The sequence below is a fragment of the Marinobacter iranensis genome, from assembly GCF_029207565.1.
Lineage (GTDB): Bacteria > Pseudomonadota > Gammaproteobacteria > Pseudomonadales > Oleiphilaceae > Marinobacter > Marinobacter iranensis.
The window spans coordinates 1-56,893 of sequence record NZ_JANCMW010000017.1; the positions used below are offsets into that span (position 1 = coordinate 1).

At 58.2% G+C, this 56,893-nt stretch carries 51 protein-coding genes and 3 tRNA genes; 23 read left to right on the plus strand and 31 right to left on the minus strand.

Annotated elements, in window-relative coordinates:
- Positions 1 to 147: 147 nt before the first annotated feature.
- On the minus strand, positions 148 to 567 hold the full coding sequence (locus NLU14_RS23140) for a GFA family protein (RefSeq protein ID WP_420845082.1): 420 nt from the start codon (positions 565 to 567) through the stop codon (positions 148 to 150).
- Between the two features lie 367 nt (positions 568 to 934).
- Here NLU14_RS23140 and NLU14_RS19855 point away from each other — a divergent pair, with 367 nt between their 5' ends.
- Both NLU14_RS19855 and NLU14_RS23145 read left to right on the plus strand, forming a co-directional pair.
- The gene (locus NLU14_RS19855) at positions 935 to 1,573 is read left to right on the plus strand and encodes a phage integrase N-terminal SAM-like domain-containing protein (protein WP_420845083.1); all 639 of its coding nucleotides are present in this window, start codon (positions 935 to 937) and stop codon (positions 1,571 to 1,573) included.
- Complete coding sequence (locus NLU14_RS23145) at positions 1,567 to 1,809, plus strand: tyrosine-type recombinase/integrase (protein WP_420845084.1); 243 nt, start codon at positions 1,567 to 1,569, stop codon at positions 1,807 to 1,809. The genes NLU14_RS19855 and NLU14_RS23145 overlap by 7 nt, the downstream gene beginning before the upstream one ends.
- Here the strand turns inward: NLU14_RS23145 and NLU14_RS19860 are convergent.
- Together NLU14_RS19860 and NLU14_RS19865 are read right to left on the minus strand one after the other, a co-directional pair.
- Positions 1,806 to 2,081: a YrhK family protein gene (locus NLU14_RS19860; protein WP_275709853.1), complete on the minus strand. Its 276-nt coding sequence runs from the start codon at positions 2,079 to 2,081 to the stop codon at positions 1,806 to 1,808. The two genes, NLU14_RS23145 and NLU14_RS19860, sit on opposite strands and share 4 nt — an antisense overlap.
- A 32-nt stretch (positions 2,082 to 2,113) precedes the next feature.
- A complete protein-coding gene (locus NLU14_RS19865; protein ID WP_275709855.1) occupies positions 2,114 to 2,461 on the minus strand; it encodes a 4a-hydroxytetrahydrobiopterin dehydratase in 348 nt (115 codons plus the stop codon).
- Between the two features lie 125 nt (positions 2,462 to 2,586).
- Between NLU14_RS19865 and imuA the strand changes: the two genes are divergently transcribed.
- The 3 genes from imuA to NLU14_RS19880 are packed head-to-tail and all read left to right on the plus strand — an operon-like array spanning position 2,587 to position 7,825.
- Positions 2,587 to 3,276 carry a translesion DNA synthesis-associated protein ImuA gene (gene imuA / locus NLU14_RS19870; protein ID WP_275709857.1) on the plus strand — a complete coding sequence of 230 codons (690 nt, stop codon included), beginning with the start codon at positions 2,587 to 2,589 and terminating at the stop codon, positions 3,274 to 3,276.
- A gap of 8 nt (positions 3,277 to 3,284) precedes the next feature.
- On the plus strand, positions 3,285 to 4,703 hold the full coding sequence (locus NLU14_RS19875) for a Y-family DNA polymerase (RefSeq protein WP_275709859.1): 1,419 nt from the start codon (positions 3,285 to 3,287) through the stop codon (positions 4,701 to 4,703).
- Positions 4,703 to 7,825 (plus strand): error-prone DNA polymerase, encoded by a 3,123-nt coding sequence (locus NLU14_RS19880; RefSeq protein ID WP_275709861.1) that lies wholly within the window; start codon positions 4,703 to 4,705, stop codon positions 7,823 to 7,825. Before NLU14_RS19875 ends, NLU14_RS19880 begins: the two co-directional genes overlap by 1 nt.
- 264 nt (positions 7,826 to 8,089) lie before the next feature.
- On the opposite strand, the gene NLU14_RS19885 is transcribed toward NLU14_RS19880, so the two are convergent.
- From NLU14_RS19885 to dbpA, 4 genes are all read right to left on the minus strand, one after another.
- Positions 8,090 to 9,424 (minus strand): sodium ion-translocating decarboxylase subunit beta, encoded by a 1,335-nt coding sequence (locus NLU14_RS19885; protein ID WP_275709863.1) that lies wholly within the window; start codon positions 9,422 to 9,424, stop codon positions 8,090 to 8,092.
- A gap of 13 nt (positions 9,425 to 9,437) precedes the next feature.
- Positions 9,438 to 11,222 carry a sodium-extruding oxaloacetate decarboxylase subunit alpha gene (gene oadA, locus NLU14_RS19890; RefSeq protein WP_275709865.1) on the minus strand — a complete coding sequence of 595 codons (1,785 nt, stop codon included), beginning with the start codon at positions 11,220 to 11,222 and terminating at the stop codon, positions 9,438 to 9,440.
- Positions 11,223 to 11,264: 42 nt separating this feature from the next.
- A complete protein-coding gene (locus NLU14_RS19895; protein WP_275709867.1) occupies positions 11,265 to 11,516 on the minus strand; it encodes an OadG family protein in 252 nt (83 codons plus the stop codon).
- Positions 11,517 to 11,739: 223 nt separating this feature from the next.
- Positions 11,740 to 13,113 (minus strand): ATP-dependent RNA helicase DbpA, encoded by a 1,374-nt coding sequence (gene dbpA, locus NLU14_RS19900; protein WP_275709869.1) that lies wholly within the window; start codon positions 13,111 to 13,113, stop codon positions 11,740 to 11,742.
- 111 nt (positions 13,114 to 13,224) lie between these two features.
- Between dbpA and NLU14_RS19905 the strand changes: the two genes are divergently transcribed.
- A complete protein-coding gene (locus NLU14_RS19905) occupies positions 13,225 to 13,761 on the plus strand; it encodes a DUF2058 domain-containing protein (RefSeq protein ID WP_275709871.1) in 537 nt (178 codons plus the stop codon).
- Between the two features lie 44 nt (positions 13,762 to 13,805).
- Here the strand turns inward: NLU14_RS19905 and NLU14_RS19910 are convergent.
- The 6 genes from NLU14_RS19910 to alaS form a co-directional block, all read right to left on the minus strand.
- Positions 13,806 to 13,882 (minus strand) — tRNA-Arg (locus NLU14_RS19910).
- Positions 13,883 to 13,925: 43 nt separating this feature from the next.
- A tRNA-Arg gene (locus tag NLU14_RS19915) sits at positions 13,926 to 14,002 on the minus strand.
- A 50-nt stretch (positions 14,003 to 14,052) separates the two neighbouring features.
- Positions 14,053 to 14,143 (minus strand) — tRNA-Ser (locus NLU14_RS19920).
- Between the two features lie 149 nt (positions 14,144 to 14,292).
- Positions 14,293 to 14,490 (minus strand): carbon storage regulator CsrA, encoded by a 198-nt coding sequence (gene csrA, locus NLU14_RS19925; RefSeq protein WP_007155535.1) that lies wholly within the window; start codon positions 14,488 to 14,490, stop codon positions 14,293 to 14,295.
- 186 nt (positions 14,491 to 14,676) lie between these two features.
- Positions 14,677 to 15,912: an aspartate kinase gene (locus NLU14_RS19930; protein WP_275709873.1), complete on the minus strand. Its 1,236-nt coding sequence runs from the start codon at positions 15,910 to 15,912 to the stop codon at positions 14,677 to 14,679.
- Between the two features lie 103 nt (positions 15,913 to 16,015).
- Positions 16,016 to 18,646: an alanine--tRNA ligase gene (alaS, locus tag NLU14_RS19935; RefSeq protein WP_275709875.1), complete on the minus strand. Its 2,631-nt coding sequence runs from the start codon at positions 18,644 to 18,646 to the stop codon at positions 16,016 to 16,018.
- A gap of 130 nt (positions 18,647 to 18,776) precedes the next feature.
- Between alaS and NLU14_RS19940 the strand changes: the two genes are divergently transcribed.
- Entirely contained in the window at positions 18,777 to 19,313 is a 537-nt protein-coding gene (locus tag NLU14_RS19940; RefSeq protein WP_275709877.1) for an RDD family protein, read from the plus strand.
- On the opposite strand, the gene lptG is transcribed toward NLU14_RS19940, so the two are convergent.
- Together lptG and lptF are read right to left on the minus strand one after the other, a co-directional pair.
- Positions 19,314 to 20,375 carry an LPS export ABC transporter permease LptG gene (lptG, locus tag NLU14_RS19945; RefSeq protein WP_275709879.1) on the minus strand — a complete coding sequence of 354 codons (1,062 nt, stop codon included), beginning with the start codon at positions 20,373 to 20,375 and terminating at the stop codon, positions 19,314 to 19,316. It abuts the gene before it with no gap.
- 1 nt (position 20,376) lies between these two features.
- The gene (lptF, locus tag NLU14_RS19950) at positions 20,377 to 21,465 is read right to left on the minus strand and encodes an LPS export ABC transporter permease LptF (protein ID WP_275709881.1); all 1,089 of its coding nucleotides are present in this window, start codon (positions 21,463 to 21,465) and stop codon (positions 20,377 to 20,379) included.
- Between the two features lie 220 nt (positions 21,466 to 21,685).
- On the opposite strand from lptF, the gene NLU14_RS19955 reads away from it, so the two are divergent.
- The 4 genes from NLU14_RS19955 (at position 21,686) to NLU14_RS19970 (ending at position 27,685) form a co-directional block, all read left to right on the plus strand.
- The gene (locus NLU14_RS19955) at positions 21,686 to 23,179 is read left to right on the plus strand and encodes a leucyl aminopeptidase (RefSeq protein ID WP_275709883.1); all 1,494 of its coding nucleotides are present in this window, start codon (positions 21,686 to 21,688) and stop codon (positions 23,177 to 23,179) included.
- Positions 23,166 to 23,654 carry a DNA polymerase III subunit chi gene (locus NLU14_RS19960; RefSeq protein ID WP_275709886.1) on the plus strand — a complete coding sequence of 163 codons (489 nt, stop codon included), beginning with the start codon at positions 23,166 to 23,168 and terminating at the stop codon, positions 23,652 to 23,654. Before NLU14_RS19955 ends, NLU14_RS19960 begins: the two co-directional genes overlap by 14 nt.
- Positions 23,655 to 23,890: 236 nt before the next feature.
- Positions 23,891 to 26,743, plus strand: coding sequence for a valine--tRNA ligase (locus NLU14_RS19965; RefSeq protein WP_275709888.1), 2,853 nt, complete (start codon positions 23,891 to 23,893; stop codon positions 26,741 to 26,743).
- 3 nt (positions 26,744 to 26,746) lie between these two features.
- Positions 26,747 to 27,685, plus strand: coding sequence for a ketopantoate reductase family protein (locus NLU14_RS19970; RefSeq protein WP_275709890.1), 939 nt, complete (start codon positions 26,747 to 26,749; stop codon positions 27,683 to 27,685).
- A gap of 3 nt (positions 27,686 to 27,688) precedes the next feature.
- On the opposite strand, the gene NLU14_RS19975 is transcribed toward NLU14_RS19970, so the two are convergent.
- The 4 genes from NLU14_RS19975 to NLU14_RS19990 form a co-directional block, all read right to left on the minus strand.
- Entirely contained in the window at positions 27,689 to 29,740 is a 2,052-nt protein-coding gene (locus NLU14_RS19975; RefSeq protein WP_420845085.1) for a methyl-accepting chemotaxis protein, read from the minus strand.
- 104 nt (positions 29,741 to 29,844) lie between these two features.
- Positions 29,845 to 30,732 (minus strand): regulatory signaling modulator protein AmpE, encoded by an 888-nt coding sequence (gene ampE, locus NLU14_RS19980; protein ID WP_275709894.1) that lies wholly within the window; start codon positions 30,730 to 30,732, stop codon positions 29,845 to 29,847.
- Complete coding sequence (gene ampD / locus NLU14_RS19985; protein ID WP_275710015.1) at positions 30,732 to 31,298, minus strand: 1,6-anhydro-N-acetylmuramyl-L-alanine amidase AmpD; 567 nt, start codon at positions 31,296 to 31,298, stop codon at positions 30,732 to 30,734. The genes ampE and ampD overlap by 1 nt, the downstream gene beginning before the upstream one ends.
- 160 nt (positions 31,299 to 31,458) lie before the next feature.
- Positions 31,459 to 33,816 (minus strand): DUF1631 domain-containing protein, encoded by a 2,358-nt coding sequence (locus NLU14_RS19990; protein WP_275709896.1) that lies wholly within the window; start codon positions 33,814 to 33,816, stop codon positions 31,459 to 31,461.
- 246 nt (positions 33,817 to 34,062) lie between these two features.
- On the opposite strand from NLU14_RS19990, the gene nadC reads away from it, so the two are divergent.
- Positions 34,063 to 34,911, plus strand: a complete 849-nt coding sequence (gene nadC, locus NLU14_RS19995; RefSeq protein ID WP_275709899.1) for a carboxylating nicotinate-nucleotide diphosphorylase — start codon at positions 34,063 to 34,065, stop codon at positions 34,909 to 34,911.
- 25 nt (positions 34,912 to 34,936) lie between these two features.
- On the opposite strand, the gene NLU14_RS20000 is transcribed toward nadC, so the two are convergent.
- From NLU14_RS20000 to NLU14_RS20020, 5 genes are read right to left on the minus strand one after another with little or no spacing between them, the layout of a single operon-like run.
- A complete protein-coding gene (locus NLU14_RS20000) occupies positions 34,937 to 35,275 on the minus strand; it encodes a YqcC family protein (RefSeq protein WP_275709902.1) in 339 nt (112 codons plus the stop codon).
- 15 nt (positions 35,276 to 35,290) lie between these two features.
- Positions 35,291 to 36,088: a ParA family protein gene (locus tag NLU14_RS20005; protein WP_275709904.1), complete on the minus strand. Its 798-nt coding sequence runs from the start codon at positions 36,086 to 36,088 to the stop codon at positions 35,291 to 35,293.
- A 38-nt stretch (positions 36,089 to 36,126) separates the two neighbouring features.
- On the minus strand, positions 36,127 to 36,825 hold the full coding sequence (hda, locus tag NLU14_RS20010) for a DnaA regulatory inactivator Hda (protein WP_275709907.1): 699 nt from the start codon (positions 36,823 to 36,825) through the stop codon (positions 36,127 to 36,129).
- Positions 36,822 to 37,379: a CDP-alcohol phosphatidyltransferase family protein gene (locus NLU14_RS20015; RefSeq protein WP_275709910.1), complete on the minus strand. Its 558-nt coding sequence runs from the start codon at positions 37,377 to 37,379 to the stop codon at positions 36,822 to 36,824. The genes hda and NLU14_RS20015 overlap by 4 nt, the downstream gene beginning before the upstream one ends.
- Positions 37,380 to 37,412: 33 nt before the next feature.
- On the minus strand, positions 37,413 to 38,732 hold the full coding sequence (locus tag NLU14_RS20020; protein ID WP_275709912.1) for a DUF2066 domain-containing protein: 1,320 nt from the start codon (positions 38,730 to 38,732) through the stop codon (positions 37,413 to 37,415).
- A 198-nt stretch (positions 38,733 to 38,930) separates the two neighbouring features.
- Here NLU14_RS20020 and purM point away from each other — a divergent pair, with 198 nt between their 5' ends.
- The 3 genes from purM to NLU14_RS20035 all read left to right on the plus strand — a co-directional run bounded on the left by purM (position 38,931) and on the right by NLU14_RS20035 (position 41,510).
- Complete coding sequence (gene purM, locus NLU14_RS20025) at positions 38,931 to 39,995, plus strand: phosphoribosylformylglycinamidine cyclo-ligase (RefSeq protein WP_275709915.1); 1,065 nt, start codon at positions 38,931 to 38,933, stop codon at positions 39,993 to 39,995.
- A complete protein-coding gene (gene purN / locus NLU14_RS20030) occupies positions 39,992 to 40,672 on the plus strand; it encodes a phosphoribosylglycinamide formyltransferase (protein ID WP_275709918.1) in 681 nt (226 codons plus the stop codon). The genes purM and purN overlap by 4 nt, the downstream gene beginning before the upstream one ends.
- A 97-nt stretch (positions 40,673 to 40,769) precedes the next feature.
- A complete protein-coding gene (locus NLU14_RS20035; protein ID WP_275709920.1) occupies positions 40,770 to 41,510 on the plus strand; it encodes a DUF3108 domain-containing protein in 741 nt (246 codons plus the stop codon).
- Between the two features lie 12 nt (positions 41,511 to 41,522).
- Here the strand turns inward: NLU14_RS20035 and NLU14_RS20040 are convergent, their stop codons facing one another.
- The 4 genes from NLU14_RS20040 to apbC all read right to left on the minus strand — a co-directional run bounded on the left by NLU14_RS20040 (position 41,523) and on the right by apbC (position 45,417).
- Positions 41,523 to 42,794, minus strand: a complete 1,272-nt coding sequence (locus NLU14_RS20040; RefSeq protein ID WP_275709922.1) for a valine--pyruvate transaminase — start codon at positions 42,792 to 42,794, stop codon at positions 41,523 to 41,525.
- Between the two features lie 70 nt (positions 42,795 to 42,864).
- Positions 42,865 to 43,464, minus strand: coding sequence for a YjaG family protein (locus tag NLU14_RS20045; protein WP_275709924.1), 600 nt, complete (start codon positions 43,462 to 43,464; stop codon positions 42,865 to 42,867).
- Positions 43,465 to 43,519: 55 nt separating this feature from the next.
- Positions 43,520 to 44,086: a dCTP deaminase gene (gene dcd, locus NLU14_RS20050; protein WP_085681099.1), complete on the minus strand. Its 567-nt coding sequence runs from the start codon at positions 44,084 to 44,086 to the stop codon at positions 43,520 to 43,522.
- Positions 44,087 to 44,316: 230 nt separating this feature from the next.
- Entirely contained in the window at positions 44,317 to 45,417 is a 1,101-nt protein-coding gene (gene apbC / locus NLU14_RS20055) for an iron-sulfur cluster carrier protein ApbC (RefSeq protein WP_275709926.1), read from the minus strand.
- 192 nt (positions 45,418 to 45,609) lie between these two features.
- Here apbC and metG point away from each other — a divergent pair, with 192 nt between their 5' ends.
- Genes metG through nth form a run of 8 tightly spaced genes read left to right on the plus strand, consistent with a single transcriptional unit; the run spans position 45,610 to position 53,831 of the window.
- Positions 45,610 to 47,643: a methionine--tRNA ligase gene (gene metG, locus NLU14_RS20060; protein WP_275709927.1), complete on the plus strand. Its 2,034-nt coding sequence runs from the start codon at positions 45,610 to 45,612 to the stop codon at positions 47,641 to 47,643.
- Positions 47,644 to 47,655: 12 nt separating this feature from the next.
- The gene (rsxA, locus tag NLU14_RS20065) at positions 47,656 to 48,237 is read left to right on the plus strand and encodes an electron transport complex subunit RsxA (protein ID WP_275709929.1); all 582 of its coding nucleotides are present in this window, start codon (positions 47,656 to 47,658) and stop codon (positions 48,235 to 48,237) included.
- A 13-nt stretch (positions 48,238 to 48,250) separates the two neighbouring features.
- Positions 48,251 to 48,829, plus strand: a complete 579-nt coding sequence (gene rsxB / locus NLU14_RS20070; protein WP_275709931.1) for an electron transport complex subunit RsxB — start codon at positions 48,251 to 48,253, stop codon at positions 48,827 to 48,829.
- On the plus strand, positions 48,829 to 50,664 hold the full coding sequence (gene rsxC / locus NLU14_RS20075) for an electron transport complex subunit RsxC (RefSeq protein WP_275709933.1): 1,836 nt from the start codon (positions 48,829 to 48,831) through the stop codon (positions 50,662 to 50,664). Before rsxB ends, rsxC begins: the two co-directional genes overlap by 1 nt.
- A 19-nt stretch (positions 50,665 to 50,683) precedes the next feature.
- Positions 50,684 to 51,736, plus strand: coding sequence for an electron transport complex subunit RsxD (gene rsxD / locus NLU14_RS20080; protein ID WP_275709934.1), 1,053 nt, complete (start codon positions 50,684 to 50,686; stop codon positions 51,734 to 51,736).
- Between the two features lie 3 nt (positions 51,737 to 51,739).
- A complete protein-coding gene (gene rsxG, locus NLU14_RS20085) occupies positions 51,740 to 52,441 on the plus strand; it encodes an electron transport complex subunit RsxG (RefSeq protein ID WP_275709936.1) in 702 nt (233 codons plus the stop codon).
- A gap of 1 nt (position 52,442) precedes the next feature.
- The gene (locus tag NLU14_RS20090) at positions 52,443 to 53,153 is read left to right on the plus strand and encodes an electron transport complex subunit E (RefSeq protein WP_275709938.1); all 711 of its coding nucleotides are present in this window, start codon (positions 52,443 to 52,445) and stop codon (positions 53,151 to 53,153) included.
- Positions 53,154 to 53,189: 36 nt separating this feature from the next.
- Positions 53,190 to 53,831, plus strand: coding sequence for an endonuclease III (gene nth / locus NLU14_RS20095; protein WP_275709940.1), 642 nt, complete (start codon positions 53,190 to 53,192; stop codon positions 53,829 to 53,831).
- A 41-nt stretch (positions 53,832 to 53,872) separates the two neighbouring features.
- Here the strand turns inward: nth and NLU14_RS20100 are convergent, their stop codons facing one another.
- From NLU14_RS20100 to NLU14_RS20110, 3 genes are all read right to left on the minus strand, one after another.
- Positions 53,873 to 54,448: a chalcone isomerase family protein gene (locus NLU14_RS20100; protein WP_275709942.1), complete on the minus strand. Its 576-nt coding sequence runs from the start codon at positions 54,446 to 54,448 to the stop codon at positions 53,873 to 53,875.
- 194 nt (positions 54,449 to 54,642) lie between these two features.
- A complete protein-coding gene (gene rpoS, locus NLU14_RS20105) occupies positions 54,643 to 55,644 on the minus strand; it encodes an RNA polymerase sigma factor RpoS (protein ID WP_275709944.1) in 1,002 nt (333 codons plus the stop codon).
- Positions 55,645 to 55,857: 213 nt separating this feature from the next.
- Positions 55,858 to 56,613 carry a peptidoglycan DD-metalloendopeptidase family protein gene (locus NLU14_RS20110; protein WP_338040811.1) on the minus strand — a complete coding sequence of 252 codons (756 nt, stop codon included), beginning with the start codon at positions 56,611 to 56,613 and terminating at the stop codon, positions 55,858 to 55,860.
- Positions 56,614 to 56,893: the final 280 nt, after the last annotated feature.

Genomic DNA, 56,893 nt, shown 5'->3' on the forward strand with positions numbered 1-56,893 from the left:
CCTAGCCTTCGGCTCTGCGAACACCTGGCAGGAGGACTTTCACCTCCCTAGTTCTGTGCCATGCCCGGCACACACGCTTTGGTTTAGCGGCGCACATGTAGCGCAGCGAAATGGGCGTCCGGTGTAGGGCCGGAGGCCCGGAACGTACTACAACAATTTGTTAAGTGATTCCAGGCTCTCAGGGCCGCCCTCCAATCGAACGCACTCAGCGGATTCTTGCTCCCATGGCGCGGCGGATGCTGTGTGGAGGTGAACAGAAACCCTTGATACGGCGAGTTCATCGAGCAAACCGGCTGGAACCCAAACCATCTCGGTGCCCCGCAGGCTATTTGGAACCGGACTCCCACAACTCGAACAGAAATCGCTCCGGAAACCACTTGGCTTTTGGTACGACCGGATCTCGCTTTGACCTGAGACCCAACGAAAATTAGAACTCTGCACAAACGTGGCAGCGTTAGCGGCAGCCCCTGTGGCTTTGCGGCATAGCGAGCAGTGACACTGATAGAGATTGCGTATCTCCCCATCAATTTCGAATTTCACGCTTCCGCAGAGACATTCACCTTGCATCGATCAATCCTTTGACACTTAACAGCGTATTATACGAACACGTTCGGATATCACCCGTTCGTATAACTCCAATTTTCAGCCGCCCTTCTGGTTCAAAAAACTGCTTAAGAACCAATAACTAACCAGAATCCACCACGGCTACCGCCGGAGTTATACGCCCTCCTTGGCCTGCAACATCCCCTTGAACAAGGGCGTATAACTCCACAATGCTCTAATGCAGCTTCAACAGTATCAAATACTTATAAGGGTTTCCCGCCCTTTCCCTGGAATTTTGCGAACCGGTTCGTATAACTCCGGCCTGCAGCGTCCGTTGACCTGGTAGCGCCTCCCCTTACACTGTATATAAAAACAGTGTAGAGGCAATAAAATGGATATGGACATCCCTCCGCCTATTCCAGCGCAACCAACTCGGTTCCTGGACAGACTTCGTAGCTTCATTCGCATGCGCGGCCTTGCCTATGCAACGGAAAAAACCTATGTGTTCTGGATAAAGCGCTTTATCCGTTTCCATGGCCGGAAGCACCCTGAAACAATGGGGTCAGCAGAAGTTGAAGCATTTCTTTCACACTTGGTGTTACAAGCCAATGCCAGTGTGGCAACCCAGAGAGGGGCTCTGAATGCACTGGTTTTTCTCTACCGGGAGTTCTTGGGTATTCCTCTGGACAATCTGAACTACGAAGCCGCTCGAAAACCCGCCAAACTGCCCACGGTGTTCAGCCCCGAGGAAGCAAAAGCGGCCATCAATAACCTGGAAGGGGAGTATCGGCTGATTGCCATGCTGATTTATGGTTCAGGCCTTCGTATTAACGAGGTCCTGCGACTGCGCGTGAAAGATGTTGATTTTGGCATGCAGCAGTTGGTGGTTCGCAGCGGCAAGGGCAATAAGGATCGAATTACCCTATTGCCTGATTCCCTGGTACAGCCCCTGACCAAGCAGATTGAAGCGGCCCTCCATCAGCATTCAAGTGACTTGGCCAAAGGATATGGCTCGGTATATACATGCTAGCCAGAACGGTTCAGAAAAACTTCCGCCTGGCGATTCGCTCTGCGGGGATTCGCAAACCCGCAAACAGCCATACCTTCAGGCACAGTTTCGCCACTCGCTTGCTGGAGGCTGGATATGACATTCGCACGATTCAGAAATTACTGGGCCATGCAGATATCCGCACCACCGAAATCTATACACACGTAGTCCGTAAAGGAGGCTTCGGCGTGCGTAGCCCGGTAGACGAAACCTTCTAACTTTCCCACCGACTTTCCGGAATGCGCTGCATGTGGATATGGCCTACAAGGCGGATGGTGGGGCGAACCAGAAACTGGAAGCTGCCTATGATGAACAGCCAGATGGCTGCTTTCTCGTATTCGGGAAACAGGAACAGGATGCTGCCCACCAGAAACCAGATGGCGATCAGAAAGTCATTGATAATGCTGAGCACCTCGTAGCGGCGCCGGATAATCAATTCTTCATGCCCCAACCGAAGGGTCAGTGGGCTGTCTGTGCGGTTTTCTGCCATTACGCATCCTGCTTCTGGTGGGTTTTGTTAAATTACTGCATATCTCCGTAGGCTGCATCGGTTCGTGCCGCCATGATGTAATCGTTTTTGTGCAGGCCACCGATCTTGTGGGTCCACCAGCGCACCGTCACTTTGCCGTATTCCAACAGGATGGCGGGATGGTGGTTCTCGGCTTCGGCCAGGTCGCCCACCTTGTTGGTGAATGCCTGGGCCTGGGCGAAGTTCTTGAGTTTGAACACTCGTTGTAGCTGTTCTTCTCCATCCAGTTCAACAACCTGCCATTCCGGCACGTCTTTACCCAAGGCCTGTTTCTCGTCTGCAGTAACCTGGGGTGCATCCGCGCTGCAGGCTTCGCAGCTTTGTTGCGTCAACTCACTCATTTCAACCTCCATGGTTGATGACTGTACTACAAGCGTGGGTTCATTCAGCCTCATTATCAACCCGGCGCTTGAAATCACCTGCCTTTCAGAATACTGTATATTTAAACAGTATATGAGAGTTTTCCATGAGCGAGATTCTGAACACGCTGATGCAGGATGCCCGTGTCTGGCAGGGCCACCAACATACCTGGACGACCCAGTCGGCGGAGCCTACAGGCTATCAGGTTCTGGACAACCAGCTCGGCGGTATTGGCTGGCCCAGGGGTGCGTTAAGTGAGTGTTTGCTGGACGAACCCGGCATTGGTGAATTACACCTGTTACTGCCCTTGATGCAACGGCTGTCTCACAGCGGCAAAACCGTATTCTGGCTGAATCCGCCTCACACGCCTTACGCCCCCGCCCTCGCACGGGAGGGTGTCAATCTGGACCAGGTGGTACTGATCAACACCGAAGACGAGGGTGATTTCCTGTGGACACTGGAAAACTGTCTGCGTTCGCCGGTAACCGGTTTGGTGATGGCCTGGCCCGGAAAACTGGCCGCGCGGAAAATCCGACGTTTGCAACTGGCAGCGGAGGCCGGCAGTAATGTATGCGTATTGTTCCGTGAACGCCGCTATGCCGAACAGAATTCCCCGGCAGCACTGCGGCTGGAACTCGCTCCCGGGGGCCAGCAGGATCTCAGGATCAATGTGCTCAAACGCCGCGGCAGTTGGCCGGGGCAACGCTGTTCACTCGCCATGGATCACCGGGCGGACCTGGCCTTCCAGGAGGCACCCCGTGTGGTTCAGGGCCCCTGGTCCGGCCGGGCCGGGTAAGGCCCGCCATGCTCTGGTTGTACCTGCACTTCCCTCACCTGTTGCTGGACCATATTCGCCGTTCCCGTGAAAGCCAGGGGGCACTGGCCGTTGTGGAAGGTTCCGGGCAGAAGGTCATCCAGGCCTGTCCGGAAGCACGGGCTCAGGGCGTGCGGGCCGGTATGCGCCTGAGAACCGCCATCAGCCTGGTGCCGGAGCTGGGCATGGTCAGGGCAGATCAGCAACAGGAAGCCCGGATATTGGAGGATCAGGCCCGCTGGCTGTATCGCTATGCGGCCCATATCGTACTGGTGCCCCCTGATGGCGTACTGGCGGAAGTCGGCAGCCTGCAACGGCTTTATGGCGGGCTGGCAGCCGTCTGGCAAACCGTGGAGCAGGGACTGAACGAACGCCAGCTTAATGCCTGGATTGCCATTGGCCATACGCCACTGGCGGCCCGGCTGATTGCCCGCACAGGCAAAGGCGAATGCACCGCAGACAAAGGCCATATCCTGCGCACGCTGGGGCAGATGTCACTGCTGGCTGCGGAGTTTGATGACAAGACCCGTGCCCGGCTGCAACGGATTGGGCTGAACACCCTCAGTGAAGTCCTTGCATTACCACCCAACGAACTGGCCCGCCGTTTATCACCGGAAACCCTGGCCCATGTGCAGAAAATCCAGGGGAACCGGGCGGATCCCCAAACACCCTGGCAACCACCCCACTACTTTCGTCAACAGGCGGACTTCGTACAGGAAATTGAGCAATCCCAGGGCCTGTTGTTTCCCCTGCAGCGCATCCTCTCTGAACTGGAGGAAGACCTGTGCTGGCGACAGCAGGATACCGACAGCCTGTTCCTCATCCTTCGGCACCGGCACGAAGAGCCCACCCGCTTGCGGATTCGCACTTCAGGCCCCGAACACCGGGCCGAGGCATTCCTGAATCTGATCCGCTTGCGGTTGGAGCAACATCCATTGAGAGCACCGGTGACATCGCTGGTGCTCTCGGTCAAGCGATTCCTGGGGCGGGAAGCTACCACTGGCCAGGATCTACTGGGTGAAACCCAGGACCTGAACGAAGCCTGGCACACCCTGATCAGCCGCCTGCAGGCACGGCTCGGTGACAGCGCCCTGCGGCAGTTATCACCGCAGGCGGATCATCGGCCCGAGCGTGCCTGGTCAGCCTCTGAGGTATTGCGCAGGCATAACATCCGGTTGCCGGATTACACCCAACTGCCCCGCCGCCCGTTATGGCTGCTTAAAGGCCCCCAGCCGCTGACGGAAACACCACCCGAATGGTTTTCAGGGCCAGAGCGTATCAGCGGGGGCTGGTGGGATGGCCAGCGGGTACACAGGGATTATTACATCGCACAACTTTCCACCGGCCAGCTTGCCTGGGTATTCAGGGATGTGCGGGATGACTGGTTTGTGCACGGGTGGTTTGGCTGATGAGCGGGTTTACCTACGCAGAACTGTTCTGCTTCAGCAACTTTACCTTTCTGACCGGGGCATCACATCCCCATGAGCTGGCAGAGCGGGCATTGGAGCTGGGTTATTCCGCACTGGCAATCACCGATGCCTGCTCTGTAGCCGGCATTCCCCGTGCCTGGGCCGCGCTTAAAGATAGCTCCGTAAAGTTGATCACCGGTAGTTGGTTTGAGCTTGAAGATGTTCCACCCGGAGCTGCTGTTCCACGCTTTATTCTTCTGGCGCGCACCCGCAAGGGGTATGGTCAGCTCTGCCAGTTGATCACCACCGGCCGCCGACGAGCTGAGAAAGGCCAGTACCAACTGTTCTTCCGGGATATTGAAACCCACGCCCTGGATGACTGCCTGTGCCTGTGGCTGCCGCCCCCACCCACCGAGGCGGATGCGGATCAGGCCCTGGCCTGCGGTGAATGGCTTCAACGCCTGTTTGACCCCAACCTCTGGATAGCCACTGCCCGCACTCTTGAGGCCGGAGAGGAACTGCAACTGGCACGTGTACGCTGGCTGGCTGAGCACTTGCGCTGCCCGGTCACCGCCACCGGCGAAGTACACATGCACAGCCGGGAACGCCAGCCACTGCAGGACGTGCTCACCGCCCTGCGCAACCACACCACCGTGGAAAATGCCGGCCACTGCCTGTTCCAGAACGGGGAACGCTACCTGCGACCCTTGCCGGTTCTGCAGCGCCTGTTTCCCGACACCTGGCTCAGGGAAACCCTGGTGATTGCCGGGCAATGCACTTTCAAACCCGGCAGCCTGCGGTACGAATACCCGCCGGACCTGGTACCGGACAATGAATCACCGGCAGCTTACCTGAAGCGGCTGACCCGCGAGGGCGAGCGCCGGCGCTATCCCGAAGGCACGCCCCTGAGTGTTCAGGGATTGATCCGCAAGGAGTTGGCGCTGATATCAGAGAGAAAGTACGAACACTACTTCCTCACCATCCAGGACATCGTCGCCTTTGCCCGCAGCAAGGGCATCCTGTGCCAGGGGCGGGGATCTGCGGCCAACTCCGCCGTGTGTTATTGCCTGGGAATCACCGAGGTCAATCCGGCACGGGTGGAACTGCTGTTCGAACGCTTCATCTCCAAAGACCGTGACGAACCACCCGATATCGATGTGGATTTCGAGCATGAACGGCGGGAGGAAGTCATTCAGTACATCTACCGGCGCTACAGCCGTGAACGAGCCGCCCTGGCCGCCACGGTGATCCGCTATCGGCCACGCAGTGCCATTCGTGATGTGGGGAAGGCTCTGGGTTTTGATCCGGCTATGGTGGAGCAGCTACTGGAAGGCATAGACTGGCGTGACAAGGCCAGCAATTGGCGCCAGCAGATTCTCGACAAGCGCCTGACCCGCAACCCGAAAGTCGCCGACCAGTTTTTTACCCTGGTCAACACCCTGCTCGGCTTTCCGCGCCATCTGTCCCAGCACGTGGGCGGCTTCGTGATCAGTGCCGGCCCGCTGGCCGAACTGGTCCCGGTGGAGAACGCCGCCATGGCAGATCGTACGGTCATCCAGTGGGATAAAGATGATCTGGAAAGCCTGGGCCTGATGAAAGTGGATGTGCTTGCCCTGGGCATGCTCACTGCCATCCGCAAGGCACTGGACCTGATCAGCAAGGAAAAGGGTACCCCCTTTACCATGCAGGCCATCCCCCAGGAAGACCCGGCCACCTATGCCATGCTCCAGAGGGGCGACAGCATTGGTGTCTTCCAGGTGGAATCCCGCGCCCAGATCAACATGCTGCCGCGCCTGAAGCCGGAAACCTGGTACGACCTGGTCATCGAGGTGGCCATTGTTCGCCCTGGCCCCATCCAGGGCGACATGGTTCACCCCTATTTGCGCCGCAAACATGGCCTTGAACCGGTCGACTACCCCAACGACGCGGTACGGAAGGTTCTTGAGCGGACTCTGGGTGTGCCCATCTTCCAGGAACAGGTGATCAAACTGGCCATGGTGGCCGCCGGTTTCTCTGCCGGTGAAGCCGATCAACTCCGCCGCGCCATGGCCGCCTGGAAGTCCCACGGTGACCTGACCCCCTTCCGGGACAAGCTCATTAACGGCATGCTGGAAAGGGGCCATGATGCCGATTTCGCCGAACGACTGTACCTGCAGATCTGCGGCTTCGGCGGCTATGGCTTCCCGGAATCCCACGCCGCCAGCTTTGCATTGCTGGTGTATGTGTCCTCTTGGATCAAGTGCCACTACCCGGCCGCCTTCTACTGTGCCCTGCTCAACAGCCAGCCCATGGGGTTCTACTCCCCGTCCCAACTGGTTCAGGATGCCCGCCGCCATGATGTTACCGTGCTACCGCCGGATGTGAATCACAGCCAGTGGGACCACACCCTCGAAGGCCCCGGTCGCCACCTGCGCCTGGGCCTGAGGCTGGTACAGGGCTTTTCCGCCAATGGTGCTGAGCGACTCTGCCAGCGGCGCCCGCCACAAGGTTACCAAACCACCGGCGAGCTCCGCCGCCTGGCGGGGCTGGACCAGCGGGCCATGGAACTCCTGGCCGGCGCCAACGCCATGCCCGACTTCACCGCCAATCGCCACCAGGCCTACTGGCAACTCCTTGGCCACGAGCAACCGGCGGAACTCTTTGCCGCCGAAAGCAGCGCGGAATACATACCGGACACAACCTGCGTACACCTGCCGGAACCCACGGAAGGCCAGAACGTCCTCGCCGACTACGCCAGCCAGGGCCTTACCCTGCAACGCCATCCACTGGCCCTGCTCCGTGAACAGGGCCACCTGAAGTTCTGCCTCAACGCCGAACAGCTCAGAACCACCAAAGCCGGAATTCCTGTCCAGGTCGCCGGCCTCGTCACCGGCCGTCAACGCCCCGGCTCCGCCTCCGGCGTCACTTTTGTCACCCTGGAAGACGAAACCGGCAACGTGAATGTGGTGGTGTGGCTGGAAACTGCGCGGCGGCAACGGAAGCCGTTGATAACCGCACGGTTGTTACATGTGAAGGGTGTGTTGGAGAGAGAGGGGGAGATTGTTCATGTGATGGCGGGGAGGTTGTCGGATTTGAGCCATTTGATTGAGGCGTTGCCGGTTAGTTCGCGGGATTTTCATTAGTTTGTCGGATTACGGCTTCGCCTAATCCGACCTACGGTAAAGGGATGGGGTATTAAGCGGTAACTGTGGAGTTCGAAGCGCCATTGCGGAGGCCCTTTCCAGGAATGTCTCCGGCCACGGATGGCCGGAGTCAAGCGCACATGGATGTGCTCGTAGCGTTTCCTGGAAAGGGCCTCCGCAATGGCGCCACCACCAAAATTCACAGGCTACAAAACAAGAAAACCCCGCAAAAGCGGGGTCTCCTTATTCACTAGAGTGAAACGATCAGCTAAGCAGCTTGATCATCACACCCGCAGCCACCGCAGAGCCGATAACGCCGGCCACGTTCGGGCCCATGGCGTGCATCAACAGGAAGTTATGCGGATTGGCTTCCAGGCCCACCTTGTTGGATACCCGCGCTGCCATCGGCACTGCGGATACGCCGGCAGAACCAATCAGCGGGTTGATAGGCTCCTTGGTGAAGCGGTTCATCAGCTTCGCCATCAGAACACCACAGGCTGTACCTACACCGAACGCTACAATACCCAGGCCCAGGATACCCAGCGTCTGGGCGTCCAGGAACTTATCGGCCATCAGCTTCGAGCCCACGGACAGGCCCAGGAAAATGGTCGTGATATTGATCAGTGCATTCTGCGCTGTGTCGCTCAGGCGCTCGACCACGCCACATTCGCGCATCAGGTTACCGAAGCAGAACATACCCAGAAGCGGCGCGGCATCCGGCAGGAACAGAACCACGGCAATCAACACGACCAACGGGAACACGATTTTTTCTTTCTTGCTCACCGGGCGGAGCTGGGACATTTTGATAGCCCGCTCTTTCTGGCTGGTCAGCGCCTTCATGATCGGCGGCTGGATCATCGGAACCATCGCCATGTAGGCGTAGGCCGAAACGGCGATCGCTCCAAGAAGGTGCGGCGCCAGAACACTGGACACGTAGATGGACGTAGGACCATCCGCACCACCGATAATACCGACCGCGGCGGCTTCGAGGATGGTGAAATCCAGGACACCCAGCCAATCGAGCAGTGCGGCACCCAGAACGGTTCCGAAGATACCGAACTGAGCCGCGGCGCCGAGCAGCATCGTCTTGGGATTGGCCAACAGCGGGCCAAAGTCCGTCATCGCGCCGACACCCATGAAAATCACCAGTGGGCCAATGGTGCTGCCGATAACCACCGAGTAGAAGTTATACAACATGCCATGACCATAACCGAAGTCCTGGGCAATGGAGTTTGCCATCGCCATTTCAGAGTAGCTGGCTTCTTTGACAGCAACCTTGAAGGCTTCTTTCAGCTCAGGCGTTACAGCCTGGCCGGCCTGGTAGACAACATCCAGCGGCGCAGCCAGCGCGGCCAGCACCTGCGTAGCGTCACTCCTCAGGGCGAAATGGATCGCATTTTCCGCCGCAGTCAGGGCCAGCCCTGCCTCCGGAATATTCGCCAGGATGCCGCCGAACCCGATGGGCACCAGCAGCAGCGGCTCAAAACCCTTGCGAATCGCAAGGAACAGAAGAAGAAGGCCAATGGCGATCATGATCACCTGGCCGATCTCTATATTGAACAGGCCACTACCTGTCCAGAGCGTCAGTAATTTATCCATGGAATGCTGGCCCTTATGCGATTGTCAGCATTTCATCATCAGGGGAGACGGCATCACCGACCTTGATGAAGACTTCGCCGATGGTACCGGCTTTCGGTGCTCGAACCTCGGTTTCCATTTTCATGGCTTCGAGAATGATCAGCACATCGCCCTCTTCCACAGCATCGCCGGGGGAAACCAGAACCTTGAAGATATTGCCGCCCAGCGGCGCCACCAAAGGCTCACCTTCACCCGCCGGTGCAGGAGTGGAAGCGGCAGCCGGTGCAGACGCAGCGCCGCCCTCACCCTGGAGCTGGGTAATTTCGCCACCTTCAGACACAGCAACTACAAATTTCTTGCCGTTCACTTCAACCGTGTAGGTTTCCGGGCCACCCGCTTTTTTCGCAGGCGCCGCGTCTGCAGCGGTCGGAACGGGCTCAAAGGCATCCGGATTGTCGCGGTTTTCCAGGAACTTGAGGCCAATCTGCGGGAACAAGGCGTAGGTCAGCACATCGTCGACAGCGTTGTCAGCCAGTTTGATGCCCTTCTCGTCCGCCAGCTTCTTCAGCTCGTCGGTCAGCTTGTCCATTTCCGGTTCAATCAGATCGGCCGGCCGGCAGGTAATCGCCTCCTTGCCATCCAGAACCCGCTCTTGCAGTTCCTTGTTAAACGAGGATGGTGCAGAGCCGTACTCGCCCTTCAGGATTGCAGAGGTTTCCTTGGAGATGGACTTGTAGCGCTCTCCTGTCAGAACGTTCAATACCGCCTGAGTACCAACAATTTGGGAGGTTGGAGTCACTAGCGGGATGTAACCCAGATCTTCCCGTACCTTGGGAATCTCAGCCAGCACCTCGTCAAACTTGTCGCTGGCGTTCTGCTCTCTCAGTTGGTTTTCCATGTTGGTCAGCATGCCACCCGGAACCTGAGCAATCAGAATGCGGGAATCGGTACCCCGGAGGCTGCCTTCAAACCTTGCATACTTCTTACGAACTTCGCGGAAGTAGCTGGCAATTTCTTCCAGCAGGTTCAGATCAAGGCCGGTGTCGCGGTCTGTACCTTCAAGAATGGCAACAACCGCCTCGGTGGGAGAATGACCATAGGTCATGCTCATGGAGGAAATCGCGGTATCAACGTTATCAATACCGGCTTCCGCTGCCTTGATGGCGGTGGCCGTAGACATGCCAGTCGTTGCGTGGCACTGCATGTGAATCGGAATGTCCAACTCTTTCTTCAGGCGGCTGACCAGATCGAAAGCCACATACGGCTTGAGAATGCCCGCCATGTCCTTGATGGCAATGGAATCGGCACCCATGGAGGCGATTTCCTTGGCCAGCTCAACCCACATTTCAATGGTGTGAACAGGGCTTGTGGTGTAGGAAATGGTGCCCTGGGCGTGTTTGCCAGTCTTGCGAACAGCCTTGATGGCGGTATCCAGGTTGCGCGGGTCGTTCATCGCGTCAAAAATCCGGAATACGTCTACGCCGTTTTCGGCGGCACGATCAACAAAGCGCTCAACCACATCATCCGCATAGTGCCGGTAGCCCAACAGATTCTGGCCGCGCAGGAGCATTTGCTGCGGCGTGTTGGGCATGGCTTTTTTCAGTTCGCGGATACGCTCCCATGGATCCTCACCCAGGTAGCGAATGCAGGAGTCAAAAGTGGCTCCACCCCAGGATTCCAGAGACCAGAAGCCTACCTTGTCCAGCTTCTCGGCAATGGGCAGCATATCGTCAAGCCGCATGCGGGTGGCCAGCAGGGACTGGTGGGCGTCACGCAAAATAACGTCCGTAATCCCCAGCGGTTTCTTTGAGTCAGTCATCGTGTCAGCCTTCTGTTTAAAGGTTCTAATCTGTCTGCCAGGTCACTTCTTGTGGCGTGACCGGTACTGTGCAATCGCTTTTTTAATCGCTTCAGCGGTGTCAGGATCAACCGACGATGGCGCTGAAGGCTTTGCACGTGGAGTTCGGACCGGGGCAGCGGGTTCAGGTGCGCCGAACCGGTGGACCAGCTTTGACATGAGCAGGGTTGCAAACACCAGTACGACCAGGAATGCGAAGACAAACCCCATGCCTGCGACCATCAGATCGATGGCTTGTGACATCAGCTCATTCATAACGAATAGCTACCTGTATTGAGTTGTTGATTTTCCCGAGCCGCTGGCCAGGCCCCGCCAAGAGCGTGGTTTTACCTGTCATCCAGGCAGTTCGGGGGGCAAAATCCCGCGTAATTTACCGTTTTCCGACTCACTGAGCAACCTAATTGCAGGTTTCAATAAGTGGTTACCGAGCGCCCTGGCCCATATTGACGGGCCCGGGACAGGCAAAAGTGATTCTCATTTATGCATAACGTACACGCATTTTCCGGCCCTTGATGCGACCCTGTTCCAGCCTTTTCAGCGCCGTCGGCGCCGAGGCCTTCTCGACAGCAACAAAACACTGAAAATCAAAGAGATCAATCTTGCCCACCGCCTTGCCGGAAAGCCCGGCCTCACCCGTTAGCGCGCCAAGAACATCGCCAGGCCTGACCTTGTCTTTGCGCCCCCCTGCGATACACAGGGTTTTCATGGCAGGGGCCAATGGCCGCAGTGGCGTCGCCATCAACTTGCCCGTGTCGCCCCACACTACTGCCTGCTGGCGACCGGCTTCCAGCCGGTTGATCTTGTGGGCCTGGGAGGGCGTGCAAAAAGTCACGGCCAGGCCCTGCTCCCCTGCCCGGCCCGTGCGCCCGACACGATGTGTATGCACTTCCGGGTCCCGGGCAGGCTCCACGTTCACCACCAGCGGCAGGGATTTGATATCCAGGCCACGGGCAGCCACATCGGTCGCCACAAGCACCGAGCAGCTCTGGTTGCCAAAGCGGACCAGAACGCTGTCCCGATCCCTTTGCTCCAGGTCACCGTGAAGGGGCAAGGCAGCGAATCCCAAGCCATTCAGTTCAGTGGCCACCTCATCGCACTGTTGCTTCCTGGTGCAGAAAGCAATACACGAAGCAGGCTGGTGTAAGGAGAGTAAAGCGGCCAGGGCCTGAACCTGCTGCCCTGGCGCGATTTCATAGAACCTTTCGGTAATGTCGGAGTCCACTGCCTGGCTATCAATCCGGACATCCGCCGGCTTGTTCTGGTATTGCTCGCTGAGTTTGCGGATATTTTCCGGCCAGGTGGCGGAGAACATCAGGGTCTGCCTTTTTGAAGGCGCCTGGCTGATGATGTCTTCCACCGCGTCCTGGAAGCCCATATCCAGCATCCGGTCGGCCTCGTCCAGAACCAGGGTTTTGAGCTGATCCAGCTTCAAGGTTCCCTTGCGAAGATGATCCTGAATCCGTCCCGGGGTTCCCACCACGATATGGGCGCCGTGGCTGAGCGAGCCAATCTGTGGGCCGATAGACACTCCACCGCAGAGGGACAGGATCTTCACGTTCTCCCGGGCAACCGCCAGTTCACGCAGGGATTTGGCCACCTGGTCCGCCAGCTCACGCGTGGGACAAAGCACCAACCCCTGCACCGCAAACCGGCGCGGGTCCAGCCTCTCCACCAGACCGATACCAAACGCCGCCGTCTTGCCACTCCCGGTCTGCGCCAGGGCGATCAGATCCCGACCTTCCATGGCATGGGGCAAGGCGCCGGACTGGATCGGCGTGGGGTTTTCAAAGCCAAGCCTCGACAGGTTCGCGAGCATTGGCTCGGAAAGGCCCAATTGACTGAATGACGACATAGAAGGAATACCCGGGGACAGATAAATGAAGGATGGGTTCGACCGGCAGCGATGCGGGCGTATACTTGGTGCCAAGTTTACCAGAAATAGCAGACAGTCACGGAGCAGTTAATGCCATCACTACAGGATCAGTTGTTAAAGGCCGGCCTGGCCGATGAGAAAAAGGCCAAGGCCATTCGCAACGAGAAGCACAAGAAGCGTAAGCAGCAACCCAAGGGGGCCGCTGAGGTCAACGAGGCAGAAATCCGGGCTCGCCAGGCACGGGAAGAAAAGGCGGAACGGGACCGGCAGTTAAACCTTGAGCGCCAGAAGCAGGCCGAGAAAAAGGCCATCCAGGCCCAGATCCGGCAATTGGTGGAGACTAACCGCCTGGACCGGTCCCGTGGTGAGACTTCGTACCAGTTCGTGCACGACAAGAAGATCAAGAAGGTCTTTGTGGACGACACCATGGTTGACCAGCTTTCCCGGGGACGACTGGCCATCGTGTTTGTGAACGATGCCTATGAGATTGTCGCCGAAGGTGTGGCACGGAAGATCATGGAGCGGGATGAAAGTGCCGTTGTGGTATTGCACGATCGCAAGAGCGATGACCAGGGTGATGATGACCCTTATGCAGGTTATGAGATTCCAGATGATTTGATGTGGTAAAGCAACAAAAAACCCCGCTCAAGGGCGGGGTTCTTCGTTTGATATGGCGCGGCTGGGAGGATTCGAACCTCCGACCGCCTGGTTCGTAGCCAGGTACTCTATCCAGCTGAGCTACAGCCGCTTGAAAACGGTTACTACTGAAAGCGGAAGTGTATTGAATTAAGTGGCGCGGCTGGGAGGATTCGAACCTCCGACCGCCTGGTTCGTAGCCAGGTACTCTATCCAGCTGAGCTACAGCCGCGCATTCATACTTCCAGATCCAGCAGTGTTCTCTTACTTCTCCGAAAAGAATGGCGGAGAGGGAGGGATTCGAACCCTCGATACGCGCAATGCGTATGGCTCCTTAGCAGGGAGCTGGTTTCAGCCACTCACCCACCTCTCCTTGAGAACGGGGCGTATACTACCATAATTTTTCTGATTTCATAGGGTTGACACGAGTTTTTTCAAACCGCGCTCCTGTGGGCACAGAAAAGCCAATCCGGGGACACAAAAAAGCCGTTCGGGTTTCCCTCGAACGGCTTTTTGTCACTCTCAGCTATTACCGGGCTCCGGCTCTTCAGAGCCTTTCTCGCTCTGTATACGCTGATAGATTTCTTCACGGTGAACCGCCACTTCTTTGGGGGCGTTTACACCGATGCGTACCTGGTTCCCCTTTACCCCAAGCACGGTGACGGTGATTTCATCACCGACCATCAGGGTTTCGCCAACACGGCGGGTCAATATCAACATGTCCTTTACTCCCTTATCCAGAGCTACCTGTTCCGACAAATGTATACTGCTTACTTTTATAGTGGGATCACTTGCCGATATCAAAAGCCGCATAATCACTTATACGCAACTGTCAAAGCAAAAGCCTGCAAATGACGCCCTTTTTTACGGAAAACCCGGGCAAACCGACCTGTTTGTCCGCAAACCTCAGGCTTCCTCTACCCCGGGCTTGTCCAGTTCGAAGGCACTATGGAGTGCCCGAACGGCCAGCTCAAGATATTTTTCGTCAATCACCACCGAAATTTTAATCTCGGACGTGGAGATCATCAGAATATTGATTCCCTCATTGGACAGCGCCGCGAACATTTTAGTTGCAACACCGGCGTGCGAACGCATGCCTACACCCACGATGCTCACCTTGGCAATCTTGCTGTCGCCACTGACTTCCCTGGCATTAAGTTCTTCCGATACTTTCTGGAGAACCGCATGGGCCCGTTTGAAGTCGTTACGATGCACGGTAAAGGTGAAATCCGTACGGTTGTCCGCCCCCACGTTCTGAACAATCATGTCCACTTCGATGTTGGCATCGCTGACCGGCTGGAGAATACGCAACGCACTGCCCGGTGTATCCGGCACACCGGCAATCGTCAGCTTGGCTTCATCACGGTTAAAGGCTATGCCGGAGACGACCGGTTGTTCCATGGCGTTTTCATCCTCAAGAGTAATCAGGGTACCTTCGCCTTCCTGGAAGCTGGAAAGAACCCTTAAAGGAACATTGTATTTACCTGCAAATTCCACTGAGCGAATCTGAAGAACCTTGGAGCCAAGACTGGCCATCTCGATCATTTCTTCAAAGGTAATCCGCTCCAGCCGTCGTGCACTGTCGACCACCCGTGGATCAGTCGTATAAACACCGTCCACATCAGTGTAGATCTGACATTCGTCAGCCTTCAATGCGGCGGCGAGGGCAACGGCTGTGGTATCCGACCCGCCACGGCCCAGGGTGGTGATGCTGCCGTTCTCGTCGATGCCCTGAAAACCCGCAACCACAACCACGCGGCCGGCGTTGAGGTCTTCCCTCATGCGCTGCTCATCAATCTGCTTGATGCGCGCCTTGGTGTGGGTGCTATCAGTCAGAATCCGCACCTGGGCACCGGTGTAGGAGCGCGCATCGCAGCCGCGTTTCTGCAAGGCCATGGACAACAGGGCAATGGTCACCTGCTCACCGGTGGAGACCAGCACGTCCATTTCCCGGGGCGTGGGCTCTTCCATGATCTCGTTGGCCAGACCAATCAGGCGGTTGGTCTCACCACTCATGGCAGACACCACAACCACCACGTCGTGACCTTCCTTGCGGAAGCGGCAGACTTTTTCAGCAACCGCTTCAATCCTTTCGGTGGTGCCTACCGAGGTACCACCAAATTTCTGAACCAAGAGCGCCATTTCTTTCCCGATACCAAACGTGGACAAACGGCAGGGCATTGCCCTGCCTCAGACAAGCAAACGGGCGGGATTATAAACGCCAGCCCGTTTTCGAAACAGTTACTTAAGTAATATTTTTCTCAACCCAGGCCGGAACGCCGGCAAGTGCATCCGCCAGCCTGGAGGGATCGTTACCGCCGCCCTGGGCCATATCGGGACGACCACCGCCCTTGCCATCAACCTGGGCTGCCAGATGCTTCATCAGATCGCCGGCCTTGATTTTACCTGTAGCCGACTTGGTCACGCCCGCCACCAGGGTCACTTTGCCGTCTTCAACACTGGCAAGTACCACAACGCCCTCACCCAACTTGTTCTTGAGCTGATCAGCGGTTTCCATCAGCGCCTTGCGATCCGCGCCTTCCATTTCAGAGGCCACCACTTTCAGGCCAGCCACTTCCACCGCAGACCCAGCCAGGTCGGTTCCGGCGGAGCTCGCCAGTTTCGCCTGGAGGGCACTGATGTCTTTCTCAAGCTGCCGGTTGCGATCCAGGGTTTGCTGAACTTTCTCCACCAACGATTCCCGGGAGCCTTTTACCAGCTTTGCTGCCTCGCGCAGCGTCTGCTCGGTTTCCTCCACCCACTCAAGTGCTCCAAAACCGGTCACAGCTTCAATGCGCCGGACGCCGGAGGAAATCCCGCTTTCCGACGTAATACGGAACAAACCAATATCTCCGGTACGCGCCACGTGGGTGCCACCACAGAGTTCCACGGAATAGGCATCGGAACCCATGCTCAGCACCCGAACGGTATCACCATACTTTTCACCAAACAGCGCAATGGCCCCCTTGGCCTGAGCCTGCTCCATGTCAGTAATTTCAGTTTCCACCGGGGTGTTATCCAGGACCTGCTCATTAACCTGACGCTCAATCTCCCGCAGCTGTTCCGGTGTAAGCGGTTCAAAATGGGAGAAATCGAATCGCAGCTTGTCCGGGTCCACCAGAGAGCCCTTCTGGGTAACGTGTTCGCCCAGGACATTGCGGAGCGCGGCGTGCATCAGGTGCGTTGCCGAATGGTTCTTCTTCGTCCGCTCGCGGCGGGCGTGGTCAATGCGCGCATCCACTTCCAGGCCGGGGAACAGCTCGCCTTCAATCACGGTACCGATATGAAGATGATTACTCCCCTCTTTCTGGGTGTCGGTTACCTTGAAGCGGCCACCACTCCAGGTCAGCAGGCCGGTATCGCCCACCTGGCCGCCAGACTCCGCATAAAATGGCGTGCGTTCAAGCACGACGACAGCTTCATCTCCGGCCTGGGCAGTCTTTTCTTCACCACCTACGATCACGTTGCGAATGGTTTCATGGCCGTCAATGTGCTCGTAACCGGTAAATTCCGTGGAACCCTCAATATCCAGGCCCGCGGCGTTGTAATCGATGCCGAACTTGCTGGCCGCACGGGCCCGCTCACGCTGGCGCTCCATGGCCTTTTCGTAGCCTTCGTAGTCCAGGGCCAGGCCACGTTCACGGGCGATGTCGTTGGTCAGGTCCACCGGGAACCCGTAGGTGTCGTACAAAGTAAAGATGGTTTCGCCCGGAATCTCGGAACCCTTGAGGCTGGCAATATCCTGCTCCAGCAGGCGCAGGCCCTTGTCGAGGGTCTTGGCGAACTGCTCTTCTTCCTGCAGCAACACCTTTTCGATCTGCTTGCGGCTGCTCACCAGTTGCGGGTAGGCGTCGCCCATCAATTCAACCAGGGCACCGGTCAGCTTGTAGAAGAAGGCCCGGGTTGCACCCAGTTTGTTGCCATGCCGCGCGGCCCGGCGGATGATCCGGCGCAGCACGAAGCCACGCCCTTCGTTGGACGGCATCACGCCATCGGCGATCAGAAAGGCGCAGGAGCGGATATGGTCCGCCACTACCCGCAGTGAAGCTTCGGTGGTGTCCACGCCACCGAGAATGTCGGAAGCAGCCTTCAGCAGGTCCTGCATCAGGTCGATTTCATAGTTGCTGTGCACGCCCTGCAGTACCGCCGTGATGCGCTCAAGCCCCATACCGGTATCCACCGACGGCTTGGGCAACGGCTGCATTTCACCATCCGCCTGGCGGTTGTACTGCATGAAAACCACGTTCCAGATTTCGATGTAGCGGTCACCGTCTTCTTCCGGGCTACCCGGAGGGCCACCGGCAACATCCGGGCCATGGTCATAGAAGATTTCGGTACAGGGGCCGCAGGGGCCGGTATCGCCCATCTGCCAGAAGTTGTCGGACGCGTAGGGCGCGCCCTTGTTGTCGCCGATGCGCACAATGCGGTCCGCGGGAACACCAATTTCCTGGTTCCAGATATCAAAGGCTTCGTCATCGGAGGCATAAACAGTGACCCAGAGCTTTTCCTTTGGCAGCTTCAGCCAGTCGTCGCCGGTCAGGAAGGTCCAGGCAAAATTGATGGCTTCACGCTTGAAGTAGTCGCCAAAGCTGAAGTTACCCAGCATCTCGAAGAAGGTATGGTGCCTTGCGGTGTAGCCCACGTTTTCCAGGTCATTGTGCTTGCCGCCCGCCCGCACGCATTTCTGCGACGTGGTCGCCCGGCTGTAGTCGCGCTCTTCACGGCCAAGGAACACGTCCTTGAACTGGTTCATTCCCGCGTTGGTAAACAGCAAAGTCGGGTCGTCCGCCGGCACCAGCGAACTGCTTGGCACAATGGTATGCCCCTGCTGTTTGAAGTAATCGAGAAACGCCTGTCGCAACTCTGCGGTTTTCATAGCCCTTTGATACCCTTCTATAAACCCGTGTGGGTCCACGTTTAAAGACACATACTTACATGCGCTTGCAAATCCGCTACTCTAGCACACGCCGAGAACATGAAAAACGTGAAACATCACAGGAGACGCCATGCCCCGCCGCTTTCATACCGCCGAGGAGTTGTTACCCCCCGCAGCGTTCATCAAGCGACTCATGGCCGTGATTTACGATTCACTGATCAGCATTGCCGTGCTGCTGGTGACCACCTGGGTATACACCCTCGTTGCGGGCTGGATAACCGGCTGGGACAGGTACGAGGAAATGGCGGAAGCCGGCACCCTGGAGGCGGACCCCTTACTCACCTTTGTGCTTTTCCTGGCGCTGTACCTGTTCTTCGGCTACTTCTGGACGAAAAACGGCCAGACACTGGGCATGCAGGTCTGGCGCATTCGTATTGAAAACCTCGACGGCACCTCCGTGTCCTGGACCCAGGCACTGAAACGCTACGTGGCCGCAGCGGCCATTCTGTTTGTTGCCCTGCTGGGTGCCTACTACCTGAACGCCGCTACCCTGTTTGTGACCATCCCGGCCATCCTGGCCCTGTTCTACCCGATCAATGGGCTGTCGCTGACAGATCGCGCTTCCGGAAGCATCGTCGCGTCCGTGCCGAAAGAGACAAAGAAATAGCTAACCGGCCCTCTTCATAAGCACGGCACCAACCACTGCATTGATCGCTATTGGCAGCACAATCGCCAGCACCGGATTGAAGCCGAATACCAGGCTCATGGGCCCCAGCAGGTCCTGCATGTACTTGAACAGCAGCCCCACAATCAGGCCGGTGAACACCCGGAACCCCATGGTAACCGACCGAAGTGGCCCGAAAACAAAGGAGATGGCCACCAACACCATGACCGCCGTACCCAATGGCATCAGCACCTTCTTCCAGAACGCCAGCCAGTAATTGGCGGCGTTCAGTCCCTGTTCGCCCAGATAGCTGGCGTAGGTATAAAGGCCGGAAATCGAAAGGTCTTCCGGTTTCACAATCAACACGCTGAGCACACTCGGCGACAGGCCGGTTTCCCAGCGCAGTACCCGGTGGGTCTCCTGCGTGATTTCCTCATCGCTTAGTCTGGTGGTGGCAACGTTCTCCAGCAGCCAGTGATCACCCTGATAGATCCCCCTTTCGGCAAAACTGGCGGACACCAGCCAGCGCTCGTCGTCAAACCGGAACAGCGACACACCGTGCAGGACACCATTGGGCTGGACGGCGTTCAGGTGCATGAATACATCGCCTTCCCGGTGCCAGATGCCGGATGCCGAAGCAATATTTTCCCCCGCGCCCTGGGCAACCGCCTTCTGGCTTTGGGCCATGCGCTCGGCAGGTGGCGCGATGTACTCACCGATAAGCACCCCAATGACAACCACCACCAGCGTCGGCTTCATGGCGGACCAGACGATACGCTTGAGGGATACGCCTGCCGCACGGATAACCGTCAGTTCCGAGGAGCTCGCCATGGCGCCCAAACCAACCAGGCACCCCATGAAGGCACCGAGCGGAAGGTAATCATAGATGCGACGCGGCAGGGTCATCAGTACGTATAGCAAGGCCTGCAACGTCTGGTAATCGTTTTCCGCGTCGTCCAGTTCGGCAATGAACGCAAATATCAGGTCCAGGGAGAGCACCACCAGCATCACCAGGAACATGGCGCCGCCCACGGTACTCATGACATAGCGGTCGATCTTACGCACCTTACCTCACCTCCCTGAGCAGGCGCCGGCGATAGAGCCAGGCAGGGCCGAACTGCAACCACAAGCCAAGGGCCAGGAATATGGCGTGAACCCAGAGCAGGCCAATCCATTCCGGAACCTTGCCGCTTTCAAGAGCGTCCCGAGCCACGATGAGCAGGCCAAGGTACGTGATGTAGACCAGCATCGCCGGCAGCAGGTGGAAAAAGCGCCCCTGGCGCGGGTTCACACGGCTCAGGCGCACAGCTAGCAGTGTAACGATCGGCACAATGAGCGGCAGGGTGAACCGCCAGTGCAGCATGGCGCGATGCTCTGGGTTATCTGACGCCATCAGTGCGGAAGTGGACAGGCCTTCCTCAAGTTCTTTTTCTCCGGCACTGCCACTGCGGATTTTCAGTCCGTAGGCGTCGAAACCGGTTACATCGTAATCCAGGCGGCCGGGAAGCCCCTCAAAACGAGCGCCCTCTTCAAGCACCAGGAACCGGCTACCCGTTTCATCATCCACAAACTGGGAACCTTCACGAGCCGTGATAATGGTCAGGCCTTCGCTGCCATGCTCGGCGATAAACACGCCCTCAAGCCTGCGCTTGTCCTCACTCAACCCTTCGGTATAGGTCACACGCTCCCCGGACGACAGTGACTGGAAGCGCCCGGGGGCCAGCATTTCAAATTCCGTTGCCTGGCGCTGCTCATTGAAAATCCCTTCCACCTGTTTCATGCCCCAGGGCGAGACATAAAGGCTCATGGCCGCCACCGTCAGCATCACCGGGATGCTGCCGACCAGTGTCTTGCCCAAGACCTGCTTGTCGCTGACACCGCAGGCAAACAGCACCGTCATTTCGCTTTCCAGGTACATGCGCCCGTATGCCAGCAGAATGCCGATGAAAAAGCCAAGCGGAAGGATCAACTCCAGGAAACCCGGAAAGCGGTAGGCCATAATCTGGAACAGCACGTCCCCGGCCAGCTCGCCGGCAGCCGCCTCCGCCAGGTATTTGATAAACCGGCCGCTCATGAACACCAGCAGCAGGATGCCGGAAACGGCAAGCATGCTGACAAGCACCTGGCGGGTAAGGTATCGGAAAACGATGCTCAAATCGGTCTCTCAGAGCCGGATGCGACCGGAGTCGATGGAAATCGGGATTCGCCGTATTCTAAGTAACCTTGGGGCCGAATGACAGACCACGGGTTTAACAAAGACGTTAACAACCTGTCAGCGCTTGATAATTTAACCCCGAACCCCAATGCTATAGGCATTCGGACAATAAACCCGAGGCCGGGCCTGTCCTCCATCAGAATAACCAACGGGAGTTGCCATGAATTTTACCCTGAGCAGTAAGCCCATTTCCGATACCAAAGCGGATTGCCTTGTTGTCGCCCTGCCGGAGAAAGGCGACTGGCCCGCCTCCACCACGCAGGCGAACGAAGCCCTGGGCGGACTGATCAAGACCCTGCAGAAAAACGGGGACGCCACCGGTAAAAATGCAACAACCCTGCTTGTCCCACTTGAAGGCCAGCCCTGGGCCCGCCTGCTGGTGGTTGGCACCGGCACCGACAAGGACCGCTCTCCCGCCAACTACCGCAAGGCCCTGATTGCCATGGCCGGGCAGATCAAGGACGGACCGTCCAAACACGTCCTGATAGCGCTGGGCGATACCCTGGTTACCGGCGACGACGCCACCAGCTCGGAAGCAGCACGCCTGAATCTGATCGGCCGCACCCTGGAAGAGCAGTTCTACCGTTTCAGCGAATTCAAGAGCGAGAAACCGTCAGACCGTAAATTGGGGAAAGTCACCCTTGCCGCCTCCTCTGCCGGCAAAGCTCTGAAAGACGCCTTCAACCTGGGCCTTGCCACCGGCCGCGGCATGAACTTCACCCGCGACCTGGGCAACACACCGCCGAACGTGTGTCATCCCACCTGGCTGGCGGAACAGGCCGAAAAGCTGGCGAAAGACAACGACGTCATCAAGACCGAAGTGCTTGATGAAAAGCAGATGAAAAAGCTGGGCATGCACAGCCTGCTGTCTGTATCCGCCGGCAGCGCCCAGCCCGCCAAGCTGATTGTTATGGAATACCGTGGCGGCAAAGCCAAAGACAAGCCCTACGTATTGGTGGGTAAAGGCATCACCTTCGACACCGGCGGCATCAGCCTCAAGCCCGGCGAAGGCATGGACGAAATGAAGTACGACATGGGCGGCGCCGCTGCCGTCTTCGGCGCCATGAAAACCATTGCCGAAACCAAGCCGAAGATCAACGTGGTTGCCGTCATCGCCGCTGCCGAGAACATGCCCAGTGGCACCGCAACACGCCCGGGCGACATTGTCACCTCCATGTCCGGCCAGACCATCGAAATCCTCAACACCGATGCCGAAGGCCGCCTGGTACTGTGCGACGCCCTTACCTACGTCAAGAAATTCGACCCTGAAGTGGTCGTCGACATGGCCACACTGACCGGCGCCTGCATTATCGCCCTGGGCAGCCACGCCACCGGCCTGCTTAGTAACAACGACGACCTGGCCAACGACCTGCTGGCCGCCGGTGAACGTGCCGGCGACCGCGCCTGGCGCCTGCCCCTATGGGACGAATACCAGAGCCAGCTCGACAGCAACTTCGCCGACATGCAGAACATCGGCGGCCGCCCGGCCGGCACCATCACTGCGGCCTGCTTCCTGTCCCGCTTCACCAAGGACTACCGCTGGGCCCACCTGGACATCGCCGGCACCGCCTGGAATTCCGGCAAGGCCAAAGGCTCCACCGGCCGCCCGGTACCCATGCTGGTCGACTACCTGATGTCCCATGCCGGAAAGTAACTCCAGCTCGCAAAACCCGGGCGCACAGGATGAAAGGAACCAGTCCTACTGGTTCCACATCCTCGCCCAGAACACCCCTGCCGCCCGCAACCTCCACACCGCCAAACTGGTGGACAAGGCGCGGCAGCAGGGCGACCGCGTGGGCATCGTCTGCGACACCATGCAACATGCCCAGGAACTGGACGACCTGCTCTGGAACTTCAGCCCCGACGCCTTCATCCCCCACAGCATCGTTCCCGACTCCGCCACTACCTGCACCGACCCGGTTGGTATATTGCTTTGCCCTCCGGTCGCCGAAGACTGGGATACGGTCATCATCCTCTCAGCCACGCTGCCGGCGGACGCGGACCGGTTTAAACGGCTGGCGCTGGTTGCCCATAATGATGAAACGGTTCTGACACAGGCACGATCTCACTTTAAGCAACTGCGTACGCTGGGGATTGAGCCTCGGGTTCATGATCAGAGGAAGCGGTGAAATTTTTTGCCTGATTTTAAGCCTTTTGTAGGACTGCTCGTTTGGCGGAGGAGCGGGGTGGTGGTTTGAATTTCAGGCGAGAAAAGGTGTCTGAGCGAAGCGAGTTCTTTTCCCGCCTGAAATTCAAACCACCCCCGTACCCCTCCCCCCATGGTTCGCCGAGAACCCAAGGAGCATGTATAATCGAGCGTCTCAATTTTCCCTTGTGAATCAACCAACGGTCACTGCAGAACCCCATGGAAAAAACCTACCAGCCAGAAAACATCGAGCGCCAGTGGTACGAAAACTGGGAATCCAAAGGGTACTTCCGTCCCTCAGGTGAGGGCGAATCCTTCAGCATCGCCATCCCACCGCCCAACGTCACCGGCAGCCTCCACATGGGCCACGCGTTCCAGCACACCATCATGGACACGCTCACCCGCTTCAAACGCATGCAGGGCCGCAACACCCTCTGGCAGGTAGGCAGCGACCACGCCGGCATCGCCACCCAGATGGTGGTGGAGCGCAAACTGGCGGCGGAGGAAGACAAAACCCGCTACGACCTGGGCCGGGAAGAATTCATCAAGCGCATCTGGGACTGGAAGGAACACTCCGGTGGCACCATCACCGGGCAGATGCGACGCCTGGGCAACTCCGTGGACTGGGACCACGAACGCTTCACCATGGACGACGGTTTCTACAAGGCGGTGCAGGAAGTGTTTATCCGCCTGTATGACGAAGGCCTGGTCTATCGCGGCAAGCGTCTGGTTAACTGGGACCCGAAACTGCACACCGCCATCTCCGATCTGGAAGTGGAGAACAAGGAAGAAAAGGGCTTTTTCTGGCACCTGCGTTATCCCCTGGCCAACGGCGAAAAGACACAGGACGGCAAGGACTACCTGGTGGTCGCTACCACACGACCGGAAACCATGCTGGGCGACACCGCCGTGGCCGCGCATCCGGACGATGAGCGCTACCAGCACCTGATTGGCAAGTTCGTCGACCTGCCCTTGGTAGGCCGCCGTATTCCCATTGTTGCCGACACCCACGCCGACCCTGAAAAAGGCAGCGGCTGCGTGAAAATAACCCCTGCCCATGACTTCAACGACTACGCCGTGGGCAAGCGCAACAACCTGGTGATGATCAACGTCATGACCCAGGATGCCTGCATCCGCGATATCGCCGAAGTGGTCAACGCCGACGGCACCGAGAATACAGACGTCGACGGCAGCCTGCCCGCCGCCTACGCGGGGCTCACCCGCGAAGACGCCCGCAAACAGATCGTGGCGGACATGGACGCTGAAGGCCTGATTGAGGAAGTGGAAGACCACGTACTGAGCGTACCCCGCGGCGACCGTTCCGGCCTGATCATCGAGCCGATGCTGACCGACCAATGGTTCGCTGACGCCAAGACCCTGGCCAAGCCCGCCATTGAGGCCGTGGAGGACGGCCGCATCCAGTTCGTGCCCAAACAGTACGAGAACATGTACTTTTCCTGGATGCGCGACATCCAGGACTGGTGCATTTCCCGGCAGCTCTGGTGGGGCCACCGCATTCCCGCCTGGTACGACACCGAGGGCAATATCTATGTTGGCCGCAGCGAGGAAGAAGTGCGCCAGAAACACAGCCTGGCCGCCGACCTGGAGCTCCATCAGGACGAAGACGTACTGGACACCTGGTTCAGCTCCGCCCTGTGGACTTTCGGCACCCTGGGCTGGCCGGAAATCACCGAGCGCCTGAAAACCTTCCACCCAACCGATGTGCTGGTGACCGGTTTTGACATCATCTTCTTCTGGGTTGCCCGGATGATCATGATGACCATGCACTTCATGAAGAACGAAGACGGCACCCCTCAGGTGCCCTTCAAGACCGTCTACGTTACCGGCCTGATTCGCGACGAGCACGGCGACAAGATGTCCAAGTCCAAGGGCAACGTGATTGACCCGCTGGACATGATTGACGGCATCGCCCTGGACGACCTGCTGGAAAAACGCACCGGCAACCTGATGCAGCCGAAGCTGGCCGAGAAGATTGGCAAGCGCACCAGGAAGGAATTCCCGGAAGGCATCACCGCCCACGGCACCGACGCCCTGCGTTTCACCCTGGCGGCCATGGCCACCACCGGCCGTGACATCAACTGGGACATGAAACGTCTGGAGGGCTACCGCAATTTCTGTAACAAGCTCTGGAACGCTGCCCGTTACGTGCTGATGAACACCGAAGGCGAGGATTGTGGCGTTAACGATGAGCCTGTGGCACTGTCCCTGGCGGACCGCTGGATCATCAGCGAACTGCAAAGCTGCGAGCAGGACGTGATCCGTCACCTGGACCAGTACCGTTTCGACCTGGCGGCCTACGCCCTCTACGAGTTTATCTGGAACGAATACTGCGACTGGTACCTGGAGCTGTCCAAGCCGGTACTGAACGACGACAACGCCAGCGCCGAAGCAAAACGCGGTACCCGCCGTACGCTGGTTCGTGTTCTCGAGGCGGTGCTGCGGCTTGCGCACCCGATCATGCCGTTCATTACCGAGGAAATCTGGCAGCGTATTGCGCCACTGGCCGGCAAGACCGGCGACAGCATCATGCTGCAACCCTTCCCCAAGCCGGACGAAAGCAAGCAGGACACCGCTGTTGCCGCCGATATCGAATGGCTGAAAGGTGTGATTGTTGCGGTACGGAACATCCGTGGCGAAATGAACATTTCCCCGGCAAAACACATTCCGGTCCTGCTGCGTGGCAAGGAATCGGAAGACAAGCGTCGGCTGGAAGAAAACCGCCAGTTCCTGTCGTCCCTGGCCCGGCTAGACAGTGTGGAGTGGTTCACCGACGGTGAAGCCCCCATGTCCGCCACCCAGCTCGTTGGCGAGATGGAAGTGCTGGTGCCCATGGCCGGCCTGATCGACAAGGATGCGGAGCTGAAGCGCCTGGACAAGGAACTGGAGCGATTGCAGAAAGAAGTGGGTCGACTGGAAGGCAAGCTCGGCAACGAAAAGTTCACCGCCAAGGCACCGGCAGAGGTGGTCGAGAAAGAGCAGGAAAAACTGCGCGATGCCCAGGGCAGCATGGGCCGGCTCAGCGAGCAGCGGGCTGCTATTGAGGCCATGTAGACCGTGAAAGGCGGAAACCACTCGCCCATCGGGGATGGCTGTATTGCCATTCTCGGGGCAGGCTCACTCGGCCAGCTCTGGGCGGGATACCTGCCTGCCGGCGACGTGGTATTCGTTCCACGCCATGCCCCCCCTACCAGCCAACATGCAGAAGCGCTGGCTTACAGGCTTCAGCAATCGGATGGATCTACCGTAACCATACGTGTTCCCTGGCTCCCCGCCAGAGATATACAGCCATCCGTATTGCTGGTGACTACCAAGGCCGGCGATACTCTCACCGCCTTGGAAAACCAGCTCCCCGACCTACCCTCAGACACCCCGGTTGTCCTGTTCCAGAATGGCATGGGCAGCCAGCAAGCCGTGGCTGAACGCTGGCCTGAAAGGCCGATACTTGCGGCCAGCACCACCGAAGGCGCCAATCGCCCTGAACCCGGCTACACGGTTCACGCCGGGAGAGGAGAAACCTGGGTTGGCGCGCTGACGGACAACGCCAGTCCACATCTGGAAACTGTGGTACAGGCCCTCAGGACCAGCGGGTTAACCATTCATGCAGAGCAGGACATCAAGCGGCGGCTCTGGGACAAACTGGTCGTCAATGCCGGCATCAATGCCTTCACAGCCATTCTCGATTGCCCCAACGGCGTCATCCTCACCGAGCCGTTCTACCTGGACCACATTGACGAACTCTGCGACGAAATTGTAGCGGTATTGCGTGCTGAAGGCAGTAACTCACCGACACCCGCTGCCATCCGCCAACGCATAGAGACGGTCGCCCGTGGTACCGCAGGCAACACCTCGTCGATGCGCAGCGACCGCCAGCAGGAGCGCACTACGGAAATCGACTTTATCAATGGTTATATATGCCGCCGTGGGCAGGCATTGGGCATCGAGGTACCGGTCAACCGGATGCTGACGGACCGGGTGAAAGAGCTGACTCGCTAACCGTCAGACCCTGAACGCTTCAACCAGACGCTGCAGTGAAGCCGTCAACTTTGACATCTCCCGGGACGAGGCCAGGGTCTCCTCGGCATTGTCTGCCGTTTTCTCACCCAGCACACTGATCTGCTCGACGTTGGCATTAACGTTCTTGGCCACGGCGGACTGCTCTTCCGCAGCCTGGGCAATCTGGTGGCTCATATCGACAATCGTCGAAATGCCCTGGGCGATCCGGTCCAACGCCTCCGTGACTTCGCCCGACTTCTTCACCGTGGTTTCGGTCACATCATGGCTATTGGTCATAGCCGCTACGGCTTCCTTCACGCCGCTTTGCAGCCGGGAGATCATGCCCTCGATTTCTTCCGTTGACTTGTGGGTACGCTGGGACAGGGAACGCACTTCGTCCGCCACCACCGCAAAGCCACGGCCCTGTTCACCCGCGCGTGCTGCTTCGATTGCGGCATTCAGGGCCAGGAGGTTGGTCTGCTCGGCAATGGCCTTGATCTCAACAAGGACCTGGCTGATGTTATCGCTATCGGTATTTACCCGGTTAATGACTTCAACCGCACCGGAAATCTCAGTAGCGAGGCGGTTGATGGTTGCAACCGTATCGGCGACCACTGCCCGGCCCTTCTCGGTGTCCGCTTCTGCGGCACCCGCACTGTCAGAAACCCGATGGGCGCTTTCGGTCACTTCATTAACCGCCTCCACCATCTGGTTCATGGCTTCGTTGATCTGGCCTGACTCCTCCATCTGCCGGGCAACCGCCTCGCTGTTTGCGGCAGCGGTGTCATTAACGCGGGTGGCCTGCTGGTCCACGTCAGAGGTTGTGCTACTGACAGAGCGGATCAACTCGGCAATCCGGTCCGTCATATTGTTGAATTCAGTGGTGAGCTCACCGAGTTCGTCCCGGTTATCCAGTTGGATATGGGCAGTCATATCACCGTCGGCCACCGTTCTCGCGGCTTTGCTGAAACGGTTGATCGCTGTGCGCACCGACATGAAAAAGCCGATATAGAGATAGACAACCACCAGCAGGACAACCACCAGCGCGGCAATTATCAACTGTCGTTGCTGCAGCTCGCCTTCCAGGCGTGAGTTCAGGTTTGCCCCCACCACATCAAAAATGCCGGCTTTCAGGTCATCGTAGTAAGCGAGCTGGCTTTCCACAGTGCTGTTGAACTCCTCCCAGGGCATCTCAAGACGCATGGGTGTAATAATATTGATATCCAGTTCATCCCGGACAACAATCAGGCTTTCGAGAATGCCTTCAACAGCACCACCAGCAGCCTGCTCCAGAGCCGGTGAAGCGTCCAGCGCTACGGTCAGGGCGGGCCCAAGTAATGACGTACGATTGGTGAGCCCATCGTAGATTTCGTTGAGGCCATCACTGAGGCTATAGCCCACCTGCCCCTCAAGAAGCGCAAAGATTCCGAACGACCGTGCCCTGCCAATGATGCCGCGGGCATCCGGCAGTGCTTCACGCACCAGCCCCAGGAGTAAGAGGTTCTCCCGCGATGCGTCCTGCCCCAGGCCGGAGATTTCAATTGTAGCGGACAGCATTGCCCGTACTTTCTGTACGAATTGCTGATAATACTTGAACTGCGGGTCGATATTGCCCTGGTAACTGTCGGTGGATTTGAGCGTTTGCCACTCTTCCCGTAACGCCGTTACCTGTTGTGACCAGTTGTCCGAGGCGTCAAAACGGGCCTCGGCGCTGACCAACTCCTCAAGAATCCGATCGATTGTTTCGGCCGCTTCATTGGATCTTGACAGCAACTCATTGTCATCCTTGGTCTTGCCGGGGGCACGAAAATCCCGGTACTCCATGGCCGCTACCAGCAACGTATCCACCTTCTCAAGCTGCTCCAGCCCCTCGACACCACGAGTCATGGTATCCACCGATCGATTCAGTTCACTGATAACCAACCAGGAAAGGGCAACGATAGGGAGCAGGAACAAAACGCTGATCAGGCTGAACTTGTAAAACATGGGCAGCCGGTTCATCAGTGCTACTGCAGGCTTGATAAGGTTATTCACAGGTACCCCCACAGAAGGCATCGAAAGGATGGAACTTTATTCTATTTGTTTATATTGTCGACTAAAGTACTACAAACTTGAGGGTTTTTCGGCGTGGAAATGTAAATTTTGTCAAAATCTAATAATTACATCACACCGGCAATCACCAGCAGGGCAAAGACACATATCCAGACCAGCATGCTTCGGTTCAGCAGATCCCGGATTGCGTCCAAACTGCGACCGCCGAAATCTGCCCACTCATCCGGGTGGATCCGTGAAAACCGTTCCGGGTCCAGGGCATACCCCGTCAGGGCGGCGCTTGCCGCTCCCATCAGTACCTGATCGGTTTTGAGGGCAACATCAAACAGAACACGCTTCCCCTCTTTCATCCAACCGGCAAGGTCGCCGGCCACGCCGAAAGTGAAGGACAGCAGCCGTGAAGGTAGCCAATTGACCACTTCCGCCAGCGCCGCGAATCCCGGCCGTGCTGCCGTCTGCGGCCAATGATCCCGCAGGGCAATGACACCTCTTGCAAAAAAGGCCGCCGCAATACCGCCAACCACAAACCAGAAGGCAATCAGGAAGAAGCGCTCAAAGAGGCTCACCATAAGCGTGCGGGACAACACTCGATGCATCTCGTCTGGCGATGCCGCTGTTCCCTGTTCGTCGGCAGGCAGGCTATCCCTGATGTGATGCCATGCCGCCTGCATGTCTCCCCGGGCCCAGGATTCACGGTAAACATCCAGGCGGGGCCGCCACCCCGGTGCGCCCATCAGCAGCACCATCAACAGGAACTCCAGCGGATAGGCCGCCATACGCCAGCCCAATACGTGCAGGTACCATTCACCGGCAGCCAGCAACAGCGCAGGCACGGTGATTATAATCAGGCCCTTCCAGGTCGCCGCCTCACTGCCTGCTCGCACGCTGCTTCCCGAATGAAAAACGGATCGCCACAACCGTTCGGAGGACCAGGCATTCGCCGCATCCAGCTTACGCCTGACCAGATAGGCTAGTAGAAAGACAACCAGTGCCATCAGCGCCTCACTCCCGTATCAGGCCCTGTGGCCAGTAGTTGCCGGTATCGGACCCAGTCGAATGCAGGGCCGGGGTCGGTTTTCCTGCCCGGGGCTATATCGCTATGACCGGTGATCCTGTCCGGGGTGATGGCCGGCCACGAGCGCATGATCAACCGTGACAGGTCAGCGAGTGTCTGATACTGGGCTTCGGTATACGGAATGTCATCCGCACCTTCCAGCTCAATACCGATCGAAAAGTCATTGCACTCCTCCTCACCCTGAAAACAGGACCGGCCTGCATGCCAGGCCCGGTCCAGCAGACTGACAAACTGGACGACCACCCCATCACGCCGTATCAGCAGGTGTGACGACACCTTCATCGTGGCAATGGCCTGGAAATAGGGATGCTCAGAGGGATCCAACTGGTTACAGAAGAAACGCTCGATGGCATCACCACCGAACTGTCCCGGTGGAAGGCTGATGTTGTGAACGACCAACAGTGAAACGTTGGCCTTTTCGGGGCGGGGGCCAAAGTTCGGAGACGGGCACCAGTGGGCATCACGTACCCGCCCGGTCACGCGCAGGCCGGTAGCGGCTTTTTCCGAAAGATCTATGGTGTTCGGGGAGATGATTGGTTCAGGCAAAGTGTTTCCAGCGGGCCGGCGGTAAACGCACCGGGTGCGTCCACCATTGTTACTTTAATGCCCCTGATTGAAGCACAAAGTCGCCGGTCTTGCTATACGATCAGTCCTTGCGGCTGCTACGGAGGTTGTCGATGATCGATTCCAGCGCCCGGTCGAAAATCAGGCCGTCGTCCAGCATGGTAATCTCGTCCGCGGCCAAAGCCATCGCCAGGTTTTCCCGGTGATATTCCGCCACCTTGGCACCACTCCGGTTAACGAAGATGTACTTGCCCGTAGCCTTGATAAACGCCGCCAGTTTACAACGGGTCTTGTTGCCATCACGAGTCAGTTCAATCCAGGAGCCGACACGCAGGCTATCGGCCCGCTCCAGCCACTGCGGTTCGATACAGGCATCCGCCGGCGTCTCTGTGACCGCTTCCTCGGCAGCGGGGGCTGCCGGCCCGGTTGTCGGTTCTGGGTCCGCAAGTGCCGGAGAGCGTGATGGAGAGGGAGCCGGCGCTTCGCTCATGGGCGGCGTCTCCGCTACTTCCGGTGCACTGGGCGTATTCTCCAGAGCTCCCTCCGGTGCCGCCGACAGTTCTGCCTTCGCCTGATCTTCAGCAGGTTCAACGGGTGCGGCACGGCGGGTGGTTGTGACCAGGCGCTGGAAAACATCCACGTGAGCCAGTTCAAGGTCCCGAATAGCCGCATCGGTAGCGAACGGATCCCAGGCAATTTCCTGCAATGCCGTTCTCAGCCCGTCCACGATACCGGGTATCGACCTGAGCAAATCGCTACGGGTGTTCTCACCGACAGGCCGGGGATCAACACTCCAGACCAGTTGCCTGGTAAGGTCGGACGCTTCCTGCCAACGTTCGCTGTCCTCGCCTTCGCGCAGCACGATCCACTGCAGGTACTTGGACCAGGCTTCGTTCAGCAGAGTTGCTACCTGGGGAGGCAGCTCACGCCCGGTTATCTGTTCATTCAGCAGGGTCTCGGTCGCCTTTGATGCCCTCTCCTGCTTGGCCCTGCCTTCTTCAGCATCGCGCAGGCGCTGTTCCACCAGTTCCCTGCGGCGACGATCCAGATCCATGAAGTGACCAAAGTCACTGAGTAATTCGCTGAAGATGTCCACATTGGTGGTGAACTCGTTCAGCACACGATCAACCACGGATTCAATTTTCTCCCGCAACGGATCACGCTGGCCAGTCTTCTTCTCTGTCCAGCCAATGGCGGACATGGCCAATTCATTCAGCAGCTTCCGCACCGGATGTCCGCCGCGGTTAAAGAAATTCTTGTCGCTCAGGGCAACCTTCAGCACCGGAATCTGCAGGCGCCCGATGACCGCTTTCATAACGGGGTGAAGCTGACGGTCTTCAAGGATGAAGTCGAACAGCATGGAAACCAGGTTGATCACATCGCTGTCTACCTGGCCTGCATGGTACTTCCGCCCGTTTTCCGAACGGAAAACTGACTGTAGCTGCTCCGAGAGGGGAACAACCTCACCCTCACCCCAATGAACAGACTGCGACTGGATTTCATGCAGCCGTGACATCAGGGCGCCAGTATCAAGTGTTCCGGCACCGCGGCTATGCACACCACCACTCCCGGATGCACTCTCCCCCTGGTGCAGAAGCGCACTGAGCTCGGAAAAAGTTGCCCGCACGTCATCAGAATCAGACGGTGCCGTCAGCGGCCCCGAGGAATCCGACTCCGGGTGGGCTGACAGCACACCGGTATTCCGGTTCTGTGCCGGCGCGGATTTTCCTGACGGAGCACGGCCGCCAACCGGAGGCCGGCGCATGTCCGGCAAGACACCTTCCGCAATCAGGGTTTTGTTGGCATCCTTGTAGAAATCACCCAGAACACCCACAAGCAAACGGTCAAACAGCTTTAAGACCACCAGCTTGGCGCGAATGTCGATTTCCAGGTCAGCACAGGCTTCCGCCACGCCGCCGCAGATAACCTCGGGGCTCAAGGGCATCTGGCTGTCTTCCAGCCTCACTGCCGGAACAAGATGGGCCACCCGCACATTCAGCAGGCGTATAACCTCGGCATGCTGGTTGCGCAGCTTGTTGATCAGATTGTCGATAGCAACCTGCTGCTCCAGGTCGGAATGATCCACCAGGGCCAGTGAATCCTGATCGACTTCGTCCAGGGTGCCGCTGCCACCACCCGGCCGGAACGAACCGATTTCGTTGAAGGCGCGGCTGACGTATTGCAGCACCGAGACCGTCATGTTCTTGCGACGCAATCTCAGTTCCCGCATGGCGTCAAAGTACGCGGTCTGGTCCTGGTTGGTTCCGGCCTTGTCCGCCAGTTCAAAGAGTGCGTCGTCCGCCTTGTCGAAAAATCCCGACAGGACCGATTTCAGTGACTGACCAGATACGTCACGCAGGCGTACCAGAGAGCCCGGCAGGGAGAACCTGTCCGGCAATTTCTGGCTCTTGAGACTTACAACCTTGTTATCCTGCGCCATTCGGCTGCTCCGGGTGGTAACTGGAGAAATGTGTTATTGCACATCTTAGGCCTTCCCCACGTCACCTTGTGTCAGAATTTGTCACCTTTTGTGTTTAAGTGATGGTCGTCACAGTTTAGCACTCTCGCCCTTTTAGTTGGCACTCACATCCTTACGCGTTTGGCGAATCCGGCCCCGGGCTATAGAATCATCTTCCCTGATCCGAACACGTTACCAAGCCGCCAACGAACAACCGGAAATACAGTCATGATTCCAGCCGAACTGCTTCGCCAGTCCCGCATCGAAACCGTCGCACAAAGCCTGCGCGAAGACATCGGAGACGGCGACATCACTGCCATGCTGATTCCGCAGGATCGTATCAGCCGCGGGCATGTGATCACCCGCGAAACCGCCACCATTGCCGGACGTGCCTGGGTCGAAGAGGTGTTCAGGCAGGTGGACCCGAGAGTAACCCTGCAGTGGCAGGTGCAGGACGGGGATGAAACTCACGCCGGCCAGGAACTGTTCACCATGGAAGGCCCCGCCCGTAGCCTGCTCACTGCGGAACGCTCAGCCCTGAACTGGCTGCAACTGTTGTCCGGCGTGGCAACCACTTGCACTGGCTACTCCCGCCGGGTAGCCCATACCGGCGTTCAGTTGCTCGACACCCGCAAAACCCTTCCGGGCCTGCGCCTGGCCCAGAAATATGCGGTTACCTGCGGCGGCTGCCACAACCATCGCATTGGCCTGTGGGATGCGTTCCTGATCAAGGAAAACCACATCGCCGCCTGCGGATCCATCGCGGAAGCCGTCAGGGAGGCCCGCCGCATTGCGCCCGGCCGGCCAGTGGAAGTGGAAACCGAGAACCCGGACGAACTGGACCAGGCCCTTGCAGCCGGGGCCGATATCATCATGCTGGACGAGTTTTCACTGGAGGACATGCGCCAGGCGGTTATCCGCACGGCAGGAGCGGCGAAACTGGAGGCGTCCGGTGGCATAAACAGCGAAACGCTGGTGCCGATCGCGGAGACCGGTGTCGACTATATGTCCATCGGCGCACTGACCAAGGATGTCAGGGCCGTGGATCTGTCCATGCGCCTCGACACAAGCGGCTGAATCATTCAGGAATCGGCTTACAGGCTCAGGGCTGACCGGATAGCAGCCGGTCCATTTCTTCCAACTCACGGATCAGGCCGGTGCCGGATTCTTCCCTGCCCCGGAAGTGCTCTTCCGCCATCGGTGCCATACCGGATACCCGTGGCAGGGGATACCCGCCCTCAATCAATACCTTCATACGGCGAACGAACACGAACTGAAGCCACTGGGTGAACGCCAGGGTGTCCACGGCGAACGGCTGAGCACTCTGCAACGCCTCTGGCGGTGGCGGCTCGCTTTCCCACGCATCGATTCGACGTAACTCAATCTCTATCTGAAGCAGGCTGTCCGCAACACGGGCGGTATGGTCGGACGGTCTTGCCATAATCATGGTTTACCTCTAATCAGCCAGCGGCTCCAGCTCAACGGTTTCCCCGTGAAGCACCCGGTACAGGTCTTCATACTGCCGTGTCAGCGGATGCTTCGGCGCCATATGGATCAGCGGCTGACGGTTCTGGTGGGACTCTTTCATCTTCACCGAACTGGACAGCCTCACCGGCAGCATCGGCAGCCCCTCATCAATTAACTCACGGACCAGCTTCTTGGGTAGGCTGGCCCTGGGCTGGAATTGGTTGGCAACGATGCCTTCCACTACCAGGTCTTCGTTATGGTCTTCCTGCAACTCCTGAATTTCATGGAGGATGCTGTAAAGCGCTTGCCGGGAAAAATCGTCGCAATCGAAGGGAATCAGGCAGCGCTGTGCCGCGATCAGCGCCGAACGGGTATAGAAATTGAGCGCCGGCGCGGTATCGATATAGATTTCGTCAAAGGACTCACCCAGTTTCTTGAGCGCTTCCCGTAGTTTGTAGATCTTGTGCTTGGCTTCCAGCTTGCGTTCCAGGAAATCCAGCTCCGGGCTGGAGGGCATGACAAACAGGTTGTCAAAGGGCGAGGCGTGAACAAACTCGTCAGCACGACGATTAAACACCGTAAACGCGACTGTCTGCTCCAGGTAGTCTGCAATTGTGTCCTTGAACTCCCCCGCCGGCTTGCCCAGCAGGTAATGGGTTGAATTACCCTGGGGATCAAGATCGACAACCAGCGTACGCTTACCCCTGGCGGCGCTGATAGCCGCCAGGTTACAGGTGATACTGGATTTACCAACGCCACCCTTCTGATTAAACACCACTCGTCTCATCTTGCTTCCCCTGACAGTTTCCCTGCGAACAGAACGCCCTACCAACCCAACACCGACTTGACGAAAGGTATCGTCAGCCGCCGCTGGGCACGCAATGAGTTTTCATCCAGGCGATCCAGGATCGCCAGTAAATCGGCCAGTTTCCGGGGCGCACGCTTTAAAATGAACGCAGCCACATCATCGCCAAGAACAAGACCTCGCTGTTCGGCCCTCGCCATCAGTATCCTGAGGCGGTCATCGTCGCGATTGATGCCTAACTGAATGGTGAGCCCATGACGAAGCCGGGACACCAGGTCCTGCAACCCGAAAGGCAGCGACCCTGGCAGCTCTGACAAGCTGACGATCATCAGGTTGCCGTGGTCGTTTACCCGATTGTACAGATGGAAGACGGCTTCTTCCCAGTCTTCCTGACCGGCGATGAGCTCCAGATCATCCACACAGATCACCGCCTGCGCCTCAAGGCCCGCGAGTGACTCCGGGCCGAAAGGTAATAGTTCCTCGATACTGACACAAACGGCGCTCTGTCCCTTTTGCTCTGCAAGATGACAGGCGGCCTGCAACAAATGACTTTTCCCCGTGTCGGCATCACCACAGATGACGATAACGGGCACCGCACCGGCCTGCTCGCAGGCTGACTTCAGCCGGGCCGCGGCATCGGCGTTTCTGTCACCGTGGAAATTATCGAATCGGGCATCATCCCGAAGCTTGACACCCAATACCAGCTGCGACGCACTCACTGTCTCTTTGTCCTCCAGGCCCTCAGGCTCCAGACACCGATGTAATGGGCGCCACTGAAAATGGCTGAAGCCGTTACCAACAGAATCCCCACTTCAACAACCCAGGGCTGCATCGGCAAGCCCGCCAGCAAAATGATGATCGCCAGAGCAACGAGAATCTGGATCAGGGTGTTGAATTTGCCGGGAAGGCTCGGCTGCATATCAAAGCGGCCGACACTGTAATGGTACACCAGCCCGCCACACACAATGAGGATATCCCGCCCCAACACCAGCCAGAACAGCCATGGGGGCAGCACTCCAGTCAGCACAAGCATCAGGTAGGCGGTAATCAGCAGGGCCTTGTCGGCCAGCGGGTCGGCAATGGCACCAAGGCGGGTCCGCCAGTTGAAATGGCGCGCCAGGAACCCGTCAAAGGCATCCGTTGCCGCGGCAACGAAAAATATAATCAGGGCAAAGCGGTATTCCTTGGCCATCAGGGCGGCGGCAAAAGGGGCAATCAGCAGAATGCGCACAAACGTCAGCGCATTGGGAATCCAGCGCCAGCGGTACGTCATGACACGACTCCCCTCTTCCCGAACACCGCGATATTATTCCCCGTTTTCCGATTCAATCACCGAGGCCGGCTGCCAGCGATAATGGAGGACCTGATAGAGAGACTCAAACGCCTGCTCGGATTCCTCCTGATCAACCAGCAAAGGCTGGTAGACAAACAACGGGTTCGCCGAAGCCGCCGCATTGTCCGCGCTGTCCTCTGCCAGGGCGATACCTCCCTCCGGCGCCTGCTGGACCGTTTGCTCCGCCGGCTGGCTGCCTGATTGATCATCCTCTTCGCGAGTGGGCATCCGGGAAACTTCGGCATCGGAAAGCGGAACCAGCCTTGGGTCCAGGGCAATATACTGCTTCAGTTGCTCCATTTCCCCGGAAAAGGCCACCCGAAGCGTCAGTTGGTCGTCCCTGGCCCTGGTGGCACCAGCCTCAACAACCGGAGACAGGTTCTTGAGCGCGCCATTCACATTGGCATAATCCTTCAGATTGGTCACCCCATGCACCACGATATCCACCTGAGGAGATTCGCCTACCTCGCTGCCAGCCACAGCGTACCGGTCCGCAAACATCTCAGCCCAGCGCCCGACGACAGCTGCCGCCAGTGCCTCCGGTGTATCAGCAGTGACTGATTGCTCCGCGCTATCCAGCCCCATACCATCGAACACCCAACCGGCACGCCACTGCGATCCTGACCGACTGACCCGTACCAGGGATATCAGGTCGTGCTCCATGTCTTCGGAGGTGGTGCGGACACTGGATGTGAACTGGCCCCAGATATCCGATAACAGTTCCCGGTCATCCCGGTATCCGGCCGGTGGCAGGCTGACCGGCAGGCCACGGTCAACCGCTGCGTCCTGAAAGACACGGCGCCACTCAGCCCCGGCACCATCATTTTCATTGGCACGATGGACAAGGGTACGGCGCCCGCCTTCCTCCACCGCGATCCAGGCCAGCGTCAGGGGGCGGTTGGCCCCCCAGACCGGCGCATCCGCCGAGGCCAGCGCACGGTTGACACCAACAGCTCCGAAGTTCATGCGCAGGCGATGGTTTCCCTGGTCAGAACGCAGGAACTGATACGACTGCAACAGCGACTCGGCATCGCCCAGCAGCTCCTCGACACCTTCACTGCGCAGTACCTCCCGGGTTCCGGAGACGCGCACGAATACACGGCTGAGGCCGTCTGCGTAGCCCTGCTCCAGATCCTGTGGCTGGGAACTCGCGACAGGCACTTCCACCGAGTAGAGGCCAGTGACGGTAACGGCGGCGGTTGGTGCCGCAATCAGCGCCAGAACACCGAATAACCGGAGTGACCGACGGATTATCTGCGCTGCCTGTATCGAGATTTTTCCTGAGTCTGGCATGAAACACCCTGCAATTCGTCTGAATGGCGCATAGGATACACCAAGGCCCCTGGCGTGAGTAGCTAACCGGGATTGCGGAAAGTCAATGCAATTCCACACTGCCTGCATGATGGCAAAGATGGCAATTGCATTTGGAGCGCCGTTCCGCACCTGTTAAAATCCGCCGCCTGACCCACTGTCCAAACGGTTAATCACACCATGAGCGAACAGAAGCCCTCCCTCACCTATCGTGATGCCGGCGTTGATATTGATGCCGGAAACGAACTCGTCGACCGGATCAAGGAAACAGCCGCTCGCACCCGTCGCCCGGAAGTCCTTGGCGGCCTCGGTGGCTTTGGCGCCATGGTTGCCATTCCGCCCGGCTACAATGAGCCCGTTCTGGTATCGGGTACCGATGGGGTTGGCACCAAACTTCGCCTTGCCATGCAATTACAGAAGCATGACACCATTGGTATCGATCTTGTCGCCATGTGCGTGAACGACCTGGTGGTGGGCGGGGCCGAACCGCTGTTCTTTCTGGACTATTACGCCACCGGCAAGCTTAACGTGGACGTGGCCGCCCAGGTTGTCGACGGTATTGGCCGCGGCTGTGAACAGGCAGGCTGCTCCCTGGTGGGCGGAGAGACCGCGGAAATGCCGGGCATGTACGAAGGCGACGATTACGACCTGGCTGGCTTCTGCGTGGGTGTGGCGGAGCGCGCTGAAATCATCGACGGCAGCCGTGTTCAGGCCGGCGACGTGCTGCTGGCACTGGGTTCTTCCGGCCCGCATTCCAACGGCTACTCACTGATCCGCAAGATTCTGGAAATCAGCAACGCTGACCTGAATCAGACCGTTGCAGAGGTAACACTTGCCGATGCGCTAATGGCGCCAACCCGCATCTATGTGAAGAACCTGCTTCAGCTCGCCCGCGAAGTGGACGTTCGTGCCCTCTCCCACATTACCGGCGGCGGCCTCCCGGAAAACATTCCCCGGGTGTTGCCCGATGGCATGGTAGCGGCCATCGACACCGACAGCTGGAAACTGCCTCCTGTCTTCCAATGGCTGAAAGACGCTGGCGGAGTCGCCACCGAGGAGATGTACCGCACCTTCAATTGCGGTGTCGGCATGATTGTCTGTATCCCGGCCAACCAGCGTGAACTGGCCCTCGATACCCTCAACGCCCTGGGCGAGAAAGTCTGGCAAATCGGCATTATCGAGGCCGCGGAAGACAACGCGGCATCCGCCTCAGTGCGCTATGCCCCGGGGCTCTTGTCGGCATGAAGGCAGATTCCGTAACCGCACCACGCATCCTGGTTCTGGCGTCCGGCAGTGGCACGAATCTCCAGGCCCTGATCAACGCCAGCCGCGAGCGGGATTTCCCCGGCCAGATCGTCGCGGTAGGATGCAACCGCCCGGGCGCCTTTGCCCTGGAGCGGGCGGCCCAGGCGAATATCGACACCTTCACCGTGGACCACACCCGTTACAGCTCGCGGGAGGAGTTTGACGGTGCGCTGATGGCGGAAATTCGCCGCCACAACCCGGACCTGATCGTGCTGGCCGGATTCATGCGCATACTCACCACGGATTTTGTGCGGGCCCTGCGTGGCACCATGCTCAACGTGCACCCGTCGTTGCTGCCGAAGTACACCGGCCTCGACACCCACAGGCGCGCACTGGAGGCCGGTGACACGGCCCATGGTGTGTCTATCCACTTTGTCACCGAAGAGCTGGATGGCGGGCCGGTGATCGCCCAGGCGGAAGTCAGTGTTGCCCCGGACGACACCCCGGAATCCCTTGCCGAAAAGGTCCAGGAGAAAGAGCACCTGCTTTATCCCATTGTTGTACGCTGGTTCTGTGAAGGGCGTATCCAGCTTGGTACCGACTATGTGGTTTTCGACGGCCAGCCGCTGAATCGCCCGCTGGTTCTTCCGGATGAAGGCGGGGCCACCACGGCCTGAGTAAATATATCGTCATCTGCGGAAGCGGTCAGGCGCGCTAGACTGTCCGATATCAGGTGACAGGTACTCGCACCGACCGTGCAACCGGAGAACTCGTATGCCCCAGAATCTCAGCCCCACAGCCCTGCCCGCCCTGCTGGCCGGGATACTGCTTTTCGGCGCTACTCTTGCACACGCCTCCGATGATCAGGAGGCCATTGCCCTCCATCCGATGGAGCTCAGCTACAACGCCTCCCTGGACAAGGGCATATCCCTCAACGGGGATGCCCGCCGTATTCTGGAACAGCGGGACGATGGCACCTGGCACTTCCGTACAGATGTGAATTCTTTTGTCGCCGATATCGACGAGTCGCTGATTTTCCGCTGGGAGGACAACCATGTCGTTCCCCTGCGTTACCGCTATGAGCTTTCTGGTCTCCTGATCAGGGACAGAAAGGAAGCGATCGACTTTGACTGGGACAATATGGAAGTCAGCGGGCACCACGAGGGCGACAGGTTTTCGATGAAACTGGAAGAAGGTGCCCTGGACCCCATGGGCTACCAGCTACAACTCAGCCAGGACATCAAGGCCGGCAAGCGTGAGATGGTCTATCGCGTGATTGACAAGGGCGACTACGACACCGATCGCTTTGCGGTGGTTGACGAAGAAACACTGAGCGTCAACGGCAATACCTATAAGGCACTCAAAGCCGAGAAAGTCCGCGACAGCGGCAGCAAGCGCCAGTCCCTGATGTGGTTCGCACCAGAGCGTGACTACCTGCTCATCCGCTTCCTGCAGGTAGAACCGGATGGCAGCGAGTACGAACTGACCATCAGCGAGGCCACAATCGATCGCTGAAGCAACGGCGCCTTACTCTTTGGCGTCTGCCCAGACCGCCTTCACCTCATCGGCGATAATGCGCAGCCCCTCGGCCACGCGCTCATCATCCTGTGAATAGGTTACCCGCAGGCACTGGTGTCGATGCTTCCAACCGTCGTCCGGCAATCCCGGGAAGAAATAATGCCCGGACACCACCAGCACACCTCGCTCCTTCAGCCGCTGATACAGCTCCAGGCTGGAGATGGGCAGATCCGGAAACCACAGCCACAGGAACATAGCGCCTTCCGGCTTGTGGACGTACCAATGACAGCTGTCCTCACCCATGGCATCCCGGAACACCACAACCGCCCGCTCCATTTTGGCCTTGTAGAAGGGGCAGACCACATCCCGGCTGAGTGACAGGATCTCCCCGGAACGGACCAGCGGCTCCGCCAGCATGGCGCCAAAGCTGCCGGTGGCCAGGTTCATAATCGCATTGATGCTTGACAGCGCCTTGATAACGGGCTCCGCCGCGATGACGATACCGGTGCGCACGGCTGGCAGGCCAAACTTGGACAGACTCAGGCACAGTATGACCTGGTCATTCCAGTGGGGTGTTGCGTCCACAAACAACAGATTCGGGAAGGGTGTGCCGTAGGCACCGTCCACAATCAGTGGGATGTTGTGCTGGCGCGCCATGGCTTCCAACCGGGCCAGTTCGTCATCGGTGACCACATTGCCTGTCGGGTTGGTGGGACGGGAAACACAGATGGCACCGGTTTCAGCAGTCACCTCAACCGCATCAAAATCCACGCGATACTTGAACTCGTGGGCATCGGTAAAGGAAATGTCCGGTTGCACGGCATGGAACAATCCGGGCTCGATACCCGCGTCGGCATAACCGATGTATTCGGGCGCCAGGGGCAGCAGGATGTGCTTGTGCACTCCGTTGCCATAGTCACCACCGAACATATTGAACAGCATGAAGAAGGCGGCCTGGCTACCATTTGTAAGGGCGATATTTTCCGGTTTCAGGCCCCAGCCATATTCCCGGTTCAACAACTCCGCCAGCGAGGCAATAAACTGCTTCTCGCCCTGGGGCGGGTCGTAGATGCCCACCAGTCTGCGTGTATCAGTATCGCTTTGGGCCATATCCGCCAGTATCTGCTGGACACGCTCCTGGATCTCGGGAATATGGCCGGGATTGCCCCCGCCCATCATGATCATGTCGTCGCCGGAGGCCAGGGCGTTGCCCAGGTCGTCCATCAGGGAGGTTATGCCCGCATCCGCGGTAAATTTCCGACCGAACGAGGAAAGTTTCATGGTGCCTTGTCTGTACCGGTTTAAAAGGGGTTATCACTCCAGTGTAGGACAGAGCCGGCAGAGCCGCCGGTCAGTCGTTCAGGGAGATCCCAAGGTTACTCACGCCATCGTTGGCAGCGTCGTCACGGATACGCTCAACGAACTGGCTGGTGGGGGTACGCTGGCGCTTGAGGGCAAGGACAATGTCCCGCTGGAACACTTTGTCCTCTTTCATCAGCGGGTGCTGGTCCAGCACCCGGACCAGTTCGTCCTCTTCCAGGCCTTCCCCTTCGGAAAGCTCGATAAAGTTCATCACCGTTGCCGTGGCCATTTGTGAGGCGTCGGTTGCGCGGTGCTTACCGGGATTAAGTCGGTTCAGCAGTGCCTGTTCCAGCAACTGGCAGAAATCGAAAGCCGGGTACACGCCGTATGCATCGTAGGCGTTTACGTCTGGTGACAGGGCTTCCAGTTTCGCCAGTAGCTGGGGAATAGCTGCTTCGGAGGCGTCTTTTTGCAGCATGCCCCAGCCCAGATCGAGCAACTGGCGCATTTTAGCGCCGGTTTTCAGCTCAACCGCATCTGCGAACAGGGCGTAGTTGGGGAAGGAGCGCTCCGCGAGGGCCATCAGGAAGGTGAATTCCCGCCAGCCCTGTAGTTGTGATACCGCTTTCAGAAACTGATTGGCATTCACTGTGGATGTCTCCTGAGGGTGTTGCTTGCCGGGGATCTGTGCGTGGCGGAGCCACTCATGTTCGCGGCAGGGTCACACCCGTCTGACCCAGGTATTTTCCGCCCCGGTCCTTGTAGCTGGTGTCGCAGATTTCATCGGATTCGAAGAACAGCATCTGGGCGACGCCTTCGTTGGCGTAGATTTTGGCCGGCAGGTTGGTGGTGTTGGAAAACTCCAGGGTGACCTGCCCTTCCCACTCGGGTTCCAGCGGTGTGACGTTGACGATGATGCCACAACGCGCGTAGGTGGATTTGCCCAGGCAGATGGTCAGTACGCTGCGGGGGATACGGAAGTATTCCACGGTGCGTGCCAGGGCGAAGGAGTTGGGCGGGATGATGCAGACGTCGCCGGTGTAGTTCACAAAGCTGTTTTCGTCGAAGTTTTTGGGGTCGACGGTGGCTGAGTGGACGTTGGTGAAGATTTTGAATTCGTTGCTGCAACGGACATCGTAGCCGTAGCTGGATGTGCCATAGGAGATTACGCGGCCTTTTTCGGTTTCGCGGACCTGATCGTACTCGAAGGGTTCAATCATGCCTTGATCCCGGGACATCCGGCGAATCCAGTGGTCGGATTTGATGCTCATGGGTGACGTCTCGTATCCATAAAAAAGAGAGGCGGTAGTTTACCTGTTCGGTTTTTGTCTGTCGAAGCTTTGGCCTCTTGAATCCCACCTTTAGTTTTGGGGGCTGCAAGAACAGGCAGGGCCTTCCGAAACACGCCGTTAATACGTCCATGTAGGCTTGAGAAAAACATCCATGTTTTTCACAGTTTCGGAAGGCCCTGCCTGTTCTTGCGATCTGACTGTTACGTGGATCAGTGTTCGGTTACGGAAACACTGGAAATAGAGCCCGTCAGGTTTCTTTCACGGGTGGAAAGTTCCGCGCCTACCCTTCGGGCGATGTCCTTGTAGCGTCTTGCCACTTCCGAGTCCGGCTCTGCCACCACTGAGGGCCTGCCGCCATCGGTCTGTTCGCGGATGGTCATGTGCAGTGGCAGCTGGCCGAGTAGCGTGGTGTCGTATTCTTCGGCGATGCGCTCGCCGCCGCCGTGGCCGAAGAGGGGTTCTTCGTGGCCGCAGTTGCTGCAGATGTGGACGCTCATGTTTTCCACCACACCCAGCACGGGGATTTCCACCTTGCGGAACATTTCGATGCCTTTCTTGCCATCCAGCAGGGCGATGTCCTGGGGGGTGGTGACGATGACGGCACCGGTAACCGGGACTTTCTGGGCGATGGTGAGCTGGATGTCGCCGGTGCCCGGGGGCATGTCGAGGATGAGGTAGTCCAGTTCGTTCCACAAGGTCTGCTGCAGCAGCTGCATGACGGCGCCGCTGACCATGGGGCCGCGCCAGACCATGGGGGTTTTGTCGGTGACGACGAAGGCCATGGAGTTGGCCTGCAGGCCGTGGGCTTCCATGGGGACGAAGTATTTGTTCTCGCGGGTGTCGGGGCGTTTGCCTTCGGGGACGCCCAGCATCATGCCGATGCTGGGGCCGTAGATATCGGCGTCGAGGATGCCCACGCGGGCGCCTTCGGCGTGCAGGGCCAGGGCCAGGTTGACAGCGGTGGTGGATTTGCCCACGCCGCCCTTGCCGGAGGCCACGGCAATGATGTTTTTCACGCCGGGCACGGACTGGATGTCTTTCTGGCCCTTGTGGGAGTGGATGCGCTGCCCCACGTGGGCATCCACGCTCTCGACACCTTCGACGTCGTCCAGGGCGTTGGTGAGCAGTTCTTTCAGGGCGCCCGCGATGCCCTTCGAAGGGTATGGCAGCTCAATCATGACGGTGACTTTGCCACTCTCGTCCGCCGTCAGGGACTTCACGGCACCCAGTTCGTACAGATCCTTGCCGAGATAGGGGTCGCGGTACTGTTTTACGGCGGTTTCCAGTGCGTGCTGTGAAATCTGGGCCATCGGACTCTCCGGGGTAATCTCTGCGCGTTCCTGTTCACAAGTATTAGCGCTGAAAGCGGGTGTTTCGGATGAAAAAACTTTGCTTGGAAGGTATCATCTGTGCCCGTTTCTGGCCATAACGAGTTTTGATCCTGAGCAAGGCCGGCAAACGCGAACGCCCAACTCCTGACGAATGAAGGTTCGGACCAAAACATGACGCAAGTGAGTTCAAAGCAACAGCGCGATATTCTGGTAACCAGCGCCCTGCCGTACGCCAATGGCCCCATTCACCTGGGCCATCTGCTGGAATACATTCAGACCGATATCTGGGTGCGCTATCAGAAAATGCGTGGCCAGAACTGCTACTACGTCTGCGCGGATGACGCCCACGGTACCGCGATCATGCTGCGGGCCGAGCGGGAAGGCATCTCGTCGGAAAACCTGATTGATCGCATTCGCGAAGAGCACCAGCAGGATTTCGGCGGCTTCCATATTCTCTTCGATAACTATTACACCACCCATTCCGAGGAGAACCGTCAATTTTCGGAATACATCTATCGTCAGTTGCAGGAAAACGGCCATATCGCCACCCGCAAGATCACCCAGGCGTTTGATCCGGAAAAGAACATGTTCCTGGCGGATCGGTTCATCAAGGGCACTTGCCCGAAATGCAAAACCGAAGACCAGTACGGTGACAACTGTGAGGCCTGTGGTGCCACCTATACACCGGCGGAGCTGATCAATCCGCGTTCGGCGGTTTCCGGTGCCACACCCGTTGAGAAGGAATCCGAGCACTATTTCTTCCGCCTGCCGGCGTTCGCGGATTTTCTCGCCAACTGGACCCGCAGTGGCACGCTCCAGCCCCAGGTGGCCAACAAGCTGGCCGAGTGGCTGGATGCTGGCCTGCAGGAATGGGACATCAGCCGCGATGCGCCCTATTTCGGGTTCGAGATTCCGGACGCACCGGGCAAGTATTTCTATGTCTGGCTGGATGCCCCCATCGGTTACCTGGCGAGCTTCAAGAACCTGTGCAACCGTGAAGGCATTGATTTCGAGCACTTCTGGAAAGCGGATTCCACCGCCGAGGTGTATCACTTCATCGGCAAGGACATCATCAATTTCCACGCGCTGTTCTGGCCCTCCATGCTCCACAGTGCGGGGTTCCGTACCCCGAGTGCCGTCTGGGCCCACGGTTTTGTGACGGTGAATGGCAAGAAGATGTCCAAGTCCCGGGGCACGTTCATCATGGCCCGCACCTATCTGGACCACCTGAACCCGGAATACTTGCGCTACTATTTCGCCGCCAAGCTGACCGGCAGCGTCGATGACATGGACCTGAACCTGGAGGACTTCGCCGCACGGGTGAACTCGGATCTGGTCGGCAAGGTTGTGAACATCGCCAGCCGCAGTGCCGGCTTTATTACCAAGCGTTTCAACGGCCAGCTTGGCACCGTTACCGAGCACGACAAGCTGAAAGAGTTTATCGATGCCGGGGGGGAGATCGCAGATTTCTACGAGGCCCGGGAGTTTGGTCGCGCCATGCGGCGCATCATGGAACTGGCGGATGTCGCCAACCAGTATGTAAATGACGAACAGCCCTGGGTGATTGCCAAGCAGGAAGGCCAGGACGACAACCTGCAGGCCATCTGTACCAACGCCATTAACATGTTCCACTTGCTGATGACCTACCTGGCGCCGGTGCTGCCGGAAACCGCGAAGGCCTCGGAAGCGTTCCTCAATGCCCCGCTGGACTGGAACAAGCGTGATCAGCGCCTGGAGAACCACGACATCAACAAGTTCAAGCCGCTGATGAATCGTGTGGAAATGGCCCAGATCGAGAAAATGCTGGACGCTTCCAAGGAAGAAATGCCTGCGGCGACCGGGCAGAAAGAGCCTGAAGCCAATCTTGAGCCGATTGCCGATGAGATAGAATTCGGGGACTTCGCGAAAGTGGACTTTCGGGTTGTCAAGATTGTCAAAGCCGAACACGTGGAAGGCGCAGACAAGCTTCTTCGCCTCACCCTTGACGTGGGGCATGGCGAGCGCAACGTGTTTGCGGGTATCAAATCGGCTTACAGGCCGGAAGATCTGGAGGGGCGCCTGACGGTAATGGTGGCCAATCTCAAGCCCCGGAAAATGAAGTTTGGCATGTCTGAAGGTATGGTGCTGGCAGCGGGCCCGGGCGGTAAGGATATCTTTATCCTGTCACCCGATTCCGGCGCCACACCCGGCATGCGGATCATGTAATGGTGGGGACTGATGACTGAGTATCTGCTGATCCTGGTCAGTACTATACTGGTGAACAACTTTGTGCTGGTGCAGTTCCTGGGGCTCTGCCCGTTCATGGGCGTTTCCGGGAAGCTGGAAACCGCCATGGGCATGTCTTTGGCCACCACGTTCGTGCTGACCCTCGCTTCGGTATGCAGTTATCTGGCTTATACCTACCTGCTGGAACCGCTGGACCTGGCGTTCCTCAAGACCATCACCTTCATCCTGGTGATCGCCGTGGTGGTGCAGTTCACGGAAATGGTGGTTCGCAAAACCAGCCCCCTGCTATACCGGGTGCTGGGTATTTTCCTGCCGCTGATTACCACCAACTGTGCGGTCCTGGGCGTTGCCCTGCTCAACCTCAACAAGAACAACAACTTCGTGGAGTCCGTGCTGTACGGCTTTGGTGCTGCCGCCGGTTTCTCCCTCGTTCTGGTGCTGTTTGCCGCCATGCGAGAGCGCATTGCCGTTGCCGATGTGCCGGTTGCCTTCCAGGGTGCTGCTATTGGTATGGTGACCGCAGGGTTGATGTCATTGGCCTTCCTGGGTTTTACCGGCCTGGTCAGCGTCTGACGGAGCATTTGTTATGTGGACGAGCATACTGATTGCCGTGGTGGTTCTGCTCGCGCTGGCGGTGGTGTTCGGCGGCCTGCTGGGTTTCGCTGCTGAGCGTTTCCGGGTGGAAGGCAACCCGCTGGTGGACCAGATTGACTCCATGCTGCCGCAAACCCAGTGCGGCCAGTGTGGCTTCCCCGGCTGCCGCCCTTACGCCGAATCCATTGCCAACGGCGATGCCATCAACAAATGCCCACCCGGTGGCGAAACCACCATCAAGGCCCTGGCGGACCTGTTGGATGTGGAGCCACAACCGCTGGACGCGGAACACGGCGTTGAACAGGCCAAACGCGTTGCGGTTATCCGTGAGGACGAGTGCATCGGCTGCACCAAGTGCATCCAGGCCTGCCCGGTGGACGCTATCCTGGGCGCCGCAAAACACATGCACACGGTGATTGAAAGTGAGTGCACCGGTTGTGATCTTTGTGTGGAGCCCTGCCCCGTGGATTGCATCGACATGGTAACGGTGGAGCCGGATATACGCTCATGGACCTGGACGCCCCCCAAATCGGGCTTGATCGCCACGGACCGCCAGGGAGCCAGTGCCTGATGACGCAACTCTGGGACTTCTCCGGTGGCATCCATCCCGCCGAAAACAAGCACCTGTCCACCACTCGCCCCATCGCAAAGGCGGGCCTGCCGGACATACTGGTGTTGCCACTTCAACAGCACATTGGTGAACCGGCCGAGGCCTGCGTCAGTGTTGGTGATCGCGTTCTGAAAGGCCAGAAGATTGCCGATGTTACCGGTGGCATGGGCGTTCCCGTTCACGCACCCACCTCCGGCACTATCGAGTCCGTCAGCCTGCAGCCGGTTCCCCACCCCTCTGGCATGAGCGACTGGTGCATCACACTCAGGCCCGACGGACAGGATGAATGGGGCACCCTCAGCCCAGTTGCGAACTACCGGGACCTGGATAGAGAACAGGTCCTGGATCTGATCCGCGACTCAGGCATTGCGGGCATGGGCGGCGCGGGTTTCCCGACCAATATCAAGCTACGCCCGCCAAAAGACCGCAAAGTGAGCACGCTGATCCTGAACGGCGCCGAGTGCGAGCCGTATATCACCGCCGACGATATGTCGATGAGGGAGAAAGCCGACGAGATCATCGCCGGGCTCCGGATCATGGCCTGGATACTTCGCCCGGAACGCTGCGTTATTGCGGTTGAGGACAACAAACCAGAGGCCATTGCAGCGCTCAGGAAGGCCGCAGAAGGCACCCAGACAGAGGTTGCAGTCATCCCCACCAAGTACCCGTCCGGGGGCGAAAAGCAGCTTATCCAGCTCCTCACGGGCATGGAAGTGCCCAGTGGCGGCATCCCCGCGGATATCGGTGTGATGTGCCAGAACGTGGGCACGGCTATCGCCGTATCGGCCGCCATTTTCCGCGGAGAACCGCTGATTTCCCGCATCACGACTGTGACCGGCCAGGCCATCACCAATCCCGGTAATTTCGAAGTATTGATCGGCACGCCCATCGATTACCTGCTGGTACGAGCCGGACTGGACGACAACGCCCTTCACCGGCTGGTACTCGGCGGCCCGATGATGGGTTACACCCTGGAAACGCCGTCAGTGCCTGTGGTGAAAACCACCAACTGCGTGATTGCCGCCACCGCGTCGGAGCTGCCCGACCCCGCACCGGAGCAACCCTGTATCCGTTGTGGCGCATGCGCCGAAGCCTGCCCCATGGAACTGCTGCCCCAGCAACTGTTCTGGTACTCCAGCTCCGGAGAGTTCGACAAGGCCGAGCACCTGAACCTGTTCGACTGCATTGAGTGTGGTATCTGCTCCTACGTCTGCCCCAGCTCCATCCCCCTGGTGCAATATTACCGTGCCGCCAAAGGCGAGATCCGGGTTCAACAGGCCGAGCACCTGAAGGCAGATCGCGCCCGTGAACGTTTCGAAGCCCGCCAGGCCAGGCTGGAACGGGAGCAGCAGGAAAAAGAACTGCGGCGCAAGGAGCGGGCAAAGGCGGCCGCTGAAGCCCAGGCGAAGAAGCAGGCCGAGGCCGCGGAGGCGGAAGCACAGGGCCAGCCAGCCGATGATCGCGCCGCCAAGGCCGCCCAGGTTCAGGAAGCCCTGGCCCGAAAGAAGGCGAAAAACAAGCAATCCGCAGCAACAGACAGCAACACTCCGGAAAAACCTGCAAGCGAGCCGGCACCGGATATCGAAACCCTGGAAAAACAACTCAACCAGTCCACCGCCAAGCTCAACACCATGCAGAGTATGCTGGAAGATGCCAAAGCCGAAAATGCGGACAACGTCGAGAAACTGGAGCGGGCCGTCACCAAGAACCACGACCGGGTGAAACGCGCGGAAGAAGCCCTGGCTGAAGCCCGTCATTCCCTGGAAGCCGCTGACACCCAAACGACTGACTCATGATGAACAGGCCCCAACGCTAATGGCACTTGCGCAACAGTCCTCTCCCCATGCCCGCAACGCCCGCTCCACCTCACAGGTGATGCGATGGGTGATTCTGGCAGCCCTGCCCGGCCTGCTGGCACAGACCCTGTTTTTCGGCTGGGGCAACCTGATCAATGTAGTGTGGTGTACTGCCGTGGCACTGGCCGCCGAAGCAACCATCCTCAAGCTTCGCAAGCGCCCCGTTACCATCTTCCTGAAGGACAACACCGCAGCCGTTACCGGCCTTTTGCTGGGCCTTTCCCTGCCCCAGTTCGCGCCCTGGTGGGTGTCCGCCGTTGCGGTTATCGCCGCCATCGTCATGGCCAAACAACTATACGGCGGGCTTGGTTCCAACCCGTTCAACCCTGCGATGGTGGGCTACGCGCTGGTACTGATTTCTTTCCCGGTGGCCATGACCACCAACTGGGCCCAACCCGGCCTGTTGTGGGAGACAGGCCCCGGGTTCGGGGAAACCCTCGGAATGATCGCCTCCGGGCAGCAAACAGCGGTGGACGGATTCACCATGGCCACGCCGCTGGATGAATACAAACACAAGATCGCCACCCACACCGCAGCGGAAGTGCTCCAGCACCCCACCTTTGGCGAGGGCGTTGCCAAGGGATGGGAATGGGTCAATGCCGCGTTTCTCGCCGGCGGCCTGGTACTCATCGGCCTTAGAATCATTACCTGGCACATTCCTGTCAGCATGCTGGCAGGCCTGGCGATTATGAGCCTCGCCTTTGGCAGCAATGCCGACCAGTATGCGCCGCTGTCGATGCACCTGCTGGCAGGCGGCACCATGCTGGGCGCCTTTTTCATTGCGACGGACCCGGTGTCCGCGGCCTCCAGCCACCAGGGCAAACTGATCTACGGCGCTGCTATCGGTATCCTGATCTACCTGATCCGCACCTGGGGGGCCTACCCCGATGCGGTGGCCTTCAGCGTACTGTTGATGAACTTTGCCGTACCGTTTATCGATCACTACACGCCGCCACGTACTTACGGGCACCACAAACCGCGGCGCGGCATTCCCGGCAAGGGGCAGGGGTAAGCCATGGCAGCCATCACCCAGTCAATCCGCCGCAACGCCATCGGCCTCGGCCTGTTCGCCATCATTACCGGTGGAACCATTGCTGTAACCCAGGTACTGACGGCGGAACGCATCCAGGAACAGGCTGCCCGGGCAGAAGCCCAGGCGTTGTTCGAGATCATTCCCGAGAACCGGCACGACAATAATTTACTAACCGACACCGTCCAGCTTCCCGCTGGCCAACGGCTCAATGACGGGGAGCCCATTACTGCCTGGGTTGCACGTCGCAATGGCCGGCCAACAGGGCTGATCATGCCAGTGGTGGCGCCCGATGGTTATTCCGGAGATATCCACCTGCTGGTGGGCATGAACCTGCAGGGCAAAATACTGGGCGTACGGGTGACCAGTCACCGGGAGACTCCCGGCCTGGGAGATCGCATCGAAACCAAGAAATCCGACTGGGTTCACTCATTCACCGGCCGCTCCCTTGGCAACCCCGAACCGAAAGACTGGAATGTAAAGAAAAACGGCGGTACGTTCGACCAATTTACTGGCGCAACCATTACCCCGAGGGCCGTGGTGAAAGCGGTGCAGAAATCCCTGGTCTATTTCCGCAAACATCGCAGTGACATTCGCGGCATCCTGAACGAACCGGCATCCCCCCGAAACAAGCCGCTGACACCGGAAGAGATTGCCGGCCAGACACCAGAACGGGAGCACTCGTAACATGGCGACCAAATCCAGCGCAGAAATCATCCGTGACGGTTTGTGGACCAATAATCCGGCCCTGGTGCAGGTGTTGGGGCTGTGCCCCCTGCTGGCGGTGACCAGTACCGTGGTTAACGCCATCGGCCTGGGTCTGGCCACGCTCATGGTGCTGATGGGCTCGAATCTGGCGGTGTCGCTGATTCGTAACTTTGTCAGCGAGTCGGTGCGCCTGCCTGCTTTCGTGATGATCATCGCCTCCTTCGTAACCTGCGCGGAACTGCTGATGCAGGCTTATACCTACGAGCTTTACCAGATACTCGGAATCTTCATTCCGCTGATCGTGACCAACTGCGCCATCCTTGGCCGCGCCGATGCCTTTGCGTCCAAGAACGCACCCCTGCCGGCCCTGCTGGACGGCGTCATGATGGGCATCGGATTCCTGGTGGTGCTGATTGCGCTCGGCGCAATGCGGGAGTTGATTGGCCAGGGCACGCTGTTTACCGACATGGACCTGCTGTTGGGCCCAATGGCCGCAGACTGGGGCATCCGGCCACTGGAGCAGTATCCGGATGTGCTGTTCATGGTGCTGCCTCCCGGCGCCTTCGTCGGGCTGGGGCTGCTCATCGCGCTCAAGAATGGCATAGACAATCACATCAAGGCCCGCCGCAAGGCTGCCGAGCCCGTGGTGGCCGGCAGCAAACGAGTACGGGTGACCGGCCATGTGTCCTGAGCACTCTGTAAGCCTTTTTCAATCAGCGGATAGAAAATGAACAAGGAAAAACGTACCGAAATCTTTACCCGCCTGCGGGATGCCAACCCGACACCCACAACGGAGCTGAACTACGCCAGCCCCTTCGAGCTGCTGATTGCGGTAATCCTGTCAGCCCAGGCGACGGACGTGGGCGTGAACAAGGCAACGGCAAAACTGTATCCAGTTGCCAACACCCCTGAGAAAATCCTGGCGCTGGGCGTGGACGGGCTGAAGGAATACATCAAGACCATCGGGCTGTTTAACAGCAAGGCCGAGAACGTGATCAAGACCTGCCGCGCCCTGCTTGAAAAACATGGCGGTGAGGTCCCGGATAACAGGGAAGATCTGGAAGCGCTCCCGGGCGTGGGGCGAAAAACCGCCAATGTGGTACTGAACACCGCCTTTGGGCAGCCCGCCATGGCGGTGGATACCCACATATTCCGGGTTTCAAACCGCACTGGTATTGCACCGGGCAAGAACGTTCTGGAGGTGGAAAAGCGTCTGATGCGGGTGGTTCCGAAAGAATTCCTGCTGGATGCCCACCACTGGCTGATCCTGCATGGGCGTTATACCTGCACGGCCCGGAAACCCAAGTGTGGCGCCTGTATTATCGAGGATCTTTGCGAGTTCAAATACAAAAGGGACTACATGGACTGAGGCCGACCCCACCAATGGGGAGCCGGCTTCTCATCGGGCTTCTATCGCTGGCCCAGCATTTTTTCTTTCAGGTCTTCCTGGGCTGGCTCGTCCGACAGCCAGATACCGAACAAGGCCTTCTTGAACTCCAGGTCACCAATGGTAGCTCGTTGCTCACCGTTCTTCAGGACGCGTACACCCTCACCCGGCAGGTAGACCAGGTCGAATACGTCGCCGTCCTTGATTTCCTCTGAAAAGACATCGAGAAAGGCATCAACGTCATCCTTGATCGCAGCCAGGTCACCATCGGTGGAGTTCTCAAACCCTTCCATGGTGGCAGACTTCATCTTGTCGCTGGTGATCATCCCGGAAATGATATGCAGGGTAATCGCCTGTGGCTCGTCCGCGTTGATAATGGCCTGGCCATCGTTAATGGTCTCAGGCAAATACAGACCACCGATATAGAGGTCCATGAACCACTTGGAGCGGGTGCCCGCACCATTAAGCTTGAGCTCGGTGTCCATCGCCGAGTAGGTATCCGGCAGGTCAACGCCTTCCACCGTCAGGGCGGAAGCCGGGGCTGACAGGGCTGCTGTCAGCAGTAATGAGGCAAATCCTGTTGATAGGGCCTTTTTCATCGTCCTTTCCTTATTGATCGTTATTATTGAATGTCTTGCTACTGGTTCGCCGGCGTTCGACACCCTTATCCCACACCAGCCAGCCAAGTTTAACAGGGAGCAAACGGGGGCTTACGCGGGCTGGTTCTCATTTGGCAACGCAAAAAAAACCGGCCTGCTGTCCGCGGGCCGGTTTTTTTATCACACAGAACCTGCTACTTGAAGAGCATGGTGCCTGACAGGCCTTCTTTCTCCAGGATTTCCCGGAGGCGACGAAGCGCCTCTACCTGAATCTGCCGGACCCGCTCACGGGTCAGACCAATCTCCTGGCCCACTTCCTCAAGCGTGCTGATGGGATAGCCTCGCAAGCCAAAGCGGCGGGAAAGTACTTCCTGCTGCTTGTCGCTGAGCTGGTCGATCCACTTTTCAACGCAGGAACACATGTTATTGTCCTGCAGCAGGTCGGCCGGGTCGGATGCGCCTTCGTCCGCGACGGTATCCAGCAGGGACTTCTCGCCGCCGCTACCAATCGGCGTGTCCATGGAGGCAACGCGTTCGTTCAGGCCCAGCATGCGCTTGACGTCCGAAACCGGCTTGTCGACCATCCGCGCAATCTCTTCCGCTGATGGCTCGTGGTCCAGCTTCTGGGTCAGCTCCCGTGCGGCGCGCAGATAAAGGTTCAGTTCCTTGACTACGTGGATGGGGAGGCGAATGGTGCGGGTCTGGTTCATGATCGCCCGCTCAATGGTCTGGCGGATCCACCAGGTGGCGTAGGTGGAGAAGCGGAAACCGCGCTCCGGATCAAACTTTTCCACCGCCCGGATCAGCCCGAGATTGCCTTCCTCGATCAGGTCCAGCAGTGTCAGGCCACGGTTTACGTAACGCCGCGCAATTTTCACCACCAGGCGCAGGTTGCTCTCGATCATCCGCTTGCGTCCGGACTCCTCCCCCTTGCGGGCGAGCCGGGCAAAGTACACTTCTTCTTCAGGTGTGAGGAGAGGAGAGAAACCGATTTCGTTGAGGTAAAGCTGGGTGGCATCCAGTTGCTTCTGGCTGGTGAAGTATCGGCCCTGGGCCGGGATATCATCTTCTACTTCGACGGCTTCAACTTCCGCCGTTTCTTTTTCTTCTACCTTGTCTTCCGCTAACAGTTGATCGTCTGCGTCTTCAACGTCCGCTACACGGTCAATGATGAGTTCTTCATGCTCTGCTGACATAACTCTTTGCCCCGCCTTTCAATGATCCTGGAAATTCGCTCACGTTTTCTTGTTATTGCAAGCGCCTGCTTTCTTCGATTTCTTGTTCAGGACATTTATTGCTAGCTGTTGACGGCTACCGTGGCCGCCGTTTCTTTTTGTTGATTGGACTGTTTGTTCCGACTGTCTGTGGTCTTTGGTGCCGGACTCCAGGCTTTGTCTTGCAAGTCCGTTTCATCGGGACGGGAGGTAGTGCGCGGGATCGACCGGGTTGCCATTTTTCCGGATTTCAAAATGCAACTTGGGTCGGTCCGTGCCACTGTTCCCCAGTTCAGCGATGACCTGTCCGGCTTTGACGTCCTCCCCTTCCCGCACCAGAATTTTCCGGTTGTGTGCATAAGCACTTAAATAGTGCTCATTGTGGTTCACTATAATCAGATTGCCATAACCGAGTAACCCACTCCCGGCGTACACGACATTACCACTTGCCGCCGCCCTTACAGAGTCACCCTCTTTTCCAGCAATATCAATACCTTTATTGACTTTCCCGGATGTTGAATATCCTGCAATTACGGTGCCAACGTGCGGCCATCGCCAATTGACGTTGGAAACCGTCTGGCTTTGACCGGTTAGTGGCGACGACCTGTCAGGAGGCCGCGAGACCGTCGGTTTTGGCTCCGGTCTGGGAGCAGGCTGACGCGATGCAGAGCGACTCGGCACCGGAGCGGCCGAAGGCTTGTTACTCGCGCCAGTCTGCCCGGCGGATGTGACATTTCCGCGAAGGTCCAGCCGTAGCACCTGCCCTGCCTTGATGTTGTAGGGAGGGTTTATGCCGTTGGCATTACCGAGTTCCCGGTAGTCCCGACCGTATCGCCAGGCAATGCTGTACAGGGTTTCCCCGGGTTTGACCACATGCCTCCCCCAGTAAACGGGCGGGTTATACAGGTCATCCTGATAGATCGCCTGGGTGTTGCACGCGGAGAGCAGCATAAGGCTGGAGAGCACAAGCAGGAAAGCGTAAAGGCGCACCCGCTTTTCTGAACACGGAGAAGCAGGGGCACCGGAGGGGAGCCGCGGGAGAACTGCCATCGCAGCGATAATGAACCCACGCACTGATCTCAAAAGAATAAAAATATGCTCGTTATTAGAAATTCGTATAAAAAATACGGCAATTTATAAAGTGTGTTGAGTAACTTGCTAATTTATTGCACATTTTGAACATGAAGCCAAGTTACCTGTCCGTGGCATTTGTTACTGCCCGAAACAACCG

What these genes read in the sequence shown, in the direction of transcription:
- NLU14_RS23140 (WP_420845082.1), bottom strand. Translation starts at nt 567, where the DNA reads ATGCAAGGTGAATGTCTCTGCGGAAGCGTGAAATTCGAAATTGATGGG.
- NLU14_RS19855 (WP_420845083.1), top strand. Translation starts at nt 935, where the DNA reads ATGGATATGGACATCCCTCCGCCTATTCCAGCGCAACCAACTCGGTTC.
- NLU14_RS23145 (WP_420845084.1), top strand. Translation starts at nt 1,567, where the DNA reads ATGCTAGCCAGAACGGTTCAGAAAAACTTCCGCCTGGCGATTCGCTCT.
- NLU14_RS19860 (WP_275709853.1), bottom strand. Translation starts at nt 2,081, where the DNA reads ATGGCAGAAAACCGCACAGACAGCCCACTGACCCTTCGGTTGGGGCAT.
- NLU14_RS19865 (WP_275709855.1), bottom strand. Translation starts at nt 2,461, where the DNA reads ATGAGTGAGTTGACGCAACAAAGCTGCGAAGCCTGCAGCGCGGATGCA.
- imuA (WP_275709857.1), top strand. Translation starts at nt 2,587, where the DNA reads ATGAGCGAGATTCTGAACACGCTGATGCAGGATGCCCGTGTCTGGCAG.
- NLU14_RS19875 (WP_275709859.1), top strand. Translation starts at nt 3,285, where the DNA reads ATGCTCTGGTTGTACCTGCACTTCCCTCACCTGTTGCTGGACCATATT.
- NLU14_RS19880 (WP_275709861.1), top strand. Translation starts at nt 4,703, where the DNA reads ATGAGCGGGTTTACCTACGCAGAACTGTTCTGCTTCAGCAACTTTACC.
- NLU14_RS19885 (WP_275709863.1), bottom strand. Translation starts at nt 9,424, where the DNA reads ATGGATAAATTACTGACGCTCTGGACAGGTAGTGGCCTGTTCAATATA.
- oadA (WP_275709865.1), bottom strand. Translation starts at nt 11,222, where the DNA reads ATGACTGACTCAAAGAAACCGCTGGGGATTACGGACGTTATTTTGCGT.
- NLU14_RS19895 (WP_275709867.1), bottom strand. Translation starts at nt 11,516, where the DNA reads ATGAATGAGCTGATGTCACAAGCCATCGATCTGATGGTCGCAGGCATG.
- dbpA (WP_275709869.1), bottom strand. Translation starts at nt 13,113, where the DNA reads ATGTCGTCATTCAGTCAATTGGGCCTTTCCGAGCCAATGCTCGCGAAC.
- NLU14_RS19905 (WP_275709871.1), top strand. Translation starts at nt 13,225, where the DNA reads ATGCCATCACTACAGGATCAGTTGTTAAAGGCCGGCCTGGCCGATGAG.
- csrA (WP_007155535.1), bottom strand. Translation starts at nt 14,490, where the DNA reads ATGTTGATATTGACCCGCCGTGTTGGCGAAACCCTGATGGTCGGTGAT.
- NLU14_RS19930 (WP_275709873.1), bottom strand. Translation starts at nt 15,912, where the DNA reads ATGGCGCTCTTGGTTCAGAAATTTGGTGGTACCTCGGTAGGCACCACC.
- alaS (WP_275709875.1), bottom strand. Translation starts at nt 18,646, where the DNA reads ATGAAAACCGCAGAGTTGCGACAGGCGTTTCTCGATTACTTCAAACAG.
- NLU14_RS19940 (WP_275709877.1), top strand. Translation starts at nt 18,777, where the DNA reads ATGCCCCGCCGCTTTCATACCGCCGAGGAGTTGTTACCCCCCGCAGCG.
- NLU14_RS19955 (WP_275709883.1), top strand. Translation starts at nt 21,686, where the DNA reads ATGAATTTTACCCTGAGCAGTAAGCCCATTTCCGATACCAAAGCGGAT.
- NLU14_RS19960 (WP_275709886.1), top strand. Translation starts at nt 23,166, where the DNA reads ATGCCGGAAAGTAACTCCAGCTCGCAAAACCCGGGCGCACAGGATGAA.
- NLU14_RS19965 (WP_275709888.1), top strand. Translation starts at nt 23,891, where the DNA reads ATGGAAAAAACCTACCAGCCAGAAAACATCGAGCGCCAGTGGTACGAA.
- NLU14_RS19975 (WP_420845085.1), bottom strand. Translation starts at nt 29,740, where the DNA reads ATGCCTTCTGTGGGGGTACCTGTGAATAACCTTATCAAGCCTGCAGTA.
- ampE (WP_275709894.1), bottom strand. Translation starts at nt 30,732, where the DNA reads ATGGCACTGGTTGTCTTTCTACTAGCCTATCTGGTCAGGCGTAAGCTG.
- NLU14_RS19990 (WP_275709896.1), bottom strand. Translation starts at nt 33,816, where the DNA reads ATGGCGCAGGATAACAAGGTTGTAAGTCTCAAGAGCCAGAAATTGCCG.
- nadC (WP_275709899.1), top strand. Translation starts at nt 34,063, where the DNA reads ATGATTCCAGCCGAACTGCTTCGCCAGTCCCGCATCGAAACCGTCGCA.
- NLU14_RS20000 (WP_275709902.1), bottom strand. Translation starts at nt 35,275, where the DNA reads ATGGCAAGACCGTCCGACCATACCGCCCGTGTTGCGGACAGCCTGCTT.
- NLU14_RS20005 (WP_275709904.1), bottom strand. Translation starts at nt 36,088, where the DNA reads ATGAGACGAGTGGTGTTTAATCAGAAGGGTGGCGTTGGTAAATCCAGT.
- NLU14_RS20015 (WP_275709910.1), bottom strand. Translation starts at nt 37,379, where the DNA reads ATGACGTACCGCTGGCGCTGGATTCCCAATGCGCTGACGTTTGTGCGC.
- NLU14_RS20020 (WP_275709912.1), bottom strand. Translation starts at nt 38,732, where the DNA reads ATGCCAGACTCAGGAAAAATCTCGATACAGGCAGCGCAGATAATCCGT.
- purM (WP_275709915.1), top strand. Translation starts at nt 38,931, where the DNA reads ATGAGCGAACAGAAGCCCTCCCTCACCTATCGTGATGCCGGCGTTGAT.
- purN (WP_275709918.1), top strand. Translation starts at nt 39,992, where the DNA reads ATGAAGGCAGATTCCGTAACCGCACCACGCATCCTGGTTCTGGCGTCC.
- NLU14_RS20035 (WP_275709920.1), top strand. Translation starts at nt 40,770, where the DNA reads ATGCCCCAGAATCTCAGCCCCACAGCCCTGCCCGCCCTGCTGGCCGGG.
- NLU14_RS20040 (WP_275709922.1), bottom strand. Translation starts at nt 42,794, where the DNA reads ATGAAACTTTCCTCGTTCGGTCGGAAATTTACCGCGGATGCGGGCATA.
- dcd (WP_085681099.1), bottom strand. Translation starts at nt 44,086, where the DNA reads ATGAGCATCAAATCCGACCACTGGATTCGCCGGATGTCCCGGGATCAA.
- apbC (WP_275709926.1), bottom strand. Translation starts at nt 45,417, where the DNA reads ATGGCCCAGATTTCACAGCACGCACTGGAAACCGCCGTAAAACAGTAC.
- metG (WP_275709927.1), top strand. Translation starts at nt 45,610, where the DNA reads ATGACGCAAGTGAGTTCAAAGCAACAGCGCGATATTCTGGTAACCAGC.
- rsxA (WP_275709929.1), top strand. Translation starts at nt 47,656, where the DNA reads ATGACTGAGTATCTGCTGATCCTGGTCAGTACTATACTGGTGAACAAC.
- rsxB (WP_275709931.1), top strand. Translation starts at nt 48,251, where the DNA reads ATGTGGACGAGCATACTGATTGCCGTGGTGGTTCTGCTCGCGCTGGCG.
- rsxC (WP_275709933.1), top strand. Translation starts at nt 48,829, where the DNA reads ATGACGCAACTCTGGGACTTCTCCGGTGGCATCCATCCCGCCGAAAAC.
- rsxD (WP_275709934.1), top strand. Translation starts at nt 50,684, where the DNA reads ATGGCACTTGCGCAACAGTCCTCTCCCCATGCCCGCAACGCCCGCTCC.
- rsxG (WP_275709936.1), top strand. Translation starts at nt 51,740, where the DNA reads ATGGCAGCCATCACCCAGTCAATCCGCCGCAACGCCATCGGCCTCGGC.
- NLU14_RS20090 (WP_275709938.1), top strand. Translation starts at nt 52,443, where the DNA reads ATGGCGACCAAATCCAGCGCAGAAATCATCCGTGACGGTTTGTGGACC.
- nth (WP_275709940.1), top strand. Translation starts at nt 53,190, where the DNA reads ATGAACAAGGAAAAACGTACCGAAATCTTTACCCGCCTGCGGGATGCC.
- NLU14_RS20100 (WP_275709942.1), bottom strand. Translation starts at nt 54,448, where the DNA reads ATGAAAAAGGCCCTATCAACAGGATTTGCCTCATTACTGCTGACAGCA.
- rpoS (WP_275709944.1), bottom strand. Translation starts at nt 55,644, where the DNA reads ATGTCAGCAGAGCATGAAGAACTCATCATTGACCGTGTAGCGGACGTT.
- NLU14_RS20110 (WP_338040811.1), bottom strand. Translation starts at nt 56,613, where the DNA reads ATGCTGCTCTCCGCGTGCAACACCCAGGCGATCTATCAGGATGACCTG.